At 39.9% G+C, this 44,966-nt stretch carries 40 protein-coding genes and 2 pseudogenes (1 of these 42 cut by a window edge); 24 read left to right on the top strand and 18 right to left on the bottom strand.

What is annotated here, in order from left to right; genetic code table 11:
• From ACP69Y_RS06775 to rimI, 3 genes and pseudogenes are all read left to right on the top strand, one after another.
• Positions 1-176, top strand: a pseudogene (locus tag ACP69Y_RS06775) (hypothetical protein); the annotation flags it as partial.
• A gap of 278 nt (positions 177-454) precedes the next feature.
• Entirely contained in the window at positions 455-1,336 is an 882-nt protein-coding gene (locus ACP69Y_RS06770) for a metal-dependent hydrolase (RefSeq protein ID WP_425917270.1), read from the top strand.
• A 102-nt stretch (positions 1,337-1,438) separates the two neighbouring features.
• Entirely contained in the window at positions 1,439-1,897 is a 459-nt protein-coding gene (gene rimI, locus ACP69Y_RS06765) for a ribosomal protein S18-alanine N-acetyltransferase (RefSeq protein WP_425917268.1), read from the top strand.
• Positions 1,898-1,903: 6 nt separating this feature from the next.
• On the opposite strand, the gene ACP69Y_RS06760 is transcribed toward rimI, so the two are convergent.
• From ACP69Y_RS06760 to trxB, 3 genes are all read right to left on the bottom strand, one after another.
• Positions 1,904-2,719, bottom strand: coding sequence for an arginyltransferase (locus tag ACP69Y_RS06760; protein ID WP_425917267.1), 816 nt, complete (start codon positions 2,717-2,719; stop codon positions 1,904-1,906).
• Between the two features lie 21 nt (positions 2,720-2,740).
• Positions 2,741-3,472: a leucyl/phenylalanyl-tRNA--protein transferase gene (gene aat, locus ACP69Y_RS06755; protein WP_425917266.1), complete on the bottom strand. Its 732-nt coding sequence runs from the start codon at positions 3,470-3,472 to the stop codon at positions 2,741-2,743.
• Positions 3,473-3,585: 113 nt separating this feature from the next.
• Entirely contained in the window at positions 3,586-4,542 is a 957-nt protein-coding gene (gene trxB / locus ACP69Y_RS06750; RefSeq protein WP_425917265.1) for a thioredoxin-disulfide reductase, read from the bottom strand.
• Positions 4,543-4,828: 286 nt separating this feature from the next.
• On the opposite strand from trxB, the gene ACP69Y_RS06745 reads away from it, so the two are divergent.
• Both ACP69Y_RS06745 and ACP69Y_RS06740 read left to right on the top strand, forming a co-directional pair.
• Positions 4,829-7,891, top strand: coding sequence for a DNA translocase FtsK (locus ACP69Y_RS06745; protein WP_425917263.1), 3,063 nt, complete (start codon positions 4,829-4,831; stop codon positions 7,889-7,891).
• A gap of 150 nt (positions 7,892-8,041) precedes the next feature.
• Positions 8,042-8,944 (top strand): AEC family transporter, encoded by a 903-nt coding sequence (locus ACP69Y_RS06740; protein WP_425917262.1) that lies wholly within the window; start codon positions 8,042-8,044, stop codon positions 8,942-8,944.
• Positions 8,945-9,031: 87 nt separating this feature from the next.
• On the opposite strand, the gene ACP69Y_RS06735 is transcribed toward ACP69Y_RS06740, so the two are convergent.
• From ACP69Y_RS06735 to ACP69Y_RS06710, 6 genes are all read right to left on the bottom strand, one after another.
• Complete coding sequence (locus ACP69Y_RS06735) at positions 9,032-9,319, bottom strand: PA4642 family protein (protein ID WP_131215144.1); 288 nt, start codon at positions 9,317-9,319, stop codon at positions 9,032-9,034.
• A gap of 261 nt (positions 9,320-9,580) precedes the next feature.
• The gene (minE, locus tag ACP69Y_RS06730) at positions 9,581-9,853 is read right to left on the bottom strand and encodes a cell division topological specificity factor MinE (protein WP_067723891.1); all 273 of its coding nucleotides are present in this window, start codon (positions 9,851-9,853) and stop codon (positions 9,581-9,583) included.
• Between the two features lie 3 nt (positions 9,854-9,856).
• A complete protein-coding gene (gene minD / locus ACP69Y_RS06725; RefSeq protein WP_131384011.1) occupies positions 9,857-10,669 on the bottom strand; it encodes a septum site-determining protein MinD in 813 nt (270 codons plus the stop codon).
• 66 nt (positions 10,670-10,735) lie between these two features.
• Entirely contained in the window at positions 10,736-11,467 is a 732-nt protein-coding gene (gene minC, locus ACP69Y_RS06720) for a septum site-determining protein MinC (protein ID WP_425917259.1), read from the bottom strand.
• A 121-nt stretch (positions 11,468-11,588) separates the two neighbouring features.
• Complete coding sequence (locus ACP69Y_RS06715) at positions 11,589-12,641, bottom strand: preprotein translocase subunit SecA (protein WP_425917258.1); 1,053 nt, start codon at positions 12,639-12,641, stop codon at positions 11,589-11,591.
• A 19-nt stretch (positions 12,642-12,660) separates the two neighbouring features.
• A complete protein-coding gene (locus tag ACP69Y_RS06710; RefSeq protein ID WP_425917256.1) occupies positions 12,661-13,584 on the bottom strand; it encodes an acyltransferase in 924 nt (307 codons plus the stop codon).
• A 249-nt stretch (positions 13,585-13,833) separates the two neighbouring features.
• On the opposite strand from ACP69Y_RS06710, the gene ACP69Y_RS06705 reads away from it, so the two are divergent.
• From ACP69Y_RS06705 to ACP69Y_RS06665, 9 genes are all read left to right on the top strand, one after another.
• A complete protein-coding gene (locus ACP69Y_RS06705) occupies positions 13,834-14,484 on the top strand; it encodes an OmpA family protein (RefSeq protein WP_425917255.1) in 651 nt (216 codons plus the stop codon).
• Between the two features lie 125 nt (positions 14,485-14,609).
• Entirely contained in the window at positions 14,610-16,649 is a 2,040-nt protein-coding gene (locus tag ACP69Y_RS06700; protein ID WP_425917253.1) for a UvrD-helicase domain-containing protein, read from the top strand.
• Positions 16,650-16,684: 35 nt separating this feature from the next.
• Positions 16,685-17,137: a dUTP diphosphatase gene (gene dut, locus ACP69Y_RS06695; RefSeq protein WP_425917251.1), complete on the top strand. Its 453-nt coding sequence runs from the start codon at positions 16,685-16,687 to the stop codon at positions 17,135-17,137.
• 460 nt (positions 17,138-17,597) lie between these two features.
• Entirely contained in the window at positions 17,598-19,022 is a 1,425-nt protein-coding gene (locus ACP69Y_RS06690; protein WP_425917249.1) for a phosphomannomutase/phosphoglucomutase, read from the top strand.
• A 10-nt stretch (positions 19,023-19,032) separates the two neighbouring features.
• A complete protein-coding gene (gene argB / locus ACP69Y_RS06685; protein ID WP_425917248.1) occupies positions 19,033-19,932 on the top strand; it encodes an acetylglutamate kinase in 900 nt (299 codons plus the stop codon).
• Between the two features lie 209 nt (positions 19,933-20,141).
• A complete protein-coding gene (locus tag ACP69Y_RS06680) occupies positions 20,142-20,990 on the top strand; it encodes a class II glutamine amidotransferase (RefSeq protein WP_425917288.1) in 849 nt (282 codons plus the stop codon).
• Between the two features lie 436 nt (positions 20,991-21,426).
• Positions 21,427-21,882 carry a bacteriohemerythrin gene (locus ACP69Y_RS06675; protein ID WP_425917247.1) on the top strand — a complete coding sequence of 152 codons (456 nt, stop codon included), beginning with the start codon at positions 21,427-21,429 and terminating at the stop codon, positions 21,880-21,882.
• A 141-nt stretch (positions 21,883-22,023) separates the two neighbouring features.
• Positions 22,024-23,106, top strand: coding sequence for a hypothetical protein (locus ACP69Y_RS06670; protein ID WP_425917246.1), 1,083 nt, complete (start codon positions 22,024-22,026; stop codon positions 23,104-23,106).
• Positions 23,106-23,429 carry an RnfH family protein gene (locus ACP69Y_RS06665; RefSeq protein WP_425917245.1) on the top strand — a complete coding sequence of 108 codons (324 nt, stop codon included), beginning with the start codon at positions 23,106-23,108 and terminating at the stop codon, positions 23,427-23,429. The genes ACP69Y_RS06670 and ACP69Y_RS06665 overlap by 1 nt, the downstream gene beginning before the upstream one ends.
• A 45-nt stretch (positions 23,430-23,474) precedes the next feature.
• Here the strand turns inward: ACP69Y_RS06665 and ACP69Y_RS06660 are convergent, their stop codons facing one another.
• Positions 23,475-23,873, bottom strand: a complete 399-nt coding sequence (locus tag ACP69Y_RS06660) for an outer membrane protein assembly factor BamE (RefSeq protein ID WP_425917243.1) — start codon at positions 23,871-23,873, stop codon at positions 23,475-23,477.
• Positions 23,874-23,985: 112 nt separating this feature from the next.
• On the opposite strand from ACP69Y_RS06660, the gene fur reads away from it, so the two are divergent.
• Positions 23,986-24,423: a ferric iron uptake transcriptional regulator gene (gene fur, locus ACP69Y_RS06655; RefSeq protein WP_425917242.1), complete on the top strand. Its 438-nt coding sequence runs from the start codon at positions 23,986-23,988 to the stop codon at positions 24,421-24,423.
• 58 nt (positions 24,424-24,481) lie between these two features.
• Here fur and ACP69Y_RS06650 read toward each other — a convergent pair whose 3' ends face one another.
• Both ACP69Y_RS06650 and ACP69Y_RS06645 read right to left on the bottom strand, forming a co-directional pair.
• Entirely contained in the window at positions 24,482-25,603 is a 1,122-nt protein-coding gene (locus tag ACP69Y_RS06650) for a PilT/PilU family type 4a pilus ATPase (RefSeq protein WP_425917240.1), read from the bottom strand.
• A gap of 25 nt (positions 25,604-25,628) precedes the next feature.
• A complete protein-coding gene (locus tag ACP69Y_RS06645) occupies positions 25,629-26,666 on the bottom strand; it encodes a type IV pilus twitching motility protein PilT (RefSeq protein ID WP_425917238.1) in 1,038 nt (345 codons plus the stop codon).
• A 123-nt stretch (positions 26,667-26,789) separates the two neighbouring features.
• On the opposite strand from ACP69Y_RS06645, the gene ACP69Y_RS06640 reads away from it, so the two are divergent.
• Both ACP69Y_RS06640 and ACP69Y_RS06635 read left to right on the top strand, forming a co-directional pair.
• Entirely contained in the window at positions 26,790-27,476 is a 687-nt protein-coding gene (locus tag ACP69Y_RS06640) for a YggS family pyridoxal phosphate-dependent enzyme (RefSeq protein WP_425917236.1), read from the top strand.
• Between the two features lie 162 nt (positions 27,477-27,638).
• On the top strand, positions 27,639-28,436 hold the full coding sequence (locus ACP69Y_RS06635) for a thioesterase family protein (RefSeq protein ID WP_425917234.1): 798 nt from the start codon (positions 27,639-27,641) through the stop codon (positions 28,434-28,436).
• Between the two features lie 68 nt (positions 28,437-28,504).
• On the opposite strand, the gene ACP69Y_RS06630 is transcribed toward ACP69Y_RS06635, so the two are convergent.
• The 3 genes and pseudogenes from ACP69Y_RS06630 to ACP69Y_RS06620 form a co-directional block, all read right to left on the bottom strand.
• A complete protein-coding gene (locus ACP69Y_RS06630) occupies positions 28,505-32,116 on the bottom strand; it encodes an AAA family ATPase (protein ID WP_425917232.1) in 3,612 nt (1,203 codons plus the stop codon).
• 9 nt (positions 32,117-32,125) lie between these two features.
• Positions 32,126-33,379, bottom strand: a complete 1,254-nt coding sequence (locus ACP69Y_RS06625; protein WP_425917230.1) for an exonuclease SbcCD subunit D C-terminal domain-containing protein — start codon at positions 33,377-33,379, stop codon at positions 32,126-32,128.
• Between the two features lie 122 nt (positions 33,380-33,501).
• Positions 33,502-33,879: pseudogene (locus tag ACP69Y_RS06620) on the bottom strand (VOC family protein).
• A 314-nt stretch (positions 33,880-34,193) separates the two neighbouring features.
• On the opposite strand from ACP69Y_RS06620, the gene ACP69Y_RS06615 reads away from it, so the two are divergent.
• Positions 34,194-35,174 (top strand): sensor domain-containing diguanylate cyclase, encoded by a 981-nt coding sequence (locus tag ACP69Y_RS06615; RefSeq protein WP_425917228.1) that lies wholly within the window; start codon positions 34,194-34,196, stop codon positions 35,172-35,174.
• Positions 35,175-35,220: 46 nt separating this feature from the next.
• On the opposite strand, the gene ACP69Y_RS06610 is transcribed toward ACP69Y_RS06615, so the two are convergent.
• Positions 35,221-36,201, bottom strand: a complete 981-nt coding sequence (locus ACP69Y_RS06610; RefSeq protein WP_425917226.1) for an MBL fold metallo-hydrolase — start codon at positions 36,199-36,201, stop codon at positions 35,221-35,223.
• Between the two features lie 373 nt (positions 36,202-36,574).
• Here ACP69Y_RS06610 and ACP69Y_RS06605 point away from each other — a divergent pair, with 373 nt between their 5' ends.
• From ACP69Y_RS06605 to ACP69Y_RS06595, 3 genes are read left to right on the top strand one after another with little or no spacing between them, the layout of a single operon-like run.
• Positions 36,575-37,246, top strand: a complete 672-nt coding sequence (locus ACP69Y_RS06605) for a CsgG/HfaB family protein (RefSeq protein WP_425917224.1) — start codon at positions 36,575-36,577, stop codon at positions 37,244-37,246.
• Positions 37,247-37,291: 45 nt separating this feature from the next.
• Positions 37,292-37,639, top strand: coding sequence for a DUF4810 domain-containing protein (locus ACP69Y_RS06600; protein ID WP_425917287.1), 348 nt, complete (start codon positions 37,292-37,294; stop codon positions 37,637-37,639).
• Positions 37,636-38,316, top strand: a complete 681-nt coding sequence (locus ACP69Y_RS06595) for a DUF799 domain-containing protein (protein WP_425917222.1) — start codon at positions 37,636-37,638, stop codon at positions 38,314-38,316. Before ACP69Y_RS06600 ends, ACP69Y_RS06595 begins: the two co-directional genes overlap by 4 nt.
• 50 nt (positions 38,317-38,366) lie before the next feature.
• Here ACP69Y_RS06595 and metG read toward each other — a convergent pair whose 3' ends face one another.
• Positions 38,367-40,424, bottom strand: coding sequence for a methionine--tRNA ligase (metG, locus tag ACP69Y_RS06590; RefSeq protein WP_425917220.1), 2,058 nt, complete (start codon positions 40,422-40,424; stop codon positions 38,367-38,369).
• Between the two features lie 171 nt (positions 40,425-40,595).
• On the opposite strand from metG, the gene ACP69Y_RS06585 reads away from it, so the two are divergent.
• Complete coding sequence (locus tag ACP69Y_RS06585; RefSeq protein WP_425917285.1) at positions 40,596-41,408, top strand: hypothetical protein; 813 nt, start codon at positions 40,596-40,598, stop codon at positions 41,406-41,408.
• 719 nt (positions 41,409-42,127) lie between these two features.
• Here ACP69Y_RS06585 and ACP69Y_RS06580 read toward each other — a convergent pair.
• Positions 42,128-42,322, bottom strand: coding sequence for a hypothetical protein (locus ACP69Y_RS06580; protein ID WP_425917218.1), 195 nt, complete (start codon positions 42,320-42,322; stop codon positions 42,128-42,130).
• Between the two features lie 676 nt (positions 42,323-42,998).
• Between ACP69Y_RS06580 and sbmA the strand changes: the two genes are divergently transcribed.
• Together sbmA and ACP69Y_RS06570 are read left to right on the top strand one after the other, a co-directional pair.
• On the top strand, positions 42,999-44,195 hold the full coding sequence (sbmA, locus tag ACP69Y_RS06575; protein WP_425917216.1) for a peptide antibiotic transporter SbmA: 1,197 nt from the start codon (positions 42,999-43,001) through the stop codon (positions 44,193-44,195).
• Positions 44,196-44,392: 197 nt separating this feature from the next.
• Positions 44,393-44,966, top strand: the 5' portion of a protein-coding gene (locus ACP69Y_RS06570) for a DUF1176 domain-containing protein (protein ID WP_425917214.1). Its footprint extends 500 nt past the window's final position; only the first 574 of its 1,074 coding nucleotides appear in the window; it begins with the start codon at positions 44,393-44,395; its stop codon lies beyond the right edge, outside the window.

Genomic DNA, 44,966 nt, shown 5'->3' with positions numbered 1-44,966 from the left:
ACGTAACTGGCGCAATCCAATTACAAGAAGGCGTGGAAATGGTAATGCCGGGTGACAACGTTGAAATGTCAGTAGAATTGATCCACCCAATCGCAATGGACCCAGGTCTACGTTTTGCGATCCGTGAAGGTGGTCGTACAGTGGGTGCTGGTGTAGTTGCGAAAGTAACTCTATAATCAGTATTGATTGTATAAAAAGCGCTCCTTTGGGGGCGCTTTTTTATGCGTGATAATTTTTATATGCATTTCTTGCGTCGAATTAAAGCAGTGCTTTACTCCCTTACGTCGAAAAAATAATTTCACTTATCATTATTTTTTCTCCTTATGTCCTTAACTGATATTTTCCTGACCTTATCTGCACTTATGGCAAATTTTTAAATACGTAATATAGGAGTTAAGAAAAACAAACATAAGTGAATTGAGCAATATTATTTTGCTAAATAGGAGTAAGAGTCATGAATGCAAAGGTCAATATTACCAATCGTGCAGGTGCAAGCTTTCCTGTTCGTCGAATGAATTTCGATTTTAATAATGTGCCAGAATACTGGATGAATGGCTCAGCAGGTCTTACCCATTTTATGACAGCATTATCTGCACTATTTCCGGCAGGTGAAAAATTTTTTATTGATAGTGTTCGAGCTGTTCGCCAGCATACTGCCATTAAAGATAATCAGGAATTACAAAAAGAAATCAGTGCGTTTATTGGTCAAGAAGCCATGCATACCCATGAGCATGTCGGTTTTAATGCTTCAGCACAAAAATATGGGCATGATATTGCTGCTTTAGAATCTAAAACAGATAGCGTGATTCAAACTTTTCGCAAAATATTCGTAAAAATAGCAAAACCTGTGGGTATTACGCAGGAGATGATTGATTTAACCGCGACTACCGCACTTGAGCATTTCACCGCCACCCTTGCGTCTGAATTGCTGCGTAATCCGCATATTCAAGAGCTGATGACGGACCAGACGATGGCAACCATGTGGGCGTGGCATGCAATTGAAGAAAATGAACATAAAGCGGTAGCCTACGATGTTTTTGAGGGCGTGTTTGGTCGAGGTCTTAAAGCCTATATATTACGTACCAGCTCTTTAAGCTTAGCAATGGTAATTCTTTTTATCACTCAATCCTATTTTCTTGCACGCTTATTAAAAGAGGATAAACAGCTAAATCTTAAATCATTAAAAGAAATTTATGCTTATGCCTATAAACCCTCTACAGGCATTATTGCCGGCATGGGCAAGGAAATGCTGGCTTATTTTAAACCAGGTTTTCATCCGAATGATTTGGATACTGTCAGTTTGCTAGACACTTGGAAAGTTAAATTAGGTTTTTAAGCAGTATTAACTCTTTGGGCAATAAATATTGCCCTTTTTTCTCGATTTTTTATGCAAAGTTTCTATAATGCGAAACTTCTGTTATTTAAAAGATGAACGAAGATGATTCGTTTAATGCAAAAAGCGGATGTAAGTCGCATCACGCAAATTGAGCAATTGGTACAAAGCCATCCATGGACGGCAAAACAGTTTGAAGAATCCATTGATTCTTATATTAGTACCGTGATTGAGCATCAAGGACAGGTGGTCGGTTTTTGTATCCTGCAACCGGTGTTGGATGAAGCAAATCTGCTACTGATGGCCATTCATCCGAGTCAGCAGGGTAAAGGATTAGGCTTTCAATTACTTGAAGCTTCAATTGCCATGCTGAAAAATAATCCGCTGCAAATTTTTTTAGAAGTGCGAGAAAGCAATAAAGCTGCGGTTGCACTGTATGAAAAAGCCGGTTTTCATCAGATTGATTTACGTAAAAATTATTATCCAAAACCGGATGGCTCACGCGAGCATGCCATTATTATGGTGAAATCATGCAGTGATGATTTTTCACAGCTTTTTAAATAATTAATGTTATTTGATAATTGGGTTATTCCATCCAGAGGGCAGCGTCGTCATTAGTGAGTTTCCCAATTGTTGAATTTCTTCTTGATTGAGCAAGCGGTTTAAACGGCGCCATTGTCCATCAATCAGTAGCTCTAAAGGTACATATTGAGATTTGTAATTCATTTTATTGGAATGCGGCACCCAATAACCTAAATAAACATAAGGCAAATTTAAAGCTCGAGCATGTTCAATTTGTTTAAGTACTGCAAATACGCCGAGTGAGCGTCGACTCTCATCAGGATCGAAAAAAGTATAAACCGCAGAAACTCCATCATCTAAAGGATCACAACTTGACACGCAAATAAGTTTGTCATCTTTCCAGAATTCGAGAAAAAAACTGTCCGTGCAACTATGCACTAAAAACTTTTCGAATTGATCTAGGCTGGGTGGAAACATATCGCCATCGGCATGACGCTCATTGATATAGCGTTCATACAAGGCATAATGAATATCAGATGCATCCGCAGTACGCGTAATTTTGATGCTTAGGTCTTGATTGCGTTTCCAGGCTTTTTTTTGCGTACTGTTCATGTGAAAATCAGCAACAGGTACTCGACTAGATAAGCATTGGCGGCATAAGTGACATTCTGGACGATAAACAAAATCGCCACTGCGACGAAAACCAAGACGAGAAAGTTCAGATAAACTGACCACATCAATGCGATGTGCCGGATCTAAAAAGACCATCCGCGCTGATTTATTTTCCAGGTAACTACAGCTATGCGGTGGGGTAATATAATACTGTAAATCATTCAATAGGGACTTTGGGTGATACGAATTCATAGCAAGATCCCTCGGTTATTTTCATTCAATTAATTGTGCGTGTTGCGCTATTGTTTTACTTGAAAATACACCCTCTTGATATTTTTTCCAATCTATAGAGGGCTGTTTAATAACATCTTGTAACGAATTAAGATACGCTTGGCGAGAAAGTGTGCAAGCACCTAAGCTTAAAAGGTGATCATTGACCAGTTGACAGTCAATCCAAGGTAGATGATTTTCCTGACCAAGTAGCATTAAAGTATAAAAAGCCATTTTAGAAACATCGGTTTGGGTGCTAAACATTGATTCACCAAAACAGCCACGTCCAATCGTAACGCCATACAAGCCACCCACCACTTTGCCTTCATCCCATACCTCAATACTATACCCATAGCCTGCATCAAATAATTGGCAGTATCCATCAATAATCTCTTCAGAAATCCAGGTATCTTCAGCATAACTACGCGGCAGCGAGCAGGAACGTATTACTTGTTCAAACGCATGATTAATTGTAATTTTATAGTCAAACTTTTTCATATTGCGAATTAAGGACTTGCTAGGATGATAATCCAGCGGACGGATAATGCAACGTGGTTCAGGGCTCCACCAGCAAATAGGCTCACCCTCACTAAACCATGGAAACAGACCGTGAGTATAAGCTTCAAAAAGCGTAGCAGGGGAGAGGTCGGCACCTATGCAAATTAGCCCCTGCTCATCGGGATCAGCTTCAATGGGATCGGGAAAAATGAATTCTGAGGGTGCTAATGGGTGCATAGGATTCAGCCTGAACGAAATGAAAAACTCGCGATAAGCGGTTATGATTTTTATCATACAAAAAACCGCCCAGTGAAGGACGGTTTTTATTTAGTTGAATTGATTTGTTTAAATCAGTCAGCTAAAGCATCAAGATATTTTTCAGCATCTAGCGCCGCCATACAGCCTGAACCCGCTGAGGTAATCGCTTGACGGTAAACGCTGTCAGCAATATCGCCTGCAGCAAATACACCGGCTACAGAAGCCGCAGTTGCATTACCTGCTGTACCACTTTGAACTTGAATATAACCATCACGCAGGTTTAACTGACCTTCAAACATGCCGCTGTTTGGTTTATGACCAATGGCTACAAATAAGCCTGTTACTTCTACATCCTGTTTAGATTCGTCTTTAGTTGATTGAAGACGAACAGCAGTTACACCTGATTTGTTGTCACCGAGGACTTCATCCACTTGATGATTCCATATAATGCTGATTTTGCCTTCTTTCTCTTTCTCGAACAGATGATCTTGAAGAATCTTTTCTGAACGTAATGAATCACGACGGTGAACTAAAGTCACATGTGAAGCAATGTTTGAAAGATATAAGGCTTCTTCAACCGCAGTGTTACCGCCACCCACAACCATAACTTTTTGGTTTTTGTAGAAGAAACCGTCACAGGTTGCACATGCGCTGACACCTTGACCCATGAATGCAGCTTCGGATTCAAGACCCAAGTACTGAGCCGTTGCACCTGTTGCAATAATTAAGGCATCACAAGTGAACTCTTCCATATCGCCTTTTAAAATGAATGGACGGACGCTTAAATCAACTTCGTTGATATGGTCATACACAATGTCAGTACCAAAGCGTTCAGCATGCGCTTGCATACGTTCCATGAGTGCAGGGCCTGTTAGACCTTCAGGGTCACCCGGCCAGTTGTCGACTTCAGTTGTGGTGGTCAATTGACCACCCAATTGTAAGCCGGCAATCAGCGTTGGCTTTAAGTTGGCACGTGCAGCATACACAGCTGCGCTATAACCAGCAGGGCCTGAACCTAGAATAATCAAACGTGAGTGACGAGCGCTCATTCGCGGCATCCTTTTTTTATTTAAAAATTTGTGAAATTATACGTGAAACTCGATAGCAGTTGTGTGAGTTCGATGTCGATATTATTGATCATTGAAATCGATTTGAGCTATATACAATAACAATGCGGTGCTAGATACTGCATTGATAGCATAGGCATCCACAGCCTATACATAATATTGCATCTTTTTCTTTGGAACAGGTGCATAATATCGAGTTTAATTGCGAAACTATTTTGTCTTAGTTTCTTACAAAAACATGAATGAAAAATTGGTTACAGGACAGTATATGACTGCGGTGTCGAGTGCTTACGCACAGCGCTTAATAATGACATTATTTTTAGTCTCTTTTGGAATTTATTTATTCCTTGCAACAGTGACTTATACGCCTTTTGATCCAGGCTGGATGCATATTTCCAGTGATACACAGCAGGTATCGAATGCCAGCGGTGTAGCAGGTGCCTGGATTGCAGATTTACTGTTCGGTTTCTTGGGCTGGGCAAGTTTACTCATTCCAATCTTTCTATTCGTGGAGGCAATTCAGGTCTGGTGGCCATATAGTTTTTTGAATAAGCCTTTTCGCTATGCTGCACAGTTTTTTATTTTACTGGCGACAGCAAGTTTATTGTATTTATTTTGGCAAGTTCCGGCAGACACGCTAGACAATGCATCCGGCGGTATTATTGGTTATGAATTGGGACAAAGTCTGTCCCAAATTTTAACGATTTATGGTGCAACCCTGTTTCTGGTGGTGTTTTGGGTGGTGCTATTTACCCTTACCTTTGGCGTGAAATGGAATAAAACCTGGGCCACACTTAAAGCGACCCCCGCTTATTTACAAGACTTATTTTATAAAAATGTCCCAGAAACAGAGTCTGCATTTGATCGCACCACACCTGAAGTCAAAAAATCAGTGGCGAGTGTGAAGCAAAAAATAGCCACAGAAACCTTAACACCTGCTCCAGAACATCGTGAAGTTCCAGAGACATCACCTCTGGTACGAGATCAGGCTGCGGAACGCTTGTTCAACGATATGGTGGAAAAAGAACAATATGCACAACAGCAACTCATTGATGCTGAAGATGAAGCGGAATTCGCACAAGTCTTGGAAAAAGCGCATCGCCTAGAAGAAAATACTCGACGTGTGGTTGCAACCGGTGAAGTTTGGCGTGCATTAAACTCGGATGAAAATCAAAAACATAAACAAGATATTGATGCCTTGTTAAAAGCTGCAGAAGAATCTGATCTGCATACACCAAATGAACATTTTAAGACATTTGTACATGAGCAGCCTACATCAATCGCTACGCCAGAGTCTAAACAGAATTTGGACTGGGATGATGATGAAATCTTTGACGAATTACTTGCCGCTGTTCCCAATGGAAAAACAGCGACGGATGTGCATACCCCATTTAATCATGTAGACAGTGAATCTTTGCTATCCAGTGTTGAAGCGAGGATTGTGATTGCACCAACTGTAGCAGCTTCACCTTCGATACACACTACACCTAAGAACACAGCTTTAGATAATGAGTTTGATGGACTCGATGATCTATTGGTAGATGATTTGTTGATTGATGATATTGAAGAGCCTGCTCCAGTGCGTACTACCAGTAGCTATGCGCAATCTTCAGCTTTTGTAAGCAGCCAAATAAAGACCCAGATTCAGCAACCGATTATTTCTGAAGATGAAAAAGCTTTAATTTCATCGAATAAGGATGTGTTTCGTGAAGTGTGGCAGGAAACGGCAGGCAAACCAGTCGAAATTGCTGAACTGAATGAAGATGATTTTGATTTAGATGCTCCTTTGACCGATTCAATGGGTCGTCCGATGTCACTAGCGATGCAAGTGGCTGCACGTCGTAAGGATTTGTCACCACTACCGGGACTTGATTTACTGGATAAAGTTGATCCAAATAAAAAAGTCAATTTCACTGCCGAACAGCTAGCACGTTTATCTGAACTTTTAGAGATTAAACTACAAGAGTTTAATGTCAAAGCCAAAGTGGTTGAAGCACAGCCGGGGCCGGTAGTTACGCGTTTTGAGCTGGATTTGGCACCCGGTGTTAAAGCGTCTAAAGTCACCAATATTTCACGTGACTTGGCGCGTTCCATGTCGATGGCCTCAGTTCGTGTGGTTGAGGTGATTCCGGGTAAACCGTATATCGGGATTGAAGTGCCGAATAGCGCCCGTGAAATGGTGCGTCTGATCGAGTTGTTAACCATTCCTGCTTTTACCGACCCCAACAGCATTCTTTCGATGGCGATGGGTAAAGATATTTCGGGTAATCCAGTCATTGCTGACTTGGGTAAAGCACCGCATATGCTGGTTGCAGGGACAACCGGTTCAGGTAAATCGGTGGCAGTAAACTCGATGATTTTATCGATGCTATTGAAATATACCCCGGATCAGTTACGTTTGATTTTAATTGACCCGAAACAGCTGGAACTTGCCAACTATAACGATATTCCACATTTGCTTACGCCAGTCGTGACTGACATGAAAGATGCAGTGAATGCCTTGAACTGGTGTGTCAATGAGATGGAACGTCGCTACAAGCTGATGTCCTATTTGAAGATTCGTAAACTCAGTGACTATAACCGTAAAGTCGAAGAAGCGATTGCCAATGGTGAAGACTTAATTGATCCAACCTGGAAAGCCAGTGATTCGGTGGTTGGGGAGCGTGCACCACGTTTAACGCCATTGCCATCGATTGTGATTGTTGCCGACGAATTTGCTGATATGATTATGCAGGTGGGTAAAAAAGCTGAAGAAATGATTACCCGTTTGGCGCAAAAATCACGTGCTGCTGGTATTCACTTATTACTTGCGACTCAGCGTCCATCGGTCGATGTGATCACCGGTTTGATTAAAGCCAATATTCCAACTCGCGTGGCTTTACGGGTAAACAGTAAAATTGACTCACGTACTATTTTGGATGCGGGTGGTGCAGAGGACCTATTAGGTCATGGTGACATGCTGTTCCTGGGGCCAGGTAAAATTGAGCCTGAACGTGTTCATGGAGCTTTTATTTCCGATGATGAAGTGAACAATATCTGTGATGCATGGCGTGAACGTGCGGCTCCGAATTATGTTGATGAAATTCTGACGCCTTATGATGAAGAACCGACTTCGCGTGGTTTTGAAGATGGTGATGGTAGCTCTGATCGAGATGCTTTATATGACCAGTGTGTGTCCTTTGTTCTGGAAACACGTAAGGCTTCAACCTCGTCGTTACAACGTAAATTCAGCCTCGGTTATAACCGTGCTGCACGCATCATTGACCAGATGGAAGAAAATGGGATTGTCAGTAGCATGGGTGCCAACGGTAAACGTGAAATTTTAGTTTAAATTTTCATACTGAGTTCAAGGCCTGCTTATGCAGGCTTTTTTCTGGACATTAAAAATACATATTTTTAAAGTTACATAAATATTGATGAAGGCGATAAAGATTATTTACGTCATGCAATGGAAATAAAATTTAGGGATGAAGGGTAGAGAATGAATGTTGTAATGGCTTTATTCCCATTAATTATTTTAATTGCCATGGGTTATACCTTTAAAAGGATACAGTTTTTAACCGATGAATTCTGGCGTGGCGCTGAAAAACTGAATTACTTGATTTTATTTCCGGTATTACTTTTTAATAATCTTGCTTATATAAAATTGGAACTTGCAACCATTACCCCGGTGTTGCTGGCCCTGTTTATAATTATCCTCATCAGTACTTTAGCGCTATGGGTAGCAAGAGCTTTATTTCATATCCAGATCGCACATTTTGGCGTATATGTGCAAAGCCAAATTCGTTTTAATACCTATATGGGTTTATCCATTATGTCATTGCTTTTCGGTGCTCAGGGCATGCAAATGTTTGCCATGATGATTGCACTGGCAATTCCTCTGGTGAATGTGATTTCAGTGCTGGCTTTTTCCCAAGGGCAGGGTTTAAAACCGACACAGATTCTACTTTCTTTAATGAAAAATCCCTTGATCCTGGGCTGTGTGGTTGGAATTCTTTTTAATCTGCTGCAACTGTCATTATTTTCTGGTGTGGAACAACTGTTTAAAATTTTAGCCAGTATGAGTTTACCATTGGGATTAATTTGTGTCGGGGCAGCTTTACAGTTTGCAGAACTGAAACATGATTATTCGCGATTACTATTTAATACTTTAGGACGTTTAATACTAATGCCGTGTTTGGCTTATTTGATTTGTTGTGCGCTGAAGTTAAATCAGTTTGAAACAATTATTTTAGTGCTGTTCTTTTCTTTGCCAACGGCATCGGCCTCTTATATTTTAACGCGCTATTTTAATGGTGATAGCCAACTGATGGCGGGAGTGATTAGCTTGCAAACCCTATGTTTTGCAGTCACGTTTCCTGTATTGATGATCTTACTTTCTTAATATACGGATATAATTGTTATCATAAAAAAGCCTGTCCGTTTTATTTAAACAGACAGGCTTTTTTATTTATAAGCTGTGGTTTTTAAGTTATGCAAACTTAGCCAAAACTTCTAAGAAACCTTCGCTTTGACGAGGGTATTCAGCAATCACATCATGAATGCGTTGGCCTTCAGGATTGGTTGCATTGACATCACGACCATCGGCAACGAATTGTGTTAATAAGCGCTCATAGTCATTTGGACGCATATGTTTGAATGCATGATAAAGCACATGAAAATCGGCATTCACGCCTGCAGGAGGAAGCTGTGTTAAATAGGCAAATACACGCTCGTCTGACCATTCTTCATTGAACGTTGCTGGCTGAGATAATGCCATCGCAAACTCCTTGGTAAACTGAATAAAGTAAAAAAGGCAAAATATGGAGGACGAGAGAAAGCAGTTTTGCTCAACCCTGCCAACTCGAAGCCTAGCTTCTCGTCTTGCGGTTGGGCAAATCCTTAAAGCGGTGCTTTAAGTTCGCTGATCCAGTCCACTCGAAGCCTAGCTTCTCATCTTGCGGCTGGGCAAAGTAGTACTTTGCTTATCCAGCCTCATATTTTGCCTTGATTCAATTTGCTTGACTAATCAGAATTCAGATTATCGCTCTTCAGGCAAATTGATATTCATTTCTAACATTTCGATGTTTGCTTCAGAACGAACCGACATTTGAATATGCTGTTCATCCACACCACGAACATAACGATTGACCACCTGCATGATTTCTTTCTTCATTTGGTCAATTTTGTCTTGGCTTAAGCGTTTACCTAAACCTTGTTCAGAGGCAACAATTACTTTTAAGCGGTCTTTAGCAGTTCGTGCGCTTGAAGGTTTATCATCGTTGCTGAATAATTTACTCCAGAATCCTGCCATTTTTTACGCTCCAAATAGTCGTGCTAACCAACCCTTAGGTTTTACCGAGATATGACGGTAAGGACGTTCTTCACCCAAGAAGCGTGCTACAAGGTCATCATAAGCCTGACCCGCTGAATCTTCAGTAAAGAGAATTACCGGCTTACCTTCGTTTGATGCTTGTAAAACACTTGGACACTCAGGAATGACACCCAAGGTTGGTACGCGTAAAATATCTTTAGAAATATCGTCAATCGTTAACATTTCTTGTTTATCAGCACGTTCTGGGTTGAAGCGTGTAATACATAAATGTTTACGGATACGACCTTCGTTTTGTTCTACTTTTTTGGTTTTGCTGTCGAGCATTCCAATAATGCGGTCAGAGTCACGTACTGAAGAAATTTCAGGATTAGTCACAATAATCGCTTCATCAGCATGGTACATTGCCATGATTGCACCGCGCTCGATCCCCGCAGGCGAGTCACAAATAATGTAATCAAATTCTTGCGAAAGTTCATCCATTACACGTGCTACACCTTCATCGGTCAAGGCATCTTTATCACGGGTTTGTGATGCAGGAAGGATATATAAGTTCTCAATATCTTTATCGCGAATAAGCGCTTGCTGAAGACGAGCTTCGTTATTTAATACATTCACAAAATCATAAACAACGCGGCGTTCACAACCCATGATTAAATCTAGGTTACGTAAACCCACGTCAAAATCGATCACAACAGTTTTGTGGCCGCGAAGGGCTAAACCTGTTGCAAAAGATGCACTAGTCGTAGTTTTACCTACACCACCTTTGCCTGATGTTACGACAACAATTTTCGCCACCGAATCCACTCCTGTTATGGTTCAAATCCCCTTTTAGATATGGGGCTTTTGGTGTTTATTTATACATTAAAATTCGAGAACTTCAAACACAAGTTCTTGTTGATCATTCAAGCAAATATGTACAGCTTTTTTGAGGACATGTTGTGGAATGTCATCTGCTACACAATATGTACCTGCAATCGATACCAGTTCTGCTTCTAAGGAATGACAGAAAATACGTGCTGCACTGTTCCCGCCTACGCCGGCGATGACTCTACCACGGGCGCTACCATAAATATGTATATTTCCTGAAGCAATTACTTCAGAACCACTATTAATGCCTGCATTGAGAATAATATCGCCATGATCTTGTACCAGACATTGGCCAGTCCGCAAAATTTCATCGTGATAAGAGGTCACATGACTCACCACACGGGCAGGTTTTGCTTCTACTTTATCTGACTTTTCCGCTTCATTACTGGTAGCTTCAGATTCTACTTCAACAACTTGTTCTTTGGTTGGTTTAATGCGTTGTAATGGCTTAGTGTCCGAAGGCAGAACAGGGAATTGAATTGCGCGAGCTTGATCAGCAAGTAAGCCTTCAGTCACAGCCATAGGTTGTACTTCTAAACTGATCAATAGTTGAATTAAGGCAATAAGTTCTTGTTCAACTGAACTTTCAATCACAACTAATGTACCCGGTGGGAATGCTTTTTGTAGCATTGGCGCGAGTTGCTGGCGGATTGCATCATGATCATTGGTATCTAAAATAATGCGAATCGCGTTGACCATTCTGCCCTTTATCCGTATATCAGCCATAATTATTCCTTAATACTTCTGACTCATTTATTTTCTGTCGAAGTGATGTTGTAAATAGAGCAAATCCTAGAACAAATTGAATGATTTCTCTAGCAACGTTTTAAATATTTTTATTTGATGATCATTCTTTAACTTGCTCATGTTGTTCCAGCATTTGTTGCCATTGCTTTACTTTAACCTGTTGGCGAATCGCTTCTAAGCTCTCAAAAACGGCAGACTCAACCAGTCTTTCAACATGGGTATTATTTTCAAACTGTATTTTACTGATTTTATTTGAAATTTCTAAATAAGTCAGATTTTCTTTGTTTTTATTACTTTGGGCGAAAGGTTCAATCAGTCCTTGGGTAATATTTTCACCCAAACGTTGTCCAATACTTTGAATCTGCTGTTCTATACGTCCACCTACAATTGGAATTAGACGTAATAATTGTGTTAATTCGGGCGTATCTTCAATTGCCTGATTTACAATACTCCCGACATTTTTTGCAATCGTCACTCTTTGCGCTTGCAACTCTTTGCCCAAAGATTCTTGTAAAATATCCGCAAGGGCAGTGGCGAACATTTCACGGTGATGGGCAACCAAATCTTCAATCAGTTTTTTGTGCGTGGTACTGGTGGAAAGTTCATGTTTTATACTGTCTAAAACAGTAATCACAATACGGCTAGTTAGTTCCTCAAGCACCAGATGATAATAAAACTTGGCACGCTTATACCAACTGTCAGGAATCACTTTATAACCATGCTCATGCAGGTTGTAGGCGATTGATCCAGCACGTAATAAACGCAAAAAACGCAGTTGTGGAATAATGGATAGAATTTCATACCAGTGAATAAAAGGAAAGAAAAACCAGCGCTTATGATGCTGCCCAAGGATGGCAATTCCCCAACGGATCAGCAGTTCAATCACTAGAAAACTGGTAAACCAACTTTCGGTAATAATTACCCAAGGACGTAATTCTGTCCTATAAAACTGCAATAGTTCAGGAAGACGGATAAAGTTAAATAACCAACCACCAAAATCACTCATGAGAATGGCATTGGCACTTAAGCAGAACAAGTTGATGATGATTAAAACCATCATAAAAATGTCATAACACAGTGCAACTTTCCAGCCCCAAGAATCTTTTTTTACGAAATGAAAGGTTGGCTTGGCTATTTTGTCATCTTGCTTCATTTTCTTCCTTAAATGTTATTTATGCTTTTGCAGCCAAGTCTTGTTTCATGCGTTCAATCAGTTGATCTTTCTCAGTCCATAATTCATCGACCCATTGCTGAAAGTGTTCACGATATTCAGCATCATCTTCGTAATTGCCGCTTAAAACCCAACTTGGAATCTCAATTTTACGCAAATTGACTGCAATACGATTAACATCACCCAACCAAAAATCGCCATAGCCCGGTGCGCCATCAGGATAGACAATGGTCATATCGACTAGGGCATCAATTTTGTCACCTAAAATATTTAGGGCCAAAGCTAAGCCGCCCGCTTTAGGTTTAAGAAGATGTTTATAGGGAGATTGCTGTGCATCATGTTTCTCTGGGGTAAAGCGCGTACCTTCTAAATAGTTCAGCAAAGTAAAAGGCTGACTTAATAATTGCTCACAGGCCTGGCGTGATTCTTCCATATCACGTGTTTTAAGCTCCGGATTTTTAGAAATTTGTTCCTTACTATGACGTTTCATCATTGGAAAACCCAAGATTTTAAAGGCTTGTCCAACGAACGGAATAAAGATCAGTTCCCATTTGGTAAAGAAACGGGTCAGGGGTATACGGGTTAAACCAAAATATTGATTCACCGTAGTATCGACCCAACTTTGATGGTTACAGGTCATCAGGTAACGACCCTGCATACTCAGATCTAAATCGTCATCAATACTAATATCCCATTTTAAATGAGGTAAGACATGATCAATCAGCCAATTATTGACACCGAGCCAACTGTTGGTAATCTGAATATTGGTTTCATCCACTTTACGTGATTTTTTGACCAGTTTAGTCAATCCCAATGCAAGCACTGGAGGGCCATGAAAAAACGTACTTCCGGTAATCACTGAGCCGACAGTTAATCCACGAGATAATTTTTTTAATATAGATTGCTTCTTAATTTGCGATGACATAGAAGAACGGTCCTAAAAAAGATGAAGTCGTCTAATTTCTTTTCATCATTTAATATAATTGTAGAATTTAAAATTAAAAAGCCTATTCATACAACTATGTAGAAATTGTGACCAAGATATCTTGATCACCAACATAGATTATTACAAAATGTAACTGAGACTTCTATTATTTACAAAAAATCAATGGTATGCCCAACTTTTTTAATCCATCATTCCACTATACGATAAAACACAAGAAGGAGGCATGCGATGCGTGCACTAGCAATTTCAGCAGTAGTAGGGGCAATGGTATTATCAGGTTGTTCAACAACAGGTAATAACTTAGGTGGCGTAGAATATGACAAAACTGCTTTAGGTGGCTTAATTGGCGCTGCAGCGGGTTATGGTATTTCTAAAGGCAGTGCTAATACCAGTGCACAAAACAATCGTGCAGCAGCAATTGGTGCTGTGGTTGGCGGTGCTGCGGGTGTTTATCTGGACAATAAAGAGAAAAAACTTCGTCAACAGATGGCTGGTACGGGTGTAGATGTAAACCGTAATCCAGATGGTTCTGTAGGTTTGGTAATGCCTGGTAGCATTACTTTTGATACTAACAAATCAAATATCAAACCAAACTTCTATACTACTTTGAACAAAGTTGCGCAAACTTTAACTGAAGATAACAAGAGCGGTATTTTGGTAACAGGTTATACCGACAGTTCAGGTAATGACTCAATCAACATTCCATTGTCTCAAGCACGTGCACAATCAGTAGCTAGCTATCTTGCATCTAAAGGTGTTTCTACTTCACGCATTAATGCACAAGGTCAAGGTTCAGCTAACCCTATTGCAAGCAATTCAACTGCAGCAGGTAAAGAACAAAACCGTCGTGTAGAAATTAGCATTTACGCAGTTCAATAAGTTTTACTGAATGGATAAGAACCACCTTCGGGTGGTTTTTTTATAAATGTCAAACCTGTATTTTAGGTTATGAAAGTTTGTCTGACCCGACTATAATCTAGCTCGAATCAAAACGAGGAAATCCTATGTCGTCGGCAAGTCAACTCAATGACAAGCAACTTGAAGCCATGAAATACACTCAAGGACCCTTGTTAGTACTTGCAGGGGCAGGGTCAGGTAAAACATCCGTAATCACACGAAAAGTTGCCCATTTGGTTCAGAACTGCGGTATTCCTGCATATCGTATTACTGCAATGACCTTTACCAACAAAGCTGCACGTGAAATGAAAGAGCGTGTCGGAAAATTATTGTCTCGTGAAGAGGCCAAAGGTCTTTCAGTTTCGACTTTCCATACTTTTGGTTTGAATTTACTTCGTTTAGAACTGAAACATACCCCATTAAAAAATAATTTTTCAATTTTAGATGCCGATGATTGCAAGCGCATTCTAATGGACTTAATGCATCGTGATAATTTGTCCGGTGCAGAAAGTAAAGAGCTGATTGCCAAAGCAATGAGAATGATTTCGGACTGGAAAAATGATCTGATTCCACCGGAACAAGCACATACTACATGTGAGACAGCAGAAGATGTGCAATTTGCACATTTGTATCAACTGTATGAGCGCAACTTGCGTGCCTACAACGCAGTGGATTTTGATGACTTGATCGTAATGCCGACCCGTTTACTACAAGAAAACATCGAAGTCCGGGATAAGTGGCAGAACCGTGTTCGTTACCTGTTGGTCGATGAATATCAGGACACCAACACTGCGCAGTATATTCTGGTCAAACTGCTGGTTGGGGTGATGGGGCAATTCACTGCGGTAGGGGATGATGACCAGTCGATCTATGCATGGCGTGGTGCAAAGCCTGAAAACATGGCGTTGTTGAAAGAAGATTTTCCAAATTTAAAAGTGATTAAACTCGAGCAGAATTATCGTTCGACCAGTCGTATTTTAAAAGCAGCCAATACAGTCATTGGTAACAACCCACATATTTTTGAAAAGAAGCTCTGGTCAGATAAAGGTCATGGTGAAGTGATTCGTGTCATTACTTGCCGTAATGATGATGATGAAGCTGAACGCGTGGTTAAAGATATCATCACCCATAAGCTGATGAATGGGAAAAGCTGGAAAGATTATGCGATTTTATATCGTGGTAATTTCCAGGCTCGTGTTTTAGAAACACAACTACGTCAAATGCAAATTCCGTATAAATTGTCGGGTGGTCAGTCATTCTTTGGTCGTGCTGAAATCAAAGACATCATGAGTTATTTGCGTATCATCATTAATCCAGAAGATGACAGTGCATTCTTGCGAATTATTAATACGCCTAAACGTGCGATTGGTCCGGTGACTTTAGAAAAGCTGGGCTTATTTGCGCAAGAAAATCATCTGTCATTATTAACAGCAGCGGGTGATCAGCGCTTGACCATGGTGATTCCGAAAAAAGCCACCACACAACTGGCAGAATTTGCCGATTTTATTGGTAGCTTTACCCGTAACTTGCTCGAAGATGACGAGCCGGTGCCGATTATTCGTCAGATGATGCTTGAAGCCGGGTATATCGATTACATTAAAGAGCAGGCAGCAACACCCGCGCAAGAAAAAACCAAGCTGGATAACATTGAGATATTGTATAGCAGTATTCAAAGTTTGATTAATCGTGCTGAAGATGTCGATGAGAAAAACATTGAAAGCGTGATTCGTAAAATGGTGTTGCTGGATATGCTCGAGCAGCAGAAGGAAGAAGAAGATACCGACAAGGTTAATTTATTGACTTTGCATGCTTCGAAAGGTCTTGAATTTCCTTATGTGTATCTGATTGGTCTGGAAGAAGAATTACTCCCGCATAAAAATTCGATTGCTGCAGAAACCATTGAGGAAGAGCGCCGTTTAATGTACGTGGGAATTACTCGCGCACGGCAAGGCTTAACCATTACGCTTGCTGAACAGCGTAAAAATGGGGGGCAAATGAAGCAAATGACTCCAAGTCGTTTTCTGGATGAATTGCCGCAAGATGATTTGGACTGGCTGGGTCGCAAGAAAAAATTGGCAGGCAATATAGATCCAAAACTGCAAGCACAGCATTATCTCGAAAACTTACGTGCGCTAATTAAGCGTTAATACATTATTTAAACCATGCAATTAGGAAAGAACAGATGAAAGTTCAAGTGAAAGTACTCGATACACGTTTAGGCAGCCAATGGCCTTTGCCGACCTATGCGACTTCGGGTTCAGCAGGTTTAGATTTACGTGCTTGTGTAGAAGAAGCGACTGTCATTGAACCAGGTCAAACTGTATTGGTTAAAACAGGTTTAGCCATTTATATTGAAGATACTCAATTTGCAGGTTTGATTTTACCGCGTTCTGGCTTAGGTCATAAACACGGCATTGTTCTGGGTAACCTTGTCGGTTTAATCGATTCAGATTATCAGGGCGAATTGATGGTATCGGTCTGGAACCGTAGTCAAACAGCATTTACTTTAGAGCCAGGTGAGCGTTTGGCTCAATATGTACTTGTTCCTATAGTGCATGCTGAATTTGAACAAGTCGACGAGTTTGTTGCTACTGAACGTGGTGCAGGTGGTTTTGGTCATACGGGTAAAGGCTAAACCATAGATTTAGTTTAAAGAATTTATAACCTGATAAATGAACAGCAATATTTGTTTTTTTATCAGGTTTAGTCTTTATTTCATATTAGGTTTGTATTAGAAACTTTAACCTCCCTTTATAATAAAAGAATCCGTAAACAAAGATTTACAATACTTACACCAGAAGTATTGCTTTTATCTTTAGATATAATTTGGTTTAATTTTATTTAAGTTACTGATATTTAAATAAAAATATTTAATAATGTCTGTCTTAAAATTAAATAAAAGCTTTATGTTTCAATTAAAATCATCTTTTTTGAAAAATATTTGTAAGATCTTTTTACCATTGATTAAAAATATGAAATGCATTTAAAATGCTAATCTTCTCATTTAGGATGATGCACTGGTTGTGAATACTGACCTCATTCAACATTCCATAAAATTCTAATTTTATGGCCTACTCTAAGTAGAAGATGTCATCATGAATTTTGAAAATAAAAAATTCCCATCACAAATTTTTCGTGCCTATGATATTCGTGGAAAAATATCACTTTTGACACCTGAAATTGTTAAAGCGATTGCCTCTGGATTGGTTACTCAATATCTTAAGGTGGGACAGACTCGACTTGTCATTGGTTATGATGCGCGTTTAACCAGCCCAGAATATGCAGAAATAATTAGACAGGTGTGTGAAAAAAAAGGGTTGCATGCGACTATCATTGGTTGTTGCTCAACGCCATTATTATATTTTATTGCGCGTCAATTTAATGGTAACGGGATTATGCTTACAGCAAGCCATAATCCAAAAACTGACAATGGAATTAAGTGGATCATTCAAAATGAACCACCCTGTCCGGCAATGATTCAACAAGTCGGTATAAGTGCTAGTAGCGTTTTTGATCCATTACAAAAATTAATGTTTAAACCCGTTCAGCATGAAGTCTTTATTGAATATTGTCTCGAATATCAGCAAGCCTTATTACAAGATATCCAGTTAAAGCGCTCTTTTAAAGTGGTACTCGATGGTTTAAATGGTTCGGCAGGCCGCTGTGCTGCATTGGTGTTAAAAAAATTAGGCTGTGAAATTACAACTATCCGTTGTGAGGCGAATGGTGATTTTCCCGATCATGCACCTGATCCTTCACAAGAAAAACATCTTGTTGAATTAAGAAAAACTGTGCTTGAGCAGAAAGCCGATATCGGTATTGCCCTAGATGGTGATGGTGATCGCCTCGTATTAATTGATGAACATGGCGCTATTATTTCAGCAGATCGATTATTGGCTTTATTTTCTGAGATGTGTTTGAAAACACATCCCGGTCATGAAGTGGTTTACGATGTGAAATGTTCGACGCTGGTCAGGAATACGGTTCATCACTTAGGTGGGCAGGCAAAAATGATTCGTACAGGCAGTTCCTTTTTGCGTACTTACATGTCGCAATCAAAAGGTAAAGCAGTCTTTGGTGGAGAATATGCAGGTCATTATGTTTTTAATGATGGGCGGGGGTTTGGCTATGATGATGGTTTATATGCAGCCTTACGTGTGCTCGAATATTTAAGCCAACGACCGGATTTAACCCTATCAAATGCATTACTGGCTTATCCTGAGCGCAGTTGTACTGAAGACCTTTACATTAGTACCCATAGTGAAGAACCAACAGCGGTATTACATGATGTTGAGGTTAAAAGTCAGGATTTGGGCGCACAATTAAGTAAAATTGATGGTGTACGACTTGATTTTGAAGATGGATTTGGCATTATTCGAGCATCGAATACCGGTGAATATTTTACAGTACGCTTTGATGCGGACAATCCTGTAAGATTAAATGCGATTCGACATACATTTGTTTCCATGTTAAGTGACCGATATCCTAAAATCGCACAAGACATTTTAGATGCTCAATAAGGAGAGGCGAATGCCACATCAGCATACTGGCATCGACAAAGCACAAATTTTGACTGAAGCTTTGCCGTACATTCAACGTTTTGCGGGTAAGACGCTAGTAGTGAAATATGGTGGCAACGCAATGACCGATCCAGCGCTGGAAAGTTCGTTTGCACGTGACATTGTATTGTTGAAAACTGTCGGTTTAAATCCAATCGTGGTGCATGGCGGTGGTCCACAAGTGGATTCATTCTTGAAGCAACTCGGTCGTGAATCTAACCGGATTGATGGCATGCGTGTAACCGATCCTGCAACCATGGAAGTGGTTGAAATGGTTTTGGGTGGTAGTGTGAACAAATCTATCGTCAACCTGATTAATCAACATGGCGGTCGTGCTATTGGGTTAACCGGTAAAGATGGTAATTTACTTCGCGCTCAAAAGCTGTTGATGGAGAAAACGGCGGAAGACGGTACCGTAAAACAGATTGATCTTGGCTTGGTGGGTGAAGTCGTTGGCGTGAAGACAGACGTGCTTGAAATGTTCACTAACAGTGATTTCATTCCTGTGATTGCACCACTGGGTGTAGATGATGAAGGTAATACTTACAACATCAATGCCGATTTAGTCGCGGGTAAAGTGGCTGAAGCCTTGGGTGCGGAAAAGCTTATTCTTCTGACCAATATTTCTGGCGTTCTCGACGAAAATAAAAACCTGCTCACAGGTTTAACCACTCAGGAAGTGGATCGTTTGATTGAAACCGGCGTGATTTATGGTGGCATGATTCCTAAAGTCGGTTGTGCACTGGATGCAGTGAAAGGTGGCGTAGTCAGCGCACATATTGTGGATGGTCGTGTTCCACATGCAACTTTATTGGAAATCTTCACTGATCATGGGGTGGGGACTTTAATTACCAACCGTGCCAAGCATTAAATGAATCATTTTAAAAAAGCCTCCTTATGAGGCTTTTTTATTGCTTTGTTTAAACTACCTTATATAGAATTTTTAATAAAATTAAGTATTTGAGTATTATCCCTGAATTAATGCATAAAATAGTGATGGGTATTGTAAATTGAGATTTGCAACCCCTGGCCCAGTCATGCAAAATAGAAAAATCATGTATTTACTGTTTGACAAAGATTATGTGCCAGTTGCTCGGAATGAATTGTGCTACCCCAACGGATGTGACTTTCTCATTTCGTGGTTTTTCTCAACGTGCCGGCATTACATCTGACCATTGCGACGGTTTTGGCATTGCTTTTTTTGAAGATAAAGCCTGCCGCCTTTTTGTCGATAACCAATCGGCAGTTGAATCTCCGATTGCAGAATTGGTGCGTAATTATCCAATCAAGTCACGCAATGTGATTGCCCATATTCGCAAAGCGACGCAAGGTAAGATTACTTTAGAAAACTCGCATCCCTTTAGTCGTGAGCTGTGGGGACGGCAATGGATTTTTGCCCATAATGGCGATTTGCATGATTATAATCCCATTTTATCCGGTCGTTTTACGCCAGTGGGAAATACCGACAGTGAACGCGCATTTTGTTTTTTACTCGATCAGTTGGTGCATAAATTTGGTTATCATGAACCGAAACTCGATCAAATTTTTGATTTATTGGCAGAAGTGTCGCCAAAAATAGCAGAACATGGAACATTCAATTTTTGCTTGTCGAATGGTCAGGCTCTATTTACCTATGCCATCACCAAATTACATTGGCTAGTACGAGAATACCCATTTAAACCGGCTCAATTGATTGATTTGGATGTAGAAGTTGATTTTAGTCAGGTGACTACTCCGGAAGATCGCGTCGCAGTCATTACCACTGAACCTTTAACGCAAAATGAAACCTGGAATGCTTTTTTGCCGGGAGAGATGATCTTATTTCAGGATGGTCGACCTGTTCGAAAACAGCAGACTCATGTCGAGCGTTTAGAGCGTGAACGCTTAAATCCAGCATTAAAACGAATAACTAGAGCCGATCAATATTAAGTGATGGCTAAATATGTCTAAATCTATAGAGATGTTGATTTAACTAGCTGTATAGATTTTTTATTGACTTATAAATTTGGTTTTCAATAAATATAATAGTATTTTCTACTTGGTTTGATGAGTTTTAAATACCATTTTTTTAAACCTTTATGTTCTATATAAAGATTTTTTTATTAAAATAATATTTAATCTTTTGTTTTTATAGATTTTTCACTGGGTAAAATATCACTTAAAGCAGGATTAATTAAAGAGGATTGGTTAAAAAATACTTTATCCTTTTGATTGGGATTAACTTTAAAAACAATAAATATCATGTGCTTAAGTAATAATCTAAGTTTTTTTATTAAAACCAACCGTTTTGGTTTATTTTTATTTGTTTAAAATCAATATATTATAAATTTATGTGATGAATTTTATATATTTATAGGCGGTCGTAATGAAAATGAAATGGGTTCCAGAATATAATACTGGTATCGATGTGATTGACGATCAACACAAAAGAATTCTGGATTATATTAATGAAATTGATGACATTTCCAATAATATGGATCGTGTTCGCATTAAACAGATTCTTGAAAATATTATTGATTATACGCAATCGCATTTTACTTTTGAAGAATCTTTGCAAGAAGAAGCCGGTTATAAATATCGTGTACCCCATAAACGTGTCCATGATTTATTTATTAAAAAGATTGAATCTTACCGTGACCGTTTTGAAATGGGACAAGCGATTGAAGGTGAGTTACATGAAGTGCTTTCAAAATGGCTGATTAACCATATTCAGCACGATGATGCCGATTATGTCGGTGCCGTAAAAGAAAATATGATGGGCATCATTAAAGAAAAAGAACAGAAAAAAGGCAAAAACTGGTTTGCTCGTTTCTTTTCATAAAAAAGATAAACGAGATAATAACAATTACAAGTCACAATAAACTTGCGCTGCAAATCATCAATAATGATGGTTTGCTTTTTCTTTTTGATTTTCCCGCATGACAAAGGCAAAATAGCGATAGACTTTTTTTAGGAACGCATCATGCAGGACAATGCTATGTCACGATGGCTATCGCCGCTGATGGCATTTTGTTTATCTTTTATCATCATTGCCACATTAGCACCGATTGTCGGGATCCAAGTTGAACGTCAACTTGATTTCTGGTTGTTATGGTTAGGTACCATGCTTATTTTGGCATTACCCATCTGTTATTTAGAAATTGCTTTGGCGAAGCGTTCAAAAACCACTGCCTTAAATGCATTGTCCAGTTTAACGCGCGATGCAGATGCCTCGCAGAAATGGCGTATCGTCGGTTGGTTGGCCGTGGTCTTTATTCCTTTCTTGGCAGGTGGCATGCTGTTTAATGCCAGCCAGCTAGTGGGGCATTTTGCCTTCAATGGGGTTGCTCCAAATCTGTTGTTCGTTGGCTTGGCGATTGTTGCACTTGCACTTTCATTTGCACCGCGAAAAATTATTGTTATCTTAAGCGTTGTTGGTGTTTTAACCTCCTTAATTCTAGCGAACGTGATGGGAACGGCTTTGCCTGCTTGGCAAGTGACACCTGTCGAATTTAGTGAGTGGGGCAGTGCGACCGTATTGGCACTCGTTGCCAGTGGTTTGGGTATGGGCTTGTACTGGCAAAGTAGTTTGCCTACGGTTAACCAACAAGATGTTGCAACCAAAACTGCATTACCCATTTGGATTGCACAATTATTCGCAGTGATTGCTTTTGGCTTCTTCGCTGCCAATGCTCAAATTCCAGGTTTTGCCTTCGTGGTTGCTGTAGTCAGTACGGCAGCACTTTTACTCAATATGGCACGTGAACAATTATTACAACGTCAACTGAATATCGCGATTCAATGGCTCGTGATTTTAGCTGCTGTATTTGTTTGGGCAATTCCTGCAATGAGTCCAATTTTTAATACGCTACTTATGCTTTGGGGCCTAATCATTTGTTTGATCTATGCCATTTTTGCTGGCTGGATCATGAAAATTAGCCATTTACGTAAATCGATGAATTTTAGCAATGAGCTATTTTATAACCTGTGGCGTATTGCAGTACGTGTGGTACTTCCTGTATCGATCATCTTGGCGATGATTGCGATTATTGGACAATTGGTCTAATGAGTGAGATACAACAGGTTTGGGTGGCGTATGCGGCTCAGGAGCAACAGTTTCATCTGGCTGTGCCTTTTCAACAAGGGATGACCGCTTTGGATGCGATTGAGCAAAGTGGCATACGGGTACAAATTCAGTTACCCAAACCACTTTCATTGGGGATTTTTGGGATGCGATTGCAAGATCCAAATCAAATTTTAAAAGTCGGTGATCGTGTCGAGATTTATCGTGCATTAACGATCAATCCGAAGGATATTCGCCGAAAACGTGCTGCAGAAAATCCGGTTGGACTTTATTGTCGCGGAAATCGCTTTAAACAATTGAAGTGATAAGAAAAACCCCTCATCGAGGGGTTTATTTTTATTTTAAAGCGGCTATAGTGGGGGCGCAGTTAGAATCGCTTCTTTTGATCCTGGTAAGCCGGGTTGAGATTCTGGAATGGTTTCCAAGCCTTCAATCTTTTGTACTGTCCCTGTTGGATCAAAGTAGATTCTTAAATGTTGACCGTGAGCTGCAGGGATTTTGGCTTTTTTAGCATATGTTCCTGGTGTATAGTCGTAGATGTAGTCCCAACGTAAAGGATTCATTGGATCTGAAACTGTAGGGCTACCGAGCAAGAAACGAACTTGTTGGTGGCTCATACCGACCTGAATTTTTGAAGCTTGTGCTTGAGTTAATGGTGTTCCTTGCGGAATATCAACTTTATACACGCCCAAGGTCGAACAGCCTGCGAGCAGTGAAGTGACGAATAACGTCAACATGATTTTTTGCATTTTGCTACACTATCCCAAATTAATTATGATGCATTTGATCTACGGATAGATCATACTGCATCTAAACTTTGTTGCATATTCCAACTTTAAATTTGTTGAGAGACCTTTTTATATGGCTATTTCAAATCAAGATTTACGTAAAGCTGGACTTAAAGTTACGCTTCCACGAATAAAAATATTGGAATTACTAGAAAATTCAAGACAACATCATTTAAGCGCAGAAGACATTTATAAAACTTTACTTGAACAAGGTGAAGATGTCGGTTTAGCAACTGTGTATCGCGTGTTAACACAGTTTGAAGCTGCGGGTATTATTCAGCGTCATCATTTTGAAAACAATCATTCAGTTTTCGAAATTATGCAAGAAGATCACCATGATCATATTGTTTGCCAGAATTGCAACAAAGTCGTTGAATTTACCAATGACGTGATTGAACATCAGCAACATGAAGTGGCTGAAAAGTATGGCTTTACTTTGACAGGCCACTCTTTAAATCTTTATGGTTATTGTGATGCACCTGAATGCCAGGATGCATATCGTAAAAAATAATGCTGGCTGAAATCAGTTAAAAAAACAGGCTTCCTATGAAGCCTGTTTTTTTTTGCTTTTAAGCTTGACCATCGAAGGTGATGTTCGAGCTTGCATGCAATAAGCGATCGCCACCTTCTTCGGATAACTTGATTTGCAAACGTAGGTCGTTGGGTGAGTCAGCATGTTTTAATGCATCTTTATAGGTAATCTGTTTGGCTTTATACAAGTCAAACAAAGCCTGATCAAAGGTTTGCATACCCAATTCACGTGAACGCTTCATCAATTCTTTAATTTCATGTACATCACCTTTACGGATCATGTCTGCAATTAAAGGCGAGTTGATTAAAATTTCAATCGCTGCACGACGAGACTGCCCATCAACAGATGGAATAAGCTGTTGCGCAATCACGGCTCTTAAGTTGAGTGATAAGTCCATAAACAATTGATTATGACGGTCAGCATCAAAGAAGTGAATAATACGGTCAATGGCTTGGTTGGCGTTGTTAGCGTGTAGCGTGGCAAATACCAGGTGACCGGTTTCGGCAAAGGCAATGGCATAGTCCATGGTTTCACGCGAACGGATCTCACCAATCAAGATGACATCGGGTGCCTGACGCAAGGTGTTTTTCAAAGCAATTTCGAAAGAGTCAGTATCAATACCGACTTCGCGCTGGGTAATAATACAGCCCGCATGTTCATGAATAAATTCAATCGGGTCTTCAATGGTAATGATATGACCTTTGGAGTTCTGGTTGCGATAACCAATAATGGAAGCCAAAGAGGTCGATTTACCTGTACCTGTCGCCCCTACAAACATGATGATACCGCGTTTGGTCATGGCCAATTCTTTTAAAATAGGCGGTAACTTCAGATCTTCCATGGTCGGAATAACGGTTTCAATACGACGCAATACCATGCCGGGTTCATCGCGCTGTTGAAATGCGCTGACACGAAAACGGGCAGTCTTGTCACGGTTGCTAATAGCAAAGTTACATTCGCGGGTTTCAGCAAATTCTTTACGCTGTTTTTCACTCATAATCGAGTTTAAAAGTTGCCCGACAATTTCACCGTTCAGCTTAGTTTTTGCAATTGGAACAATTTGACCATTAATTTTCATAGACGGTTCAACATCGGCAGTAATAAATAAGTCTGATGCCTGCTGTTGAATCATTAAATTCAGTAAGTCGTTAAAATCCATAACTTAGCCCCAAATCCGTTTAAACTTATAAGAATGATTCTGGTTGTTTCGCCATGGTACGGGCAGTTTGCGAGCTAATAATGCCTTTAGAGACCAGCGTTTTTAGGCTTTGATCAAGCGTGGTCATACCGTAGTTGGCACCGGTTTGAATGGCTGAATACATTTGCGCTACTTTGTTTTCACGAATCAGGTTACGGATGGCAGGAATACCGATCATGATTTCATGTGCTGCGACACGACCACCGCCATTTTTCTTCAATAAAGTTTGAGAAATCACGGCTTGTAGCGATTCCGACAACATGGCACGAACCATGTCTTTTTCTTCTGCTGGAAATACGTCAATGACACGGTCAATGGTTTTGGCAGCAGAAGTGGTATGCAGGGTACCGAAAACCAAGTGACCCGTTTCAGCGGCAGTCAATGCCAAACGGATGGTTTCAAGGTCACGCATCTCACCGACCAGAATAATGTCAGGGTCTTCACGAAGGGCTGAACGTAATGCTTCGTTAAAGCCATGGGTGTCACGATGTACTTCACGTTGGTTAATCAAACATTTTTTCGATTCGTGTACAAACTCGATCGGGTCTTCGACCGTTAAAATATGGTCATAACGGTTGTCATTAATATAGTCGATCATCGCAGCAAGAGTCGTTGATTTACCCGAACCCGTTGGACCTGTGACCAGTACAATACCTCGTGGGAAATTACAGATATCTTTAAAGATTTGACCCATACCCAGGTCTTCAATGGTCAGTACTTTTGATGGAATGGTACGGAATACTGCACCAGCACCGCGGTTTTGGTTGAATGCGTTGACACGGAAACGCGCCACACCCGGCACTTCAAAAGAAAAGTCAGTTTCAAGTTTTTCTTCAAAATCACGACGCTGTTTATCGTTCATGATGTCATACACAAGTTTGTGTACTTCTTTATGTTCTAAAGCAGGCAAGTTGATACGACGAACTTCGCCATCGACACGGATGAGTGGTGGCATACCCGCTGATAAGTGTAAGTCTGACGCCCCATTTTTAGCAGAAAAGGCTAAAAGTTCAGTGATGTCCATAATTTCCCCGAGATCATTTAAATGTTATTTATTTTGTTAGAATAATAAGGCTTTCCCAGAGCTTAACCAACAGTTAGTTTATAGGGAAAGTAAAAAAGATGAATGAAAATGAGAACCTCGTCAATGAATACTCTTCAAGCGTCACGAAATCAAGTTTTACAGCAAATTCAGGATGCATGTAAACAAGCGCAGCGTGAGCCGGAAACCGTACAGTTACTGGCTGTGTCTAAGAATCACCCTAGTGAAGCCTTAGGTGAAATGTATCAAACAGGGCAGCGTGCCTTTGGAGAAAATTACTTACAAGAAGCCTTAGCTAAAATTGAAACTTTAAATGATTTGGACATCGAGTGGCATTTCATTGGCCATGTGCAGCGCAATAAAACCAAACATCTGGCTGCAAGTTTTGCTTGGGTACATGGGGTGGATCGTTTCATTATTGCCGAGCGTTTATCCAATCAACGAGAAGCCACTCAAGCGCCACTCAATATTTGTTTACAGGTGAATATTGATGCACAGGACACCAAAGACGGCTGTCAGCCGAATGAAGTGGCAGAGTTGGTGAAAAGTATTAGCCAGCTGCCTCATCTAAAACTGCGTGGTTTGATGGTGATTCCGGCACCCAACCATACCCAAGCTTTTAGCGATGCCAAGCAGCTATTTGAAGAAGTGAAATCTGAACATACACATCCAGAAGATTGGGATACCTTAAGCATGGGCATGTCAGGCGATATGACTGAGGCAATTGCTGCGGGTTCAACCATGGTTCGGGTGGGAACGGCATTATTTGGTGCACGGGATTATTCCAAGTAAACGATACTCACCTCCATTTTGATCATTTTTGAAAAGTGAACCTTAGGGTTCAGTTTTTGTTTTAAAAATTGAACTTTCTACTAAAGTTGAGTACAAGAAGAACCATCTAAAGGAATAATCTGTATAAAAACCATTGATTCGACCAAGCAAATAGGCAAGTTTATGGCGGCATATTATCAACTCATCGGGCGAAATACGGATACCACCGGAAAAGTCACAGCGCATTATCGCTCAATGATACTGGCTCAAGGTGCATGGAATGAACATGAACAGCATATGGCACCGGCGACCGGAATTATCTGTGCGGAATTGGACCTTTTTGCACCGCGTAGTGATATGCGCATTGGCCGAATCAGTTTAGATATTCTAGGTCTGATTCCTGCGGGGGAGTTTAGTGTTACAACGCGAATCATTCGTCCGGGAAAGACCATTGAACTGATTGAGTCAGAAATGGTGGCTCAGGGTAAAACGTGTGTTGTCGCAAGAACCTGGCGCATGATCACCCAAAATAGCCAGTTGATAAAAGGCCTGGAAGATGCTGATGCTGCTGGCCCTGCAAATGCACCGATCTGGGAAGGAATTCGTCAGTGGCCTGGTAGATATATTCAGTCAATCGAAGCAAGAAGTCATGAACGTTGTGCAGGGAAGGGTATTGTTTGGTTGCGAACCCAGCATGAGATGGTTGAAGGTGAAGCAACCACAGATTTTGTCCGCTTGATGGGGATGGTGGATACCGCCAATGGCATTGTGCCACGTCAAGAAACACCTTTTAGCTGGGGCTTTCCTAATCTGGATTTACAGATTCATATGCACCGTTTACCGCAAGGTCAGTGGCTGGGCTTAGAAACCACACAACAGTATGGAGAAGACGGTATTGGCCTGACCAGTTCTGTGTTGCATGATCTTTCTGGGCCATTCGGGCGCAGTGAGCAGATTCTGACCTTGCGGCCCATGGCGTAGATTGTTTTTGCCAGTAAAAAAAGCCTAGACCGTATTCTAGGCTTTTTTATGATGCTTAGAGTTTAAAATTACCCGACAATTTGAATGGTACTTGCACCTGCACCTAAGGGTTTCACTTGAATCTGTACAGGAATACGTTCATGCATTTCTTGAATATGCGAGATTAGCACCACCTTACGTCCTTGACTTTGCAAATGATCAAGCGCATTCATCACCATATGCAGGGAGGCCGGATCGAGTGTACCGAAACCTTCATCAATAAACAGTGATTCAAGCTTCATTGAACCTGAAGCCATATTGGCAATTGCCAGCGCCAGCGCCAACGAGACCAAGAACGTTTCACCGCCTGACAAGGACAGTACGGGACGCACTTCACTGTTCATATCCAGATCTACAATGGCCAGACTTAAACTGTCAGGGATACGATGTAACTGGTAACGCGGGGCGAGCGGCTGAAGTTGCTGATTGGCATATTCGACTAAAATATCCAGATGATGTTCCTGAGCAATTTTCTGGAATTTAGTGCCTTCTTTATGTCCAATCAAATCATAAATACGTCCCCAACGATATTCTTCTGCTTTGATCTGTTCAATTTGCGACTGATATTTACTTAAGGTGTTTTGTTTTTCAGCATGCACTCGAAGCTGGGTATCCACTTGATTAAACTGCCGAAGCTGGGTTGATTTATCTTCAGTTAGGGTGGTTAAACGATGTCCAACTTCTTCAAACGATAGCTGAGGTTGTTGTTTTAAATGTTTTTGATATTGATCTTCCAGAGTCTGCCATGCAATTTTGGCATTTTCTAAGGTTTGGCTTTGTACCTGTAAGTGCTGACGAATCTGCTGATGTTGCGGCAGGTCAATTGCTAAGCATTTTTCAATCAGGTCATCAGTAAAATGAGGGTGGATCATCTGCCATTGTTGAATTAAATTGGAGCATTGCTCAAGTTGTTGGGTCAACTGCTGAATCTGCGTGACCCAGCTTTGTTGCTGTAACACGGCTTGTTGTAAGCGCTGATCATGGCGCTCAGTCACCTGGTGTTGGATTTGTAATTGTTCCGTCAAGGCTTGTTGGCTGTGCTCAAGTTGATCACGCCATTCAGCGGCAACTTTATACGCTTTATCCGCATATTGTTCTGTCAGCTGAGTCAGCGCTGCACGTAAATCTTTGCCTTGTTGGATCAGTCGTTCAATCTCTTGCTGCATCTCGGTATGACGCTGTTGATGCAGTTTAAGCTGATGCTGATCTTTATCAAATTGTTGCGATAACTGCTGTAATTGTTGCTCAACATCTTTGAGCTGATTTAAGCAGATTAAACGCTGTTTTAAATGCTGTTGTAGCTCTGGGCAGATTGCAGTGCTATTGGTTTGCCATGTTTTTTGTAGGGCTTCAGGCAGCACCTGAATAACAGGTTTAATAATCTCCTCAAGCTGAGTACGCTGCTGTAAGCTCAGTTTTAGATGATCAAATTGTTGTTGCTGCTGACGCCATGCATGCCATGCCTGTTGCAAAGTCTTGAATTGTTCACCCAATGCAATTTCCTGCTGTTGCATCCGTGTCAGTTGAGTTTGCAATACAGCCATAAGTTCAGTTGAGTTTGCCTCTACATTCACCAAGAGCTGTAGTCGCTGAATCGTTTGCGTCATGTCCGCTTTTTGCTGTGCGCACGAGCGATCTAACTGAGTGCAACGCTGCTGTTTTTGCTCAAGCAAAGTTTTGATTTTAGACTGCTGAATCTGAGACTGCTGTAACTCATTTTTCAGTTGATTCAGCTGCTGTTGTGCCTGCTGTAATTGTTGATCGTGGAGTTGATGCAGGGCAGTATCTAATAGCTCTTGGTGCTGTACAAAAGGATGTTCATGACTACCACATACCATACAGGCCTCGTTGGGTTGCAACTGCGCCCGTAGTTCCTGTACGCTTTGTGTTTGTAGCAATCGCTGTTGTGTCAGGATACTTTGTAGCTGCTGCAGGGCTTTTTCTTCCTTAGCGACGTTTTGGCTCAGTTCAGTTGCTGTCTTATTGAACTGTTGTAATTCTAATTGTGCAGCCTGAATGTCCTGAACTAACTGCTGCTGTTCAGCTTCCTGCCCACGCATCTGCTCAGAATTTTGAATTAAACCTTTAAGCTGTAAAATTCGGGTACTGGTTTGATGCTCTTGCGTTTGCAGCTGTTGAACCTGTTGTTCAAGCTGATTGAAATCACCAAACTTTTGGTTAAATTGTTGCAGACTTTCTGTTAACTGCTGCTGCGCCTGTTCCTGACTACTCCGTGATTGCTGAAGAATTTCAGGCTGCTGCTGCGTGAGCTGTTGATGCAATTTTTGATAGTCTTGCAAACGCTGTAAAATACTTTGTGGCTCATGATCAAAAACAGCTAGATACCTATGCTGTTCAAGTTGACTATTCAGTTGATTTTTCTGCTGTTGTGCAACCTCTATGTTTTGCTTGGATACATCAATAAGCTGCTGAAGTGGCTGAATATGCTGTTGAGTATAAAGACTCTGATCGGCGACCACTTTTTTATATTGCTCTGTAATCAGCTGGATCTCATGATCAAGTTTTAGACCTCGATCCAGATGTGGCTTGATCGCCTGAATATGTTTTAAATGTGCTTGCTGCTGTTGCTGAAGATGCTTGAACTGATCTTGTTGCGCATCAGATTGCTGTTTAATCTGGCTAAATTCCAGATCAAATTTTTGTTGTTCTACCACCAAATTATTTTGGCGATTGATGATTTGAGTTTGCTGTACAAATTGTTCACGAATTGCTTGAAACTCATCTAAATGAGAGAGCAGTTGTTTGTGTGCAGCCATTTTCTGATCAGCATCAAGCTGGACATCATAAACTTCTTTTTTGGCTTGAATTTCAGTATATAAAGAATGTTTTTGTTTATACCATTTTAAATCATTGTCGAGCAGTTTTTCAGATTGGTCCAGGTTTTCCAGCTGCAATTTATATTCGTGCTGTTGCTGTTTCAGAATAGTCAGCTCTTCATCCGATAACAGTTCTAAATGACCAATCAGGTTTTCAAGTTGATTACGCTTTTGCCGAACCTGTTGATGTTTTTCAAAAGCTTTTTGACTGACCACACTAAAAATTTGTGAATTGGTCAGATATTCCAGCAAGTCAGCCCGTTCATTATCTTTGGCCTTTAAAAATGCTCCAACTTCCGATTGAGCGAGCAACACCGCGCGGGTAAATTGTTCAAAACTGAGACCAATCAGTTTTTCCACAATCGGAGTACATTCAGAAATCTTCTGGTTTAATACTCGCTGATCATCCAGACAGGTAATCGCACGCTCAATTTTTAGATTGCCATCGACCCTTTTATGCGCACGGCGTACTTCCCAGCGTGCGGTATAGCGTTTTTGATCAAGCGCGATAAACTCAAGTTCGGCAAAGCCATGAACACAGCCGCGACGTAAAATATTCTTGGAATCCTTAATGGAGACATCCTGACCCCCGGCATCTTTCAAGCTACCCGTTGCCCCTTTCAGGCGTGGAATTTCATTATATAGCGCTAAGCACATGGCATCGAGCAAGGTGGATTTACCTGCACCGGTTTTACCGGTAATCGCAATTAGACCTGCATGTGCGAGTGGGCCAGATTCAAAATCAATATGCTGAGTGCCTGTCAAGGACGCCAGATTATTTAAGCTTAAACGTAAAATTTTCATTGCGTGTCCTTAAGCCTGTTGCTTTTGGTCAAGTTCATGCTGAGCTTCTATTAGCAACTGCTGAAAATCACGCTGCACCGAGGTATCGGCTTTATTGCCCATTTTTTCCCAAATATTAATAAATAAGGATTCTGGAGTGGGAGGAGCCAAATCAATTTTAGAAGTGGCATTTTCCTTATCATTTTGTTTTTGATAAATCCGGCTGATCCGTAGTAAGCGATAACGATTCGGCGGCAGTGCTGCTTCAATTTGCTGACGTAAATCTACCGGGGGCGGTGAATCGGTGGTGTACTCGACTTCAAGAAAATGGCGTGCAGACAGTTGCTTGATTTCACCTTCGGGTAAGGTTTTAATTTTTTCAAATAAGTGATTTAGCTCTTCTCGAATCCGGAATAAATCTACAGTTCTTGGAATGCTTAAAGCTGAGCATTGAAAACGTTCAGCTTCATTTTTTTCACAGTCAATGTGAACTTCAACCACTTGATGGGGATAATGCATTTCACTAAATGACAACGGAATAGGCGAACCGCTATAACGGATATGCGTTTGACCGACTTTTTGCGGTTTATGTAAATGCCCCAAGGCCACGTAATCAATCACCTCATCAAATAATACTGTAGACAAAGCTTCTTCATTACCGACCACAATCGGACGTTCAGAGTCCGAGGTTTCACCACCTTGCATATGCGCATGCGACATTAAGATCAGCGCTTGATCTTTGGTTTTAAGCGCTTTGGCTTCAGCAATTAACTGTTGATGCAAATAGGCAATCGCATTTTGACTGTTGGTGGTATGTTCATTAATGCCGGTAATTTCAGCACTGCGCAGATAAGGCAAAGTTAAGCACCAGGCAACAATCTCTTGATCGCAGTTATAAATGGGCACCAATAAGCGGTCAAGGTCTAAGCGATTATCAGGGGTTCTCGCGATAACTCCGACTGCTTTAGCCTTGTATTTGGCCAACAAAGGTTCGACTTGTTCAATGCGATAACCGGAATCATGATTCCCTGCGATCATCAAGGTTTGCATATGCGGAGCCAGATTATGGGCATCGGCTAAAAATTGATAAAGTTGTTTTTGAGCACTGGAGGCGGGATTGATGACATCAAAAATATCCCCCGCAATGAGTAAGGCATTCGGTTGTTTTTCTTTGATTTGTTCGAGTAGCCAGCGCAGAAATTGCTGATGTTCATATTCCCGTTCATGATTGTGAAAAAACTGCCCCAAGTGCCAATCAGAAGTGTGAAAAAAATGAACTGCCATGAATGCCCCAATCCTAATGGATAATCAGGCTATAAATTACCATAAATGCTGCGACTTATTCTGTAATTCATCTCGGGTAAGGTCGCTTGATTCATGTTAGTTCCTTCAAGTTTCAGGTTTTTTTATTTAACTTTTTCATCTGCTGCAACAAGTCCAAAGGTGCTTTGATCTAAGTCGAGAAAATATCCCTGCCAGCAACGTCCTGAAATCGTAAATTTAGGCATGGCGATTTGACCACCGGTCTCAAGAATTTTTTTCGATGTTTCATCGAAATTTTTAACCAGTACAGAACAGGTATAAGTATTGGTTTCACAATGAGTCGGAGGAACTCCTGCAGGGCGTTTCAGCAAGCTACCCGACATGTTTTCGGTTTCAATCGGCTAATACTCGATAGGCAGATCTTCAATCTTGCTAAATTTCCAGCTAAAAATAGCCTGATAAAAATTGATATCTCTTTCTGGGTTTGAAGACCGGATTTGAAAGTAGACAATATTTTTCATGATTGTTGATGTGGTGGTCCTGATGATTATTTGGAATAGTTCAGAAAATTGATGCTATGTACTTGCTGTATGTGCAATTTTTGATGGCTTTGAAAATAAATCAATTACCCAAAAGGATATATTTTCTTCTTTGAGAGAAATTGTATAATAATTAATCATGTTGAAATATAAAAATGCTCAGTTGCGAAAAGCAATTTTTATTGGGGAAACCTGCTTTAAGTAGGTTAATAATCAAGAGCGTATTGAAATGTCTTATAGGGCAAAATTAGAGCATGCCATGACATTTTTTGCGCATTCAAAATTAGAGTAATTCTATGCCGAATAATCCGTTTGATGAGCATCAATTGTCGAATGACATGTTTTATAAAACATTATTAGAGTCAACTTTAGCGATACCTTGGAGCATAGACTGGGCAACGAAACAGTTTAGTTATATTGGCCCTCAAATTGAAAAGTTACTGGGTTGGAAACAGGATTCCTGGAAGTCGGTACAGGACTGGGCAGACCGGATGCATCGGGATGATCGTGATCATGTCCTGAATTTTTGCGTATCGCAATCCATTGCAGGTATAGATCATGAAGCTGATTATCGAGCATTGAAGGCCACGGGTGGTTATTGCTGGATTCGTGACGTCGTCCATGTGGTACGCAAGGAAAATGGTGAAGTTGAAAGTTTAGTCGGTTTTATGTTTGATATTTCTGACCGGAAAAAAAAGGAAGAAGAATTACATAGCTTACACCGCAAACTGGAAGAATTTTCCTATAAGGATGGTTTAACGGAGATTGCCAACCGCCGTTTATTTGACGATTTTTATTCGCGCGAATGGTACAACGCAATACGTGAGCAAAAGCCATTCTCGTTGATTTTGATCGATATCGACTTTTTTAAGCAATACAATGATTTTAACGGGCATATTATTGGTGATGCCTGTATTAAGCAGATTGCACAGATGCTGGAAAGTTGCTGTGTCCGTCCGCGTGATTTAGTAGCGCGCTATGGCGGAGAAGAATTTGCCATTGTATTGCCAGAAACACCTTTAGAGGATGCAATTCAAGTTGCGACAAAGATTCTTCACATAATGGATCAGGCTCATCTTCCGCATCGGGCTTCACCTATTTCTGAAAATGTCACTTTAAGTATGGGGGTTAAAAGTATTATCCCTACAGAAAATAATGACAAAATACACTTTTTGAATCTGGTGGATCAAAATTTATTTAAAGCAAAACAGACTGGGCGGAAGCGCTACATTGCCGATGAAATATCAAATGCTATTTTAAGTTCAGCAGACAATTGAAACGCAGACAAAATCAAAATCCCTTCAATTGAAGGGATTTTTTTAATCAATCTTTGAAATGCACCGGAATCCATTCATAGCTCTTACCGTCTTTAGAGTAAATATGTCCAATACCCGGGAAAGGTAAATGCGGTGCAGCTACGGTCTGTCCATTTCTAGCTAAATGAGCAAACTGTGCTAAACGTGTTTGCACAGCTTTTTTCGAATTTACATCGAAATCTATAGCCGTTTCGGGGCGATCAAACTGGATGCTATGCGAATGGACAATATCTCCAATAAACACAATTTCTGCCTGACCAGACTTGAATGCAAAGCTCATATGCCCCGGTGTATGCCCTGCAGTACTGATCACTTCAAAGCCTTTGATTTTGTCACTTAATTTAAAGGTTTTAAAATGTTTATTGGCTTGATAGGGGTCAATCGCTTGCTGAATCTTCTCTACCGTTTGTTTGAACCTGGCTTGTTTATCTTGGGGTAGCTTCGATACTTGCTTTGGATTTAGCCAATAGTTTGCTTCCGTATCGGCTACATAGACCGTGGCATTCGGGAAACTGGCTATACCTTGATTGCTAATCCCACAAACATGATCAGGATGTAAGTGAGTCAGTAAAATAGTATCCACTTGCTCTGGCTTGTAACCTGCCGCAATAAGGTTTTTGTGTACTGAACCAAAATTTGGACCGTTACAGCTCGATGAACCGCTATCCACCAAAACCAGTCCTGAACCGGTATTGACCAGAAAAGCATTTACCGAGGTTTGTACACCTTTAGCTTGATCCGCATAATATTTTTTTAAGATCTTTGTCATTTCTCCTGCCGGAATGCCTTTAAATAGAGCGGGAGAAAGGTAATTAGTACCATCCAGCAGGGCGGTGATTTGTACATTGCCCAATTGGTGTTGGTAAAAGCCGGGAACTTGTTTTTGATGGGCGATGGATTTTGTTTCTACAGCTTGAGCTTGGGGTATAGGTATACATGTACTCAGAGCCAACATAGTCATCGCAATTTTTGTATTTAGCATTTTCATGATCATTTTTTAGTTTAGGAGACATGTATTTTTTAGCATATTTTTGAGTGGGGTTTTATACATAATGGATAGAAAATATTTTATTTAATAACCGCGTATATAATTTTAAAAACTCACTTTTAAAGAAGGGGCTCTATATCTCTTTTACAAAGAAAAAGATTATTTATTACAGTTGCCTATCGAATATAATCGGTGAGAGAGCAATTGTAGTTGATAATAAAAAAAGAAAAATTAATTATTTAAGTGAATTGAAGAAAAATTTAACACACCTCTATAAAAAATTAATATTATTAATTTTGTAGAGATACTGTGTATTTATTGTTAATATTATTCTCGAATTAATAAGAATTTTTTAGTCTAAGGAATTACTATTTTGAAAAAAACTTTATTCATTTGTTCTTTAACCTGCTTAGCTTTAACAGCGTGTTCAACAACTGAAACCTCAAAAACAATACAAGCACCACAAGTAACGGCTGCCACGGCATCAGTAAAATATACGGGCGCTAAAACTGCAGTTTCTATTGGGAAATTTGATAACCGTTCAAGCTATATGCGCGGTATTTTTTCTGACAATGTAGATCGTCTAGGGGGACAAGCAAAAACAATTTTAGAAACTCATTTACAGCAAACGGGTTATTTCTCTGTTTTAAACCGTGATAATTTATCTGAATTACAACAAGAAGCAGGATTTGGAAAATCAACTCAATCCATCAAAGGCGCGCGTTTTGTATTAACAGGTGACGTTTCTGAATTTGGGCGTAAAGAAGTGGGTGATCACCAATTATTTGGTGTATTAGGTCGTGGTAAAACGCAAATCGCTTACGCAAAAGTTAATCTTAATGTCGTTGATGTGAAAACTGCAGAAGTGGTGCACTCGGTACAAGGTGCAGGCGAGTATGCGTTAAGTGAGCGTGAAGTGCTTGGTTTTGGTTCAACCGCATCTTATGACTCAACTTTAAACGGTAAGGTTTTAGATTTAGCAGTACGTGAAGCAGTGAATAATCTTGTTTTAGATGTTCAAACCAATAAATGGTCTAACAAGTAATAGGATTATTCCGTGAAAAATATATTTTTATTACTTGGTGCTGTGATGTCACTAAGTTTGGTTGGGTGTGCAAGTGGTCCCCAATCTTTATATAGTTGGGGAACATATCCGCAACAAAACTATTTGTTGTTAAGTGTTCCTGAAAAGACATCTCCTCAAGAGCAGATTGCTAAACTTGAAAAAGATATAGAAAAGGCTAAAGCTAAAAATGCGGCTGTGCCCCCCGGTTTATATGCACATTTAGGGCTGTTAAATTTAAATCTGAATAATGGTCCGCGAGCAGTAGAGTATTTTGAGTTAGAGCGTCAGGTTTATCCAGAATCAACTGTATTGATGGATCGTTTACTGAAAAAAATGACAGGTCAAACTACTGCTGCAGGAGCGAAAAAATGAAACAGTTAAAACGTTTATTCGCTTTAAGTGCAGTAACATTGTTATTTACAGGTTGTGCGGTTGCACCTAAAAATACGCGTGATTTAAGCAGCTATACCGCGCATATGCCAAAGTCTATTTTGGTGATGCCACCTGTAAACGAATCACCAGATACACGTGCAACCTACAGTTATTGGTCAACAGTAACTGTTCCTGTTGCAGAGGCAGGTTATTACGTTTTCCCTATTAGCATTGTCGATACGATGTTTAAGGAAAATGGTATTTATAACGGTTCTGATGCTCAAACAGTAAGTACCCAAAAGCTACAAGAAATTTTTGGTGCTGATGCTGCTCTATATGTGAAAGTAAAAGAGTATGGTTCTAAGTATCAAGTAATTCAAACGGTTGCTACGGTTGCTGTAGAAGCTAAATTGGTTGATTTAAAAACTGGTCAACTTCTTTGGGAAGGTTCAGAAAAGCAGATCCTTGCTAATAGCAATAATAATGCTGGTTTAGTGGGTATGTTGGTTGGTGCTTTGGTGGATCAAATTTCGAATCATTTAAGTGATAAGGCTTATGTACTATCAGGTACGGTGAGTCAATTGTTGTATTCACCACGTTTGAATCAGCAAAAAGGTTTGTTATATGGACCAAGATCTCCAAATTTTTCACAGAATTCGATAAGTCCTCAGCAATAAAAAAATCCCCCCAATCGAGGGGATTTTTTTAATTAGGTTTAAAGTTGCAATTAAGACACTTTATCACCCGGTTTAGCACCAGATTCAGGTGAAATCACCCAAACACCGTCGCCATTACCTGCAGCTAACACCATACCGTTTGAAATACCAAAACGCATCTTACGTGGTGCAAGGTTCGCAACCATTACCACCAATTTGCCTTTCAGGTCTTGAGGCTCATAGAACTCCCGAATACCGCTAAATACATTACGCGGCTCAGCTTCACCGACATTTAAAGTTAATTGAAGAAGTTTGTCAGAACCTTCAACCGTTGCAGCTTCCAAAACTTCAGCCACACGTAAGTCAACTTTCACAAAGTCATCAATTGTGATGATTTCAGCTTCACCGACTTTAGGTTCAGATTTCGTCGAGGCAGCTTTCTTCTCTTTTTTCTTTTCAACTTTTACAGGTTCAGCAGCAGCTAAAGAATCTTTAGATGCATCTACCATTGCAGCCACAGCTTTCGGATCGACACGTTGCATCAATGGTTGGAACAATGCAATTTCATGACCCACCAAAATGTCTTTACGAGATTCAAAGTTAAAGCTTTCAAGTTGTAAAAAGTCTTGAACTTGTTCAGCCAACGTAGGAAGAACTGGGCTTAAGTAAACTGCCAATTGGCGGAATAAGTTAATACCGACAGAACATACGTCATGAACTTGCTGTTCTTGGCCTTCCTGCTTTGCAAGCGCCCACGGTTTTTTCTCATCAATATACTGGTTCGCTTTGTCAGCCAATGCCATGATTTCACGAATCGCAGCAGAGAATTCACGTGCTTCATAGTTTTGTGCAATTGAGCTACCTGCATCAATAAAGCTTTGAACGAGTTCAGGCTCTGCACAAGTTGCACTTAGCTTGTTATCAAACTTGGTGTTAATAAACTTCGCACAACGGCTGGCAATGTTGACCACTTTACCAACCAAGTCTGAATTCACTTTTTGCACGAAATCATCAAGGTTCAAGTCAGAATCTTCAACTTTGTCAGAAAGTTTAGAAGCGAAATAGTAACGTAAATATTCAGGGCTTAAATGCTCTAAATAGGTTTCGGCTTTAATAAACGTACCACGAGATTTCGACATTTTTTGACCGTTTACAGTCAAGAAACCATTGACGAATAAACCAGATGGCGTACGGTAGTTTGCACCTTCAAGCATTGCCGGCCAGAACAAGGCATGGAAATACACGATGTCTTTACCAATGAAATGATACACCTCATTTTCAGAGTCTTTTTTCCAGTAATCATTGAAGTTTAATTCTGGGCGTTTAGTTTTGATGTAATTTTCAAAACTCGACATGTAGCCAATTGGCGCGTCTACCCAAACGTAGAAGTATTTGTTTGGCGCATCTGGAATTTCAAAACCGAAATACGGTGCATCACGAGAGATATCCCAATCGTTTAAGCCCGCTTCAAACCACTCATCCAGTTTGTTTGCAATAGATACAGGCAGGCGACCTTCGTCACGCGTCCATTTTTGCAGGTATTCAGCAAAGTTTGGCAGTTTAAAGAAATAATGATCTGAAGATTTCTCTACAGGTGCGGCACCACTTAAAGTCGATTTTGGATTCAATAATTCAGTTGCATTATAAGTTGTACCGCAAACTTCACATGAGTCGCCGTACTGATCTTCCGCCTTACATTTCGGGCAGGTGCCTTTAATGAAACGATCCGACAAGAACATGCCTTTTTCAGGGTCGAACAATTGTTTGACTGGACGAACTGCAATATTGCCTGCTTCACGATTTTTAATGTAAATCTCAGAGGAGCGATTTTTATTTTCTTCGCTATTGGTCGAGTCATAATGGTCAAAATGGACACTGAAACCATCAAAGTCACGGATATGTTCTTTTTGTACATTGGCAATTTGCGCTTCAGGTGAAATACCGTTTGCTTCAGCACGAAGCATGATTGCCGTACCGTGAGCATCATCCGCGCAGACATAAGTCACATCATGACCCATTGCACGCATGGCACGAACCCAGATATCAGCCTGGATATAACCGAGTAAATGACCCATGTGAATGGGGCCATTGGCGTAAGGAAGGGCGTTAGTGACTAAGATATTACGCACGGATATAACTCTCTCATTCGTATATTATGCAAGGTGATCGATTTTACCTGAGTTCAATGCATGTTGCACAAGGGATTAGCTGAATTCTTTTCAAAAGTAGATTTTTATATATTCGCTTATCAATAACAGCGATAATACCAAGCTATACAGATGTGAATGAGTAGTAAGCCCATGATTGATGATGATTTTGATTTAGATGATTTCGACCGAGAAGTGACCCGAATTCCACAAAATCAGAATGCTCAAAACAAACTCGGGAAAGGTATATTGCAAAATGCCGAGCAATACCTTCAGGAAATGTCTGCGGGTGAACATACGCATTTAATCCAAGCATTACGTCAACATGCTCAAGTTGAAGCTTATTTTGATGTACTTGCCGATGATCTGGATCAACCGGTCGATGCAAAATTTGCCAATGATGCATTAAACCTGATTCATATCTGGAGCCTGGTCAGTCAACATGAAGATGATGTGGCAAGTTTCAATCTTTTAGAGGTGATCAATACCGATTATTTCCAGGCTGAACTGCTTCAAGCCTTTGATGCTTTAGAGATTGATGCCGACAATAAAGCACAGCGCCGTTTAGTGATTCAAGAAGTGTTTAAACTGTATGAGATGCAGTTTTTTTCAGGATGTATCCCACTTTTGTATGCTCAATTGGAAGGCTTGTTGACTGATGTTTTAATTGAACGCGGTTTCTTGAAACAGAACCAGACCAAATTTGTTGATGTCTACAAAATTGTCCCGGGTTTAAAAGGGCATGAAATAAAGAGCTTGTGGCATAAGACTAAAATTGCCTGTGAACTGAATGTTTATTTTGCTGAAATTAACGCCTATAAAATGGATAGCAGCTCAACAGTGACCATGACCCGTCATAATATTTTGCATGGAACCAATGTCAGTCATTTCAGCAAAGAACGCAGTTTTATCTTGTTTATTTGGCTGTTTTCGGTTGCGAGTTTTATGAGCACACTTAGAAAATAATTAAATAAATATCATTAAATTGAATGCTATTGATTTGAAATTCACTGAAGCGAAGCTCTAAAAAAATCCCATCAAGTACGCTATCCAAACACAGGATAGTGTATTTATCTAGATTCAAAGCTTTCTTAAAATAAAGTTTAATACAGTCTATTTGTGTGGATATAGAAAATTGAAACAACATCAAATATTGAATAATTCACCTGAAATTTCTCAGTTGATTTAGAAATCGAGCAATTCATGAGGGTGGAAGCCTAAAATTAGAGTGGACTTGGCTTAAGAACATTGAGTTAAATTACACGGTTCAGTCAGTTTTTATTTATAAAATGATTTAAGATGAAATAAAAAAATACTTCATATATCTAGTTAACAATGAATTAACTTTTTTTAATTATTATCTATAAATGAAAGATCACTTTTATTTGTTAAAAGAGTAGTTAGCTATATAAACCGATGCGATGAATTAAAATTTTGCTTTGAAGCAAGTAAACTAAGTCAGCTTGCAGTTTTGCATAGTCAGCGTATAGAAGAAGCTTAAAATAAAAGAAATTGCTAAACAGATGAAACGCTCTGGTGCGATTTAAAATAACCACACCAGAATAGGTCGAACTTATTATAATAAATTGAAAATAATATAATCTTAAGCTTGAGATTAGGGGAATTGTACTCAAATTTAGACCGTACAATACAACCTTTTATGCTTGGAAAGGACGAGTTAAGATTTATAGCTCACGCCATACTTTATTTTTATCATTTAAAGAAACGGTAAAATTGAAATTTGAATCATCAGATACCAACAGGCCGGTAGGTGTATGCATCAGGACCTTTAAGATAGTACCTTGTTCAAAAACCAAAGGATTGCAATTTTCTTTTTTTAGAATGATTGGTTCTAATAACTCGATAACTAAATTGTCCATTTTGCTTCCCCGAGCAGTAGTGAGAATGTAATTAAATAATACCATGATTTGATAAATATTTAACCAATTTTATCAGCATTGAGAATTAAATCAAAAAAAATAAGATAGAATTTTTATGTGATATACGCATTAAAAAGAAAATTGCCAATTTATTAAATTTTATCATTCTATTTTTTAAATTTTTTTATAATTCCCCCTTAATTTCACAAAAAGTGCAACTGATTAAATAATTGGATATTTTTTTTAATATTGTTTTAATTTATGAGTATTAGCCTAATTCGTCATAAGATGTAATATTTCGGTTTTCAATGCTGCTTCGGTATCTTGGAGATGTGAATATATTGTTGAAGTCGGGTTAAATATGATTATTTTGCATTATCTCTAAGAATTTGATTCTGAGAAATTTAATTTTGTTTTCTTGGGAATTGGTATCTATGATGAGGCGAAATGATGGAAATTTCATTGATGGTTTAATCTAAAAGTACACATTGTTTATTGAAATGTCGGGTTGTTTAACCTGATTCACGCGTAAAAACATTTCCCAAACAGTGAATAAGTTGTTACAAAGATGAAAATAATAGAATAATGGCGGATTCATCCATGGGGTTAAAAATCTGTTTAGTCTGAGTGGATGACTTAGGTTGTAAATTAAAAAATAAAGGAATACCCATACGCAATGTTTAAATCTTTTTTTCCGAACCCGAAATGGTTCTTTTTGTCGTTGGTGCTTTGGTTTTTAATCAATGTGGCTTTGTGGTATTCCGGTGGAAATAGTTGGGGAACATTTTTAGGCTTTGCACCCGGTTATCATGAGGCGGAATTGCCTATCGGTGTAAGTCGCTTTTGGACCCCTTCATTTTTATGGTTTTATCTGTGGTTTCTTGTCTCAACAGTTATTTTTGCCCTGTTCTGGCGGTTTAAATCCAGCAATCCGTGGCAAGGATGGTCAGTCTGGGGTTCTGCCTTTATTCTGTTTAATATCTGGTTTTCAGTACAAGTCAATGTTGTAGTGAATGCCTGGTACAGCCCATTTTATGACTTGATCCAGAAAATGCTCGGCAGTGGCGGTGGAGATGTCAATTTACTCTACAGTGAAACCATGACCTTCCTGTATGTTGCCATGGTGTATGTCACCATTGCAGTATTTAACCTGTTCTTTGTCAGTCATTACATTTTCCGTTGGCGTACCGCGATGAATGATTATTACACCGCGCATTGGGAACAGTTAAGGCATATTGAAGGGGCTTCGCAGCGTATTCAGGAAGACACCATGCGCTTTGCCAAGACTACAGAAAGTTTGGGGGTGAGTTTTATTCAAGCCCTAATGACTTTAATGGCATTTTTACCAGTGTTATTGCAGTTATCATCGCATGTGAAACAACTGCCGATAGTGGGAGAAATCCCTTATGCGTTGGTCTGGGCTGCCATTAGTTGGGCAGTTTTGGGAACAGTGGTGCTGATGGTAGTGGGTTATAAATTACCAGGCTTAGAGTTTAATAACCAAAAGGTGGAAGCCGCATACCGTAAAGAACTGGTGTATGGGGAAGATTATGCTGACCGTGCCGATCCGCTGACTTTAAAAGAATTATTTAGCAGAGTTCGTTTTAACTATTTCCGTTTATATTTCCACTACGCCTATTTTAATATGGTACGTATCTGGTATATGCAACTGGATAATCTGTACGGTTTATTCGTGTTATTCCCAAGTATTGCTGCGGGTACAATCACGCTCGGTCTAATGATGCAGATTGCCAATGTATTCGGTAAGGTACGTGAGTCATTCCAGTATTTAATTGAATCATGGCCAACGATTATTGAACTGCTTTCAATTTATAAGCGTTTAAGAGCATTCGAGTCGACTTTGCATAAGTAATTTGAATTGGAATAAAAGCCCGCTTCATGATGTAGGCTTTTTGATTTTAATTTTTTAAATAGGCTGCATAGTGTAGCAAGATGAGTTCGCTTGGTTAGGTATTTGAAGAGATGAATAAAAGTATTTTGAAATGATTCAGTCACACTGATTTTCCTGATTAAGATGTATATTGATAAAAAAGGCTGGGATAAAAAAAGATGAAAGTTCTCTACAGTTTAATTTCTCTCGGTTGTGTTTCTCTGGTCAGCCCCTTTGTTTTTGCAGACGTTATTCGGGGAACATTTTTTTCAAATCAAGAATGGGAAATCTACTGTAGCAATACAGGAACTTGCCGTGCCGCAGGTTATCAGGATGACCTTAGCCAAGATATGCCCGCATCCATTTTATTGACCCGTAAAGCGGGGGCAAAACAGGCGGTTCAGGCTGAATTTGCCTTGTCGGATTATGATCAAAGCTTGGATAAAAAGAAGCTTAAAAATATTCACTTTTATATCAACGGTAAAGACTTGGGGGTGATTCATCTGAACGGAACCAATGAACCTTTGATGGGCACACTGAATGCCAAGCAAGTGAATGGCTTATTACAACAAGTGAAGAAAAACGTAAAAATCGTGTTTAAAAATATGCATTACTCATGGCAGGTTTCCGATACTGGCATGACCGCTTCATTATTGAAAATGGATGATTTTCAAAAGCGTATCGGGACAGTGGGTGCATTGGTAAAAAAAGGGTCGGCAAATGAAGCAAAAGTATTAACTGCACAGCCGAAAC

It is taken from the genome of Acinetobacter sp. TSRC1-2, from assembly GCF_049895885.1.
Taxonomy (GTDB): Bacteria; Pseudomonadota; Gammaproteobacteria; order Pseudomonadales; family Moraxellaceae; genus Acinetobacter.
Note: the sequence above shows the minus strand (reverse complement) of the source record. Positions and strands in the feature narration are given on the sequence as shown.

Coding starts and splice junctions, on each gene's coding strand:
- ACP69Y_RS06635 (WP_425917234.1), top strand. CDS start 27,639: ATGGCGGCATATTATCAACTCATCGGGCGAAATACGGATACCACCGGA.
- ACP69Y_RS06625 (WP_425917230.1), bottom strand. CDS start 33,379: ATGGCAGTTCATTTTTTTCACACTTCTGATTGGCACTTGGGGCAGTTT.
- ACP69Y_RS06760 (WP_425917267.1), bottom strand. CDS start 2,719: ATGAATTCGTATCACCCAAAGTCCCTATTGAATGATTTACAGTATTAT.
- ACP69Y_RS06670 (WP_425917246.1), top strand. CDS start 22,024: ATGCAGGACAATGCTATGTCACGATGGCTATCGCCGCTGATGGCATTT.
- fur (WP_425917242.1), top strand. CDS start 23,986: ATGGCTATTTCAAATCAAGATTTACGTAAAGCTGGACTTAAAGTTACG.
- dut (WP_425917251.1), top strand. CDS start 16,685: ATGAAAGTTCAAGTGAAAGTACTCGATACACGTTTAGGCAGCCAATGG.
- ACP69Y_RS06710 (WP_425917256.1), bottom strand. CDS start 13,584: ATGTCATCGCAAATTAAGAAGCAATCTATATTAAAAAAATTATCTCGT.
- minE (WP_067723891.1), bottom strand. CDS start 9,853: ATGGCAGGATTCTGGAGTAAATTATTCAGCAACGATGATAAACCTTCA.
- rimI (WP_425917268.1), top strand. CDS start 1,439: ATGATTCGTTTAATGCAAAAAGCGGATGTAAGTCGCATCACGCAAATT.
- ACP69Y_RS06770 (WP_425917270.1), top strand. CDS start 455: ATGAATGCAAAGGTCAATATTACCAATCGTGCAGGTGCAAGCTTTCCT.
- ACP69Y_RS06735 (WP_131215144.1), bottom strand. CDS start 9,319: ATGGCATTATCTCAGCCAGCAACGTTCAATGAAGAATGGTCAGACGAG.
- ACP69Y_RS06690 (WP_425917249.1), top strand. CDS start 17,598: ATGAATTTTGAAAATAAAAAATTCCCATCACAAATTTTTCGTGCCTAT.
- ACP69Y_RS06745 (WP_425917263.1), top strand. CDS start 4,829: ATGACTGCGGTGTCGAGTGCTTACGCACAGCGCTTAATAATGACATTA.
- ACP69Y_RS06585 (WP_425917285.1), top strand. CDS start 40,596: ATGATTGATGATGATTTTGATTTAGATGATTTCGACCGAGAAGTGACC.
- ACP69Y_RS06715 (WP_425917258.1), bottom strand. CDS start 12,641: ATGAAGCAAGATGACAAAATAGCCAAGCCAACCTTTCATTTCGTAAAA.
- ACP69Y_RS06610 (WP_425917226.1), bottom strand. CDS start 36,201: ATGAAAATGCTAAATACAAAAATTGCGATGACTATGTTGGCTCTGAGT.
- ACP69Y_RS06660 (WP_425917243.1), bottom strand. CDS start 23,873: ATGCAAAAAATCATGTTGACGTTATTCGTCACTTCACTGCTCGCAGGC.
- ACP69Y_RS06640 (WP_425917236.1), top strand. CDS start 26,790: ATGAATACTCTTCAAGCGTCACGAAATCAAGTTTTACAGCAAATTCAG.
- ACP69Y_RS06705 (WP_425917255.1), top strand. CDS start 13,834: ATGCGTGCACTAGCAATTTCAGCAGTAGTAGGGGCAATGGTATTATCA.
- ACP69Y_RS06615 (WP_425917228.1), top strand. CDS start 34,194: ATGCCGAATAATCCGTTTGATGAGCATCAATTGTCGAATGACATGTTT.
- ACP69Y_RS06700 (WP_425917253.1), top strand. CDS start 14,610: ATGTCGTCGGCAAGTCAACTCAATGACAAGCAACTTGAAGCCATGAAA.
- ACP69Y_RS06600 (WP_425917287.1), top strand. CDS start 37,292: ATGTCACTAAGTTTGGTTGGGTGTGCAAGTGGTCCCCAATCTTTATAT.
- ACP69Y_RS06675 (WP_425917247.1), top strand. CDS start 21,427: ATGAAAATGAAATGGGTTCCAGAATATAATACTGGTATCGATGTGATT.
- ACP69Y_RS06665 (WP_425917245.1), top strand. CDS start 23,106: ATGAGTGAGATACAACAGGTTTGGGTGGCGTATGCGGCTCAGGAGCAA.
- sbmA (WP_425917216.1), top strand. CDS start 42,999: ATGTTTAAATCTTTTTTTCCGAACCCGAAATGGTTCTTTTTGTCGTTG.
- aat (WP_425917266.1), bottom strand. CDS start 3,472: ATGCACCCATTAGCACCCTCAGAATTCATTTTTCCCGATCCCATTGAA.
- ACP69Y_RS06580 (WP_425917218.1), bottom strand. CDS start 42,322: ATGGACAATTTAGTTATCGAGTTATTAGAACCAATCATTCTAAAAAAA.
- ACP69Y_RS06680 (WP_425917288.1), top strand. CDS start 20,142: ATGTGCCAGTTGCTCGGAATGAATTGTGCTACCCCAACGGATGTGACT.
- ACP69Y_RS06740 (WP_425917262.1), top strand. CDS start 8,042: ATGAATGTTGTAATGGCTTTATTCCCATTAATTATTTTAATTGCCATG.
- ACP69Y_RS06595 (WP_425917222.1), top strand. CDS start 37,636: ATGAAACAGTTAAAACGTTTATTCGCTTTAAGTGCAGTAACATTGTTA.
- trxB (WP_425917265.1), bottom strand. CDS start 4,542: ATGAGCGCTCGTCACTCACGTTTGATTATTCTAGGTTCAGGCCCTGCT.
- minC (WP_425917259.1), bottom strand. CDS start 11,467: ATGGCTGATATACGGATAAAGGGCAGAATGGTCAACGCGATTCGCATT.
- ACP69Y_RS06630 (WP_425917232.1), bottom strand. CDS start 32,116: ATGAAAATTTTACGTTTAAGCTTAAATAATCTGGCGTCCTTGACAGGC.
- ACP69Y_RS06645 (WP_425917238.1), bottom strand. CDS start 26,666: ATGGACATCACTGAACTTTTAGCCTTTTCTGCTAAAAATGGGGCGTCA.
- ACP69Y_RS06650 (WP_425917240.1), bottom strand. CDS start 25,603: ATGGATTTTAACGACTTACTGAATTTAATGATTCAACAGCAGGCATCA.
- argB (WP_425917248.1), top strand. CDS start 19,033: ATGCCACATCAGCATACTGGCATCGACAAAGCACAAATTTTGACTGAA.